The organism is Nocardiopsis ganjiahuensis DSM 45031, assembly GCF_000341085.1.
Classification (GTDB): Bacteria; Actinomycetota; Actinomycetes; order Streptosporangiales; family Streptosporangiaceae; genus Nocardiopsis; species Nocardiopsis ganjiahuensis.
The window spans coordinates 56,713-114,383 of record NZ_ANBA01000030.1; the positions used below are offsets into that span (position 1 = coordinate 56,713).

The window sequence follows — 57,671 nt, forward strand, 5'->3', positions numbered from 1 at the left end:
TGGACACCGACCGGGCCGGACTGTTCACCCCCGCGGGCCGGGCACTCGGCCGGATCGGGGAGGACAGCGCCCGGGTGGCCTTCTGCCGCTCGGTCCCCGAAAGGCCCCGTGAGGGTGAGACCACCGGTAGCGACCTGCCGGTCCTGCCTTCTGCGGAGAACCCCGGGGCCTGGGTCCGGCTCACCGACGCCAACCCCGCCTTCCGGCTGCGTTACGCCCACGCCCACGCCCTGAGCAGCCTCCGCTGGGCCGCCGAGACCCCGACACCGCAGGCGGGCGGATGCCACCACCGGCACGGGGCGAAGGTGCGCGGACTCCTCTTCGACGGCCCCAGCGTCCTGGACACCGCTGCGCGCCGAGAGGAACCCCATATCCTGGTCAGATACCTGGAGGCGCTGACCAGTGCCTACGATGAGTGGCGGACGGGTTCCACCGCCGATGCCGAACCGGGCACGGGGCCGGAACCGACGCGGGCCGCCCTCGACCCGGCTCTGCCCGCGGCTGTCGCCGGTGTGCTCAACACCGGACTCTTCCTGCTCGGAGTGTCAGCGCCCACAAGGCTGTAGACATCCCGCTCCCGTGAACCCGGTGGGACCGGGCCAACCCCCGTGTTCCGATCGGCTTGGTGGACAATGAGTGCCGGGGCCGACCCCGGCGGCCTCCTCCGCAGACGAGCCGAGACCAGGCCGGCACAGCACGGCCAGAACCCGCACAGCGCAGCAAGAACCACCGAAGTCCCAGCCGAAAGACCGTCATGAGCCGCTACGCCCACCCCGCCGGATCCCGCCACGCGGAGGTCCTGCCGGAGGACAACCCGCCGCTGCCTCCCGAGGACCTCAACACGCTGAACCCGCGTGTGTGGCCCGCCACCGCGCGCCGTTCGGACGGTGAGGTCACCGTCGGCGGCGTCGGCGTGCGCGCCCTCGCCGCCGAGTACGGGACCCCGCTCTTCGTCATGGACGAGGAGGACTTCCGAGCCCGCGCCCGCGACTACTCCACCGCCTTCGCCGACGCCGACGTCTACTACGCGGGCAAGGCCCTGCTGACCAAGGCCGTCGCCCGCTGGGTGGTCGAGGAGGGGCTCAAGCTCGACGTGTGCTCCGGCGGCGAGCTGGCCGTGGCGCTGGCCGCCGAGGTCCCCACCGACCGCATCGCCATGCACGGCAACAACAAGTCGGTCTCCGAGCTGCGCCGCGCCGTCGAGGTCGGGGTCGGCCGGATCATCCTGGACTCCCTCGACGAGATCGACCGCCTGGAGTCGGTGGCCGCCGAGTCCGGTGCGCGCCCCAAGGTGCTCATCCGGGTCACCACCGGCGTGGAGGCGCACACCCACGAGTTCGTCGCCACCGCGCACGACGACCAGAAGTTCGGCTTCGCGATGAGCACCGGCTCCGCGGCCGAGGCGGTTCGCCGAGTCCTCGCCGCCGACCACCTGGAACTGGTCGGACTGCACTCGCACATCGGCTCGCAGATCTTCGACACCTCGGGCTTCGAGGTCGCCGCCCGCCGCGTCACCCGGTTCCTCACCCAGATCCACGAGGAACTCGACGTCACCCTCGCCGAACTCGACCTCGGCGGCGGACTGGGCATCGCCTACACCGCGGGTGACGACCCGCTGGACCCCAAGACCATCGCCGCCAGCCTCACCGCCATCGTGCGCCGCGAGTGCACCGAGGCCGGGCTGCCCATGCCGCGCATCGCGGTCGAACCGGGCCGCGCCGTGGCGGGCCCGGCCGGGATCACCGTCTACGAGGTCGGTACCGTCAAGGACGTCGAGGGCATCCGCACCTACGTCAGCGTCGACGGCGGCATGAGCGACAACATCCGTACCGCCCTGTACGGCTCCGAGTACACCAGCCAGCTGGTCTCCCGTGAGAGCGATGCCGAGCCGATGCTCTCCCGCCTGGTCGGCAAGCACTGCGAGAGCGGTGACATCATCGTGCACGACCTCTACCTGCCCGCCGATCTGCGGCCGGGCGACCTGGTGGCGGTCGCCGCCACGGGTGCCTACTGCTACTCCATGGCGAGCAACTACAACCACCTGCCCCGCCCCGCCATGGTGGCGGTCCGGGACGCGAACGCACGCGTGATCGTGCGCAGGGAGAACGAGGAGGACCTCCTCCGCCTCGACGTAGGCTGAACCGTCCGTTCCGCGGGCGCCGTCCCGGCGCCCGCCGGGGCCGGACACGAGAGAAGTGGGAGTCACGCCCAAATGGCGATGAAGGTGGCGCTGCTCGGATGCGGCGTTGTGGGTTCGGAAGTCGTCCGCCTGGTCAACGAGCAGTCCGAGGAACTGGCCGCGCGGATCGGCACGCCGATCGAGATCGGTGGGATCGCGGTCCGCCGGCTGGACCGCGACCGCGGCGTCGACCCGGCGCTGCTGACCACCGACGCCACGGCGCTGGTCACCCGCCCGGACATCGACATCGTGGTGGAGGTCATCGGCGGGATCGAACCGGCCCGTTCGCTGATGCTCGCCGCGATCAAGACGGGCAAGTCGGTGGTCACGGCCAACAAGGCCCTGCTCGCCGAGGACGGACAGACACTCCAGGCCGCGGCGCGCGACGCCGGGGTCGACCTCTACTACGAGGCGTCCGTGGCGGGCGCGATCCCGCTGCTGCGCCCGCTGCGCGACTCCCTGGCCGGTGACAAGGTCAACCGGGTCCTCGGCATCGTCAACGGCACCACGAACTACGTGCTGGACCGCATGGACTCCCTGGGCGCCGGGTTCACCGAATCCCTGGAGGAGGCCCAGTCTCTCGGGTACGCCGAGGCCGACCCGACCGCCGACGTCGAGGGCTTCGACGCCGCCGCGAAGGCCGCGATCCTGGCCAGGCTGGCCTTCCACACCCAGCGGGTCACCGCGGCCGACGTCCACCGGGAGGGCATCACGGGGGTGTCGGCCGCCGACATCGCCAGCGCCCGGGCGATGGGCTGCGTCGTCAAACTCCTGGCGATCTGCCAGCGCTCGCAGGACGGGCAGTCGGTGGGCGTCCGCGTCCACCCGGTGATGCTGCCGGTCGAGCACCCGCTGGCCGGCGTCAAGGAGGCCTACAACGCGGTGTTCGTCGAGGCCGAGTCCGCCGGACGCCTCATGTTCTACGGTGCCGGGGCGGGGGGTACGCCCACCGCCAGCGCCGTCCTGGGCGACATGGTGGCGGTGGCCCGCAACCGCCTGGCCGACACCTCGGTGGGGGAGGGCGCCCACGACACCGGACTGCCGGTGCACGACATGGGCCAGACCATTACCAGCTACCACGTGGCGCTGGACGTGGCCGACCGCCCGGGTGTGCTCTCCAAGGTCGCCGAGATCTTCGCCGACCACGGGGTGTCCATCAAGAACGTGCGCCAGGAGGGGACCGGGGACGACGCCACGCTCGTGCTGGTCAGCCACCCCGCCCCCGACGCCGCACTCCGCAGCACCGTCGAGCGGCTCAGTGTGCACCCGATGGTCCGCGAGGTCGCCAGCGTCATGCGTGTGGAGACCTTCCAGGACTAGGGAGTGTTCCCCGGCCGTCGAACTCCCCGGCCGCGCAGGTCCGGGGGCCGTGTCCGCACGGTCCCCGGGCCGACCGGCCACCCCTGAAATGTCCACATCGTGAGAAAGTCATGCCCGGGATGCAAGACGACTCGGGCGGCGTCATAGACTCGTAGCTGGTGGGGACGGATCGCCTCCGCGACGCCCCGCCCGCATCTCCGCGCGCGCCGAGTCCGGCCGCGCGTCAAGCGAAACCGCATCCACCCGAAAGGGACACCGTCGTGAGCATGGCACGGGCGTGGCGAGGCATCGTCGAGGAGTACCGCGACCGCCTTCCCGTCAACGAGAACACCCCCGTCGTCACCCTCCAGGAGGGCGGCACACCCCTGCTGCCTGCCACGCGCGTATCCGAGCTCACGGGATGCGAGGTCTTCCTCAAGGTCGAGGGCCTCAACCCCACCGGTTCGTTCAAGGACCGCGGCATGACCATGGCCATCAGCAAGGCGGCCGAGGACGGCGCCAAGGCGGTCATCTGCGCCTCCACCGGCAACACCAGCGCCAGCGCCGCCGCCTACGCCATCCGCGCGGGCATGACCTGCGCGGTGCTGGTGCCTCAGGGCAAGATCGCCATGGGCAAGCTCGCCCAGGCGCTCGTGCACGGCGCCCGGCTGCTCCAGGTCGACGGCAACTTCGACGACTGCCTGGAACTGGCCCGCAAGCTCAGCGTCGACTACCCGGTCGCCCTGGTGAACTCGGTCAACCCCTACCGCCTCCAGGGGCAGAAGACCGCGGCCTTCGAGATCGTGGACGCCCTCGGCGATGCCCCGGACATCCACTGCATCCCGGTCGGCAACGCCGGCAACATCACCGCCTACTGGATGGGCTACACCGAGTACGCCAAGGACGGGATCTCCACCAGGGCCCCGCGCATGCTCGGCTTCCAGGCCAGCGGTTCGGCGCCCATCGTCGACGGCGCCCCGGTCACCAGCCCGAGCACCATCGCCACCGCGATCCGCATCGGCAACCCGGCCTCCTGGAAGCTCGCGGAGCAGGCCCGTGACGAGTCCGGCGGCCTCATCGACAAGGTCACCGACCGCCAGATCATGGCCGCCTACAAGCTCCTCGCGGCCGAGGAGGGCGTGTTCGTCGAACTCGCCTCCGCCGCGAGCGTGGCCGGACTCCTCCAGGCCGCGGAGGCCGGGCAGGTTCCCAAGGGCAGCCGGATCGTGTGCACCGTGACCGGAAACGGCCTCAAGGACCCCGACTGGGCGCTGGCCGGAGCCTCCTCCGCCACCACCGTGCCCGTCGACGCCCAGGCCGCCGCCAAGGCCCTCGATCTCGTCTGATCTGGGCCTCCGCTTCGCTTCGGCCCACCCGTCGCCCGCCACCGCCCTCAACGGACGGCCTGGCGGCCGACGGTTCCTTCTCTGTTCGGGCGCCAAAAGCAAGGGCAGGAACCTTCGGTGCTTACAGTGTGATGGCTCGCCCGCCCGTCGCCCGCCACCGCCCTCAACGGGCGGCCTGGCGGCCGACGGTACTTTCCGGGCAATCCCACTTCCAGCACCTCCCCGGGTTTCCTGCAACACCACCTGCCGGCGCCCGAACGGCAACCCCCCGTGGCTGATGCTTCAAGAACCATTGGGAGAGTCGTGTGACCTCACCACGTCCCGACCGGGTGTCCGTCCGGGCCCCGGCGACCAGCGCCAACCTCGGGCCGGGCTTCGACGCCCTCGGGTTGGCCGTCCAGCTGTACAACGAGTTCGACGTCGCGCGCCGCGCCGACGACGAACTCCGCATCCGGGTCGAGGGGGAGGGGTCGGGCGAGGTGCCGCTCGACCGGCGCCACCTCGTCGTCCGCGCCATGCGGGAGGCCTTCGACCGGGTCGGTGAGAAGCTTCCGGGCCTGGACCTGCACTGCGTGAACCGCATCCCGCACGCCCGTGGCCTCGGCTCGTCCTCGTCGGCGATCGTCGGCGGGGTCGCGGCCGCCGCCGCGCTGCTGGGCCGCACAGGGCCCGCAGGCGGCCCGGACCGGGACTGGATCTACCAGATCGCCGCGGACATCGAGGGCCACCCGGACAACGTGGCCCCGTGCGTCTACGGCGGGTACACCGTCGCCTACCGCGACGGCGGCTCCTGGGGCGCCGCCCGGCTCACCCCGGACGAGCGGATCCTGCCCGTCCTGTGCGTGCCGGCTTGGAAACTCTCCACCGAACGCGCTCGGGGACTCCTCCCCGAGACCGTCTCCCACGCCGACGCGGCCTTCAACGCGGGCCGCGCCGCGCTGATGACGGCGGCCGTTTGTGGCCAGCCCGGATCCCTGTACGCGGCCACCGAGGATCGGCTACACGAGGCCTACCGGGCTCCGGCCATGCCGCGTACCCTGGACCTCATCGGTGACCTGCGCGAACACGGGAAACTTCCGGCTGTCGTCTCCGGTGCGGGGCCCACGGTGCTCGTGCTGTGCTCCGTCTCCGAGGGGGCGGCGCGGGAGGATTCGCCGGAAATCGTGCGCCAGGTTGATTCGATTCGTCGGAGGGCGGGTAATGATTGGGACATACGCCCCCTGCACATCGAGCCGGCGGGGGTGCGGACCCCATCTCCCCATCCGTAGCATCTGTGTCGAGGAATAGCCGTGGCCTCTGGTGATGTTAGGCTTGGTGAAGCACCAGATGCCCCGTTGCGGGGCGTGTGCTCATCCGCCACAACGGCTTCCGCGTCCCATACTCCGACGGTCCGATCTCTCGACCTGTCGGAAGCGGTGGCCCACGTGTCGAGTCAGCGGTATCCCCGCGACTGTGCCCACGTCTTCAAAGTCCGCTCCTCCTCCTTGGATGAGCGTGTCATCACGGTTGACGGGCATCACCTCCGAGCCATCCGCCCCGACGTCTGGCTGTACCCAGAGCCCGCCGCGATTGGGTAGGGGACCGTTTTCGCCGGTTTCCGACATCCACGTGGGGCACGCCCTACCCGGCCCCTGCCGGTTCGCACCACCGGGCCGGCCGATCAAGCAAACCGCTGACGGCCGAAGCCCGCTCCTTGGGAAGGACCCTTAGTGAGCGACACCACCGAACTCCGAACGGACGCGGCGGTCGACAGCAAGAAGAGCGCCGACGCCTCCTCGGAGGCCGGCGAAGCCGCGACCGCCACACGGTCCCGCGCGGCATCGCGCGGTACCGGGCTCGCCGCCCAGAAGCTCCCCGAGCTCCAGAAGCTCGCGTCGAGCATGGGCATCACCGGCACGGGGCGCATGCGCAAGAGCGATGTGATCGCTGCGATCGAGGCCAAGTCGGGCGGCCCTGTCGGCGGCCCGGCGAAGGCCAAATCATCAAAGAAAGCCGAGACCGCGCCCAAGGCCGGTAAGGTCGAGGCAACTGACGGCCCGGCCGAAGACCAGTCTCCCGCCAAGTCGGGCACGGACGAGGCCCCGCGCAAGAGCGCGGATGAGCGGTCGTCGGACCAGGCCGTGACCGAGACCCAGGGTGGGAAGGCCGACAAGCCCTCCCGCAACCGCCGCTCGTCCCGCAGGCGCGGCGACGAGTCCGGTGACCAGCCCCGCTCGGTGGACGGCGCCGACTCCTCAACCTCCGCGAGCAGCGTGACCAAGACATCCAGCACCCCCCAGAAGAACGGCCCCGACTCCGAGGACCGTGACACCAGGTCCGGGCAGGGTCGCGAGCGCCAGCGCAACCGTCGCAACCGCAACCGCGGCGGTGACGACCAGAACACGAACAACAACTCCGATCGTCAGCAGGACCGCCAACAGGACCGCCAGCAGGACCGCCAGCAGGGCGGCGGCGGCGGTGGCGGCGGCCAGAACCAGGGCCGCGGCAACAGCGGGAACAACCGCAACGACAACGACGACGACGACTTCGGCGGCGGCCGCCGCCGCGGACGCCGTCGGGACCGTCGGGACCGCCGAGGCGGTCGTAGCCAGGGCCAGGAGCCGGAGCCGGTCATCAGCGAGGACGACGTCCTGCTGCCGGTCGCGGGCATCCTGGACATCCTGGACAACTACGCCTTCGTCCGCACCACCGGCTACCTGCCCGGGCAGAGCGACGTCTACGTCTCCCTGGCCCAGGTGCGCAAGCACGGTCTGCGCAAGGGCGACCACATCATCGGTGCGGTCCGCCAGCCCAAGGACGGCGAGCGGCGCGAGAAGTTCAACGCCCTGGTGCGCCTGGACTCGGTCAACGGCATGTCGCCGGACCAGGCCCGTGGCCGCCAGGAGTTCTCCAAGCTCGTTCCGCTCTACCCCCAGGAGCGCCTGCGCCTGGAGACCGAGCCGAACATCCTCACCACGCGCATCATCGACCTCGTCGCGCCCATCGGCAAGGGCCAGCGCGGTCTGATCGTCTCGCCGCCCAAGGCCGGTAAGACGATGGTGATGCAGTCGATCGCCAACGCGATCACCGAGAACAACCCCGAGTGCTACCTGATGGTGATCCTGGTCGACGAGCGACCGGAAGAAGTCACCGACATGCAGCGCACGGTCAAGGGCGAGGTCATCCACTCGACCTTCGACCGCCCGGCCGAGGACCACACGGTCGTCGCGGACCTGGCGATCGAGCGCGCCAAGCGGCTCGTGGAGATGGGCATGGACGTGGTCGTCCTGCTCGACTCCATCACCCGTCTGGGTCGTGCGTACAACCTCGCCGCCCCCGCCAGCGGACGCATCATGTCCGGTGGTGTGGACTCCACCGCCCTCTACCCGCCGAAGCGCTTCTTCGGTGCGGCCCGCAACATCGAGGGCGGCGGCTCGCTGACCATCCTGGCCACCGCACTGGTCGAGACCGGTTCGCGCGCCGACGAGGTGATCTTCGAGGAGTTCAAGGGCACCGGCAACATGGAGCTCAAGCTCAACCGGTCCCTGGCGGACAAGCGGATCTTCCCGGCCGTTGACGTGGACGCCTCCAGCACGCGTAAGGAGGAGATCCTGATGTCGCCCGAGGAGCTGGGCGTCGTCTGGAAGCTCCGCCGGGTGCTGCACGCGCTCGACACGCAGCAGGCCATCGAGCTGCTCCTGGACAAGATGAAGGAGTCCAAGAGCAACGCGGAGTTCCTGATGCAGATCCAGAAGACCACGGTGGGCCCCGAGCGGTGAACCAGGCTTCGTGAGGCCCCCTCCCCGCTCGGGGAGGGGGCCTTTCCGCGTCTTCGGGAGCTCTTTCCGGCCTGGTTCCCGCTATGTGGAACCGCATGGTCACCGGTGTGTCTCGGATCACACTAGGGGGATGGTGGGAGAGCTCCCACCTGCGTAGGGTCGCGCCAGCCAGAGTGCACACCCCCTACCAGGGAGCCGCCTGGATGGACAACCTCGCCCTGCTCAGCCTTCTCGCGCTCGTCCCGATCCTGCTGGTCGGAGTCCTGCTCGTCGGATTCCGGCTCCCGGCCATGTACGCGATGCCCGCCGGATACGTCGTCGTGGTCGGTATCGCCGTCGTCTTCTGGCAGACCGACTGGATGGCCGTCGCGGCCTCCACCCTCCAAGGCCTGGTCCTCGCCGCCGGCCTGCTCTACATCATCTTCGGGGCGCTGCTCCTGCTCTCGACCCTCACCAAGAGCGGCGCCATCGCCACCATCCGCCGAACCTTCACCGACATCACCCCCGACCGACGGGTCCAGGCGATCATCATCGGCTGGCTGTTCGGCAGCTTCATCGAGGGCGCCTCCGGGTTCGGCACCCCCGCCGCCGTGGTCGCGCCCCTCCTGCTGGCCCTGGGCTTCCCCGCCATGGCCGCCGTCATGGTCGGCCTGGTCATCCAGAGCACCCCCGTCAGCTTCGGCGCGGTCGGCACCCCGATCCTCGTCGGCGTCTCCGGCGGCCTGGAGGGCTCGCCCGCCGTCGCCGAGCGGATCACCGTCCTCGGCGTCACCATGCCCGAGTACATCAGCGGCATCGGCTTCCAGACCGTGCTGCTGCACGCCACAGCCGGGACCCTGATCCCCCTCTTCATCTGCTGCATGCTGTGCGGCTTCTACGGCGAGAACCGCCGCTTCTCCGACGGCCTCGGCGTCTGGAAGTTCGCACTGTTCAGCGCCTTCGCCATGACCGTCCCCTCGGTCCTGTACAACTTCTTCCTCGGCGTCGAGTTCACCAGCCTCCTCGGCGGTCTCACCGGGCTCGTCATCGTCGTCCTCGCCGCCCGCAAGGGCTTCCTCATGCCCGAGCGGGCCTGGGACTTCCCGCCCCGTGAGGACTGGCTCGCCCGCTGGACGGGCAGGATCCAGCCCGGTGAGGGAGACGTCCTGGCCGCGGACGGCCGTCAGATGGGTCTGCTCCGCGCCTGGGCCCCCTACCTGCTGGTGGCCGGGGTGCTGGTCGCGACACGCGTCATCGACCCCGTCAAGGAGTGGCTGACCGGGATCAGCGTGGGCTCCTCCGACATCCTGGGCACCGGGATCGCCCAGGTCGTCGAACCCCTCTACTCACCCGGGGCGACCTTCGTCCTGGTCTGCCTCATCACCTACGGGCTGCACCGCATGAAGGGGCGCGAGATCCTCGCCTCCTGGAAGATGGCCGGCTCCCAACTGGCGGGAGCCGCGGTCGCCCTGCTCTTCGCCGTGCCCCTGGTCCGGGTCTTCATCAACACCGGGTCCGACTTCGGGGACACGGCGATGGCGAGCATGCCCCTCACCCTGGCCACCGGTGCCGCCGAACTGGGCGGTGCCGCCTGGCCGCTCTACGCCCCCTGGATCGGTGCCCTCGGCGCCTTCGTCGCGGGCTCCAACACCGTCTCCAACCTGATGTTCTCCCTCTTCCAGTTCTCCACCGCCGAGCAGATCGGGGTCGTCCCGGAGACCGTGGTGGCCACCCAGGCCGTCGGCGGGGCCGCGGGCAACATGATCACGGTGCACAACATCGTCGCCGCCTCCGCGGTGGTCGGCCTGGTGGGACGCGAGGGCGACCTGATCCGCCAGACGATCTTCCCGCTGACCTACTACCTGCTCCTCGCGGGTTCGGTGAGCTACGTCCTCATCTACGGGTTCGGTCCCAACGCCGGAACGGTGATGCTCGCCCTGGTCCTCGCGGCACTGGTCGGGGTGGTCCTGCTCCTGCGCCGGGTGGACTCCGGGAAGCCGCTTCCGCGCCACCTCAGGACCCCGGACGGGGGTGAGCGGGAATAGGTACTGGTCCCGGCATGGTTGTGGGTCTGGCAAACTGGTATCAGGGAACGGCCGTCCTCCCGGCAGGGAGAGCACGCCGCCCTCTTACCTGGATCGCCGCGGCACCGGTTCGCGCATGGTCACACACCGCCCCACCCCCGACGGTGGTGCGGTCGTCATGCGTCCGGCGGTCGCGCCCTGAGAAGGAGACACACATGCAGGCCGACATTCACCCCACGTACGTCCCGACCGAGGTGACCTGCACCTGCGGGGCCCAGTTCGTGACCCGCAGCACGAACCCCGAGGGCAAGGTGCGCGCCGACGTGTGCTCCGAGTGCCACCCGTTCTACACCGGCAAGCAGAAGATCCTCGACACCGGTGGCCGGGTCGCCCGCTTCGAGAAGCGCTTCGGCAAGCGCAAGTAGCGCTGCCCTCCGCCCGGCGGCGCCGCCCCTCCTCGCGGAGGCGGGCGGCGCCGTCGGGCCAGGCAGCCTCTCAGACGGGCCATGCTCGCTGTGAGAGGGGCGACGGACAGGGCAAGCGAGAAGACGGGAACGTGGGAAAGTGAAGCTGGACGACCTTCTTGGGGAGTACTACGAGCTGGAACAGCAGCTCGCCGACCCCGAGGTGCACGCCAACCAGGCGAAGGCGCGCACGCTGGGCAAGCGCTACTCACAGCTCACCCCGATCATCGAGGCCTACCGTCAGCTCAAGGAGGTCGAGAACGACATCGACGCCGCCCGTGAGCTGGCCGCCGAGGACTCCTCCTTCGCGGAGGAGGCCGACCGTCTGACGGAGGAGGCCGAGCGGCTCACCGAGCGCCTGCGCGTCCTCCTCGTCCCGCGCGACCCCGCCGACGACAAGAACCTCATCATGGAGGTCAAGGCCGGCGAGGGCGGCGAGGAGTCCGCCCTGTTCGCGGGCGACCTGGTCCGCATGTACCTGCGCTACGCCGAGCGCCAGGGGTGGAAGACCGAGGTCATCGACGCCACCCACTCCGACCTGGGCGGGTACAAGGACATCACGATCGCCTTCAAGAACCGGGGCAACCCCGAACCGGGCGCCGGCGTGTGGCCCAAGCTCAAGTTCGAGGGCGGTGTCCACCGGGTCCAGCGCGTCCCGGTCACCGAGTCCCAGGGGCGCATCCACACCTCCGCGGCCGGGGTCCTCGTGGTCCCCGAGGCGGAGGAGGTCGAGATCGTCATCAACGCCAACGACCTGCGCATCGACGTCTACCGCTCCTCCGGGCCCGGCGGGCAGAGCGTCAACACCACCGACTCCGCGGTCCGCATCACCCACCTGCCGACCGGCATCGTCGCCTCCTGCCAGAACGAGAAGAGCCAGCTCCAGAACAAGGAGCAGGCCATGCGCATCCTGCGCGCCCGCATCTACGCCGAGGCCCAGGCCAGCGCGGACGCCGAGGCCTCCGCCGAGCGCAAGAGCCAGGTCCGCACCGTGGACCGCTCCGAGCGCGTGCGCACCTACAATTTCCCGGAGAACCGCATCTCCGACCACCGGGTCGGCTACAAGGCCTACAACCTCGACCAGGTCCTCGACGGGGAACTGGACGGGGTCGTCAAGGCCCTGGTGGACGCGGACACCAAGGAGAGGCTCGAAGCCGCCCAATCATGAACTTCCTGCTCGACGAGGTCGCCCGCGCCGCACTGAGGCTCGCGGAGGCGGGTGTGGCCTCACCCCGTACGGACGCCGAGGAACTCGCGGCGTTCGTGCACGGTGTCCGTCGAGGGGAACTCCACACCGTGGCGGACGCCGACTTCGACGCGCGTTACTGGGAGTGTGTCTCCCGACGTGAGGCGCGCGAGCCCCTCCAGCACATCACCGGTCGCGCCTACTTCCGTTACCTGGAGCTCCAGGTCGGCCCGGGGGTCTTCGTCCCCAGGCCGGAGACCGAGATCATGGTCGACTGGGCGATCGAGACCCTGCGCTCCATGGACGTGGCCGACCCGCTCGTCGTGGACCTGGGCGCCGGATCCGGCGCCATCGCGATCTCCATCGCCCAGGAGGTGCCCCGCTCCCGGGTGCACACCGTGGAGATCGACCCCGAGGCCCTGAAGTGGGCCCGCCGGAACATCGACGCCAGCGGGCACGCCGACCGCGTCACCGCCCACGAGGGCGACATGCGCACCGCACTGCCCGAACTCAACGGCCGCGTCGACCTGCTCATCAGCAATCCCCCCTACGTGCCCACCGACGAGGCCGGCGTGATCCCGCCCGAGGTGCGCGACTACGACCCCGCCCCCGCCCTGTGGTCGGGTGCGGACGGTCTGGACATGATCCGTGAGCTGGAGGCCGTCGGCCGCAGGCTGCTGCGTCCCGGCGGCGCCATGGCCGTCGAGCACCACGACGGCCAGGGCATCGACATCCCCTGGCTGTTTCCCGAGGACAAGGGCTGGCGCGACGTCCTCAACCGCAAGGACATGGCCCGGCGCGACCGCTTCGTGGTCATGCGCAGGGCCGACGGCGACGGTTAGCCCCGTGCGCCCTTCCTCACCCCCCATCCCCACCGCCCGACCGACGGCTCCGTTCGGTCGACCCGTTCGAGATTGAGGTGAACGCAGGTGAGCCGCATCTACGACTGCGCGGACGAGACCGCCCGCAAGGACGGCATCGCTGACGCCGCGTCCGCGGTACGCCGAGGCGACCTTGTGGTGCTGCCGACGGACACCGTGTACGGCATCGGCACCGACGCCTTCAGCCCGAAGGCCGTGGCCAACCTCCTGGAGACCAAGGGGCGCGGCCGGGACATGCCGCCGCCGGTGCTGGTGGGTTCCATGCGCGCCGCGACCGCCCTCATCGAGGACCTGGGTAACCACGGCCGCGACCTCATGGAGGAGTTCTGGCCCGGCCCGCTCACCCTGGTGTGCACCGCCACCCCCAGCCTGTCCTGGGACCTGGGTGACACCAAGGGCACCGTGGCCGTGCGGATGCCGATGGACCCGGTGGCCCTGGAGCTCCTCAAGGAGACCGGGCCCATGGCGGTGAGCAGCGCCAACAAGTCGGGTCAGCCCGCCGCGACCAGCGCGGGGGAGGCGCTCGAACAGCTCGGTGACGAGGACGTCGCGGTCTACCTCGACGGCGGGGAGACCGACAGCCCGGTGGCCTCCACCATCGTCGACCTCACCTACGCGGTCCCGCGGGTGCTGCGCTCCGGCGCGATCTCCATCGAGCAGCTGCGCGCGGTCTGCGGCACCGTGATCGGTGAGCTGCGCAAGGGCCGTACCAAGCCGAAGAAGGCCGAGGGGGAGGACGCCGAGCAGACGGCCGGGGCCGAGGAGCCCGCGTCCGAGGGATCCGGCTCCGGGGCGTCCGCGTCCGCGGAGTCCGCTTCGGAGAAGCCTGCCGACAAGCCCGTGCCCGAGGCACCCGAGTCGGACACACCCGCGTCCGAGGACACCGAACGCTCCGAGAGCTAGAGGGGTCAGGCCGTGCGGGAGTACGCGCTCACCTTCGTCATCGCAGCCGCGGTGACCTACCTGCTGGTGCCACTGGTGCGCCGACTGGCCATCGCCTTCGGCGCGGCACCTCCGGTGCGCGACCGCGACGTGCACACCGAACCCATCCCCAGGCTGGGCGGGTTGGCCATCTACGGCGGGTTCGCGGCGGCGCTGCTGATCTCCGCGCAGCTGCCGCACCTGCAGAACGTGTTCGTCGCCAAGACCTGGATCGGCCTGCTGTTGGCGGGCGGCCTCATCACGGTCATCGGTGTCATCGACGACCGGTGGGGCATGGACGCCCTGAGCAAGCTGGCCGGCCAGGTCGCCGCGGCGGGCATCCTCGTCTCGCAGGGCGTCCAGCTGCTGTGGCTGCCGCTTCCCGGCACCCAGCTCTCGCTGGGCCCGTGGCTCGGCGCGATGGTCTCGATCCTGCTCATCGTGGTGACCATCAACGCGGTCAACTTCGCGGACGGCCTGGACGGACTGGCCGCGGGGATCGTCGGCATCTCGTCCCTGGCGTTCTTCGCGTACTACTACGTGGTCGCTGTCGAGCAGGGTTTCGTCCGCCAGTCCTACCCCGCGATGATCGCCATCATCCTGGCCGGCACCTGCGTGGGCTTCCTCTTCCACAACTTCCACCCGGCCCGGGTGTTCATGGGCGACACGGGCTCCATGCTGCTCGGGCTGCTGCTGACCTCCATCACCATCACGGTGACCGGACAGTTCGACGCCAACACCGCCCGGGAGGAGTTCAACTCCTCCGGCCTGGTGGTCTTCCTGCCGGTCGCGCTGCCCCTGCTGGTGATCGCGCTGCCCCTGGCCGACCTGGTCCTGGCGGTCCTGCGCCGGACCCTGTCCGGGCGGTCCCCATTCGCCCCGGACCGCGGCCACCTCCACCACCGGCTCCTCGACATGGGGCACACGCACACCCGTGCGGTGCTGCTGATGTACCTGTGGGCGGGGATCGTCGCCTTCGCCGCGGTGTCGCTGTCCATCTTCGACTCCGCGTTCATCGTGCTGACGGTCACGGTGCTGGTGGCTACCTGTGCGGTCGGTCTCATCGCGCTTCCGCGGCTGCGCCGCCGCGGGCTGCTGCCGTGGGGGCGGGAGAAGAAGTCCCCGGCGAAGTCAGATCACCATCAGCCATCCGATGGATAAATGCGCGGTCACGTTCGGGACGGAGGTCCCGACGGGGACACCGGATGTGCGCTGGTGTGAAGGTCGCGGCAAGTGTGGTCAAGGTGACACAAGGTCCGAAGTGGCCGCAGAGCGGGCCTTTCGCGAGGCGTTAAGGGTGCGTTAAGGAACCCCGGGATTTGGCACCAAAATCCTTGTGATAGCTTTCACGAGCAGGTAACCACTGAACCCCACGGAGCTTCGTCATGCAGGAACACGACGCCCGGATTCTCCGCGGCGCCGCGCTTCCGAGCGCCGCGTGCGGGGTCCTGGCCATCGCGGTCTCGACCTTTTTCGCCGGCACTGCCGGAGCTCTGAGTTCGGCCCTCGCGGTCGCGATCGTCCTCGCCTGCTTCGGTCTGGGGCAGTGGGCGGTCATCATGGTGACCCGCCGCAACAAGGACCTGTTCCTCGCCGCGAACGTGCTCGGCTTCGCCGTCAAGATGGCGCTGCTGGGCGTTCTCCTGGTGACCCTCGGAAACAGTCCGCTCATGGCAGACCTGAGCCGCAACGCCTTCGTCTACAGCGCGTTGGCCGTCGTTCTGGTGTGGCTCGGCGGACAGACCCTGGCCACCTCCAAGGCGAAGATCCTGAGCGTGGACCCCGACGAGAGTCCGGGGAACACGTGATGGGGTGCCCCGCCGCGGTCCGTCGGAACGGGCGTAATAACCTGTTCCAGGGCGGGCGGGCAGCCACGTTCCAGCCAAGCCCCACATGCTATATTCCGGAGCGAGATGAGCAGCGAGCCAGCCAAGAAGAAGGACTCCAGCGCGCCCCCGGCGCCACGGGAGGCCGACGGCTGGGCGCTCTTCTCCACTCTGCTTTCGGGTGTGCTCCTGTGGAGCGCGGTCGGCTGGGGCGCGGACAAGCTCCTGGGTTTCCAGGCACTCTTCCTGCCCATCGGGGCCGTTCTCGGCATGGCTGGCGCGATCTATCTGATCGTCGTCAAGACACGCCACATCTGAGCGCTCCGCAGTCCCGCGTCGCCCGCAAGCGCGACGACGCTAGCAGTTACAACCATCAACGAGGCTTTCTTGCGTCACGACGAAAGGATTCGCCGTGAGTGCTGACGTGCGCATTCTCGCGGCCGAACCGGGTTGCCACCTCTTCGGCGACAACGGTTGCGGGTTCGAGGCTCCCACCATCGGGATGTTCTTCCCGGAGCCGTGGTTCGCCAACATTCCTCTCAGCGCGGGCATCGACCTGTACCTGGTGCTGTTGGTCGTCGCGGTCGGTGCATCCCTGCTTCTGTGGTCGTGGTTCAGCAAGAAGCTGAGCCTCGTCCCCGGCCGCAGGCAGAGCGTCGCGGAGATGCTCATCCTGTTCATTCGGGACAACATCACCCGGCCGACCATGGGTGCCAAGGGCGACAGCTTCATCCCCTTCATGACCGGCATCTTCACGCTCATCCTGGCCATGAACTTCACCGGGTTGATCCCGGGCATGCTGCCGGTCAACAGCAACCTCGCCTTCACGGTGATGTTCGCGCTGACCATCTACGTGATGACGATCATCATCGGTATGAGGAACCAGGGCGGCTGGGGTTACTTCAAGAACCAGCTGTTCCCGGCCGGGATGCCCAAGGTCTTCTACATCATCATCACCCCGATCGAGCTTCTCTCGGTCTTCCTCATCCGCCCGGTGACGCACGCCCTGCGTCTGTTCGCGACCATGTTCGCGGGCAGCCTGCTGCTGGCCGTGTTCGCCTACGGCGGCTGGTACATGCTGAACCTGACGGCGGAGCCGATGCTCGCCGCGGTCTCCGTGGTCTTCTCCGGTGCCGCGCTGCTCGGCTACATCACGTTCTTCGTCTTCGAGATCCTGATCATGGTGATCCAGGCCTTCGTCTTCACACTCCTGGCGAGCCTGTACCTCAGCCAGTCGCTCGAAGCGGCTCACTAAGACCCCCTCCGCGTTCCCCCCGACCCCATGGTTGGACCAGGGGCGAGGAGTGCTTCACACCCGTCCACACCGGCGAACTGACCAACTGCTTACCGCAACGCCGGACGTCGAGTAAAGGGAAACACAATGGACATCGCTGCGATCACCGGCAACATCAACACCATCGGTTACGGCATCAGCGTCATCGGCGCCGGTATTGGTGTGGGTATCGTCTTCGGTCTCGGTATGCAGGCCATCGCCCGTCAGCCCGAGGCCCGCGGCCCGCTGCAGACCAACATCTACCTCGGTATGGCCATGGTCGAGGCCCTCGCCATCCTGGGCTTCGTTCTCGCCTTCGCGGCTCCCACCGCCTAGTCGGAATTGCCAACCGTTTCCTGATGGCAACTGACGCGAAGGAGGGCTGACCATGTTGATTGAGTTGGCAGCCGAATACAACATTCTGCGGATCGACTGGGTGAAGTTCACCTTCGGTGCGATCGCTCTGGCCGTGGTCTACTTCTTTGTGGTCCGCAAGGCGGTCCCCAAGGTGATGAAGGTCCTCGACGAGCGTCACGACGCCATCGAGGGCGGCATCGAGCGGGCCAAGCGTGCCGAGGCCGAGGCCGAGGAGATCCGCCAGCAGTACCGCGAGAAGCTCGAAGAGTCGCACCGCGAGTACGCCCAGGAGCTCGAGAAGGCCAAGGAGCAGCGCGCGGCGATCATCGCCGAGGCTCGCGAGGAGGCCCAGACCGAGGCGACCCGGATCATCGAGGCTGCCAAGGCGCAGATCGAGGCCGACCGCCAGCAGGCCGTCGTCCAGCTGCGCGCCGAGATCGGCTCCCTGTCCACCGAGCTCGCGAGCCGCATCGTCGGCGAGACGCTCAGTGACAGCGCCGCTCAGAATCGCGTGGTGGACCGGTTCCTGGAGGAACTGGAGCAGGACGAGAGCGCGAAGCAAGCCGAGGTGCGCTGATGCGTGGTATCAGCCGTAGCTCCCTGGCTGAGGCGACCCGACGCCTGGACGAGAACGTCCTGGCGTCGGCGGACGCCTCCCAGCACGCGGTCTCCCTCGGCGGCGAGCTCTTCGAGGTCGTCGCCCTGCTCGGCAACGAGCACTCGCTGCGTCGCTGGCTCGCGGACCAGGCCAACCCGGCCGAGCGGAAGACCGGTCTGATCGGTCAGATCCTCGAGGGCAAGGTGTCGCCGTCCACGGTCATCGTGGTCAACGACGTCGTGTCCCAGCCGTGGGCCGGCCCCCGCGACATGGTGGACGCTCTGGAGCGCCTCGCGGTCTACGCGACCGTGGCCTCCGTCGAGGGCACCCGCCTGGACGAGCTCGAGGACGAACTGTTCCGCTTCGAGCGGATCGTCATCGCGCAGCAGGACCTGCGGGCGGCGCTCACCCGTGACGGTGTGGCCGTCTCGCACCTGCACTCCCTGGTCGAGAACCTGCTTTCGGGCAAGGTGAGCTCCGCGACGCTGGCCCTGATCAGCGAAGCGGTCACCCGCCCCCGGGGACGTACCCTGGAGCAGGCACTCGAGAACTTCGGGCAGCTGGTCGCCGAGCGCGCCCAGCGCTACGTCGCAGTGGTGCGCAGCGCGGTTCCGCTGAGTGAGGCGCACCAGCAGCGTCTGCAGGCGCTCCTCCAGCGCAAGTACGGCCGTGAGATCCACCTGAACACCGAGGTCGTCCCCGAAATCGTGGGTGGACTCTCCATCCAGGTGGGCGACGAGGTCATCGACGGCACCATCGCCGGGCGCATCGCTGAGGTCCAGCGCCGTCTGGCTAGCTGACACACGCGAAAAAACGCAAGGCAAGCACGCACGGCGCCGGCCCGGCGCCATTTGAGAGCAAGGACAACGTAGAGATGGCGGAGCTGACGATCCGGCCGGATGAGATCCGGGACGCGCTACAGCGCTTCGTCCAGTCGTACGAGCCTGACGCCACCCGCGCGGAAGAGGTCGGAACCGTCACCTACTCCGGTGACGGCATCGCCCGCGTCGGTGGCCTTCCCTCGGCGATGGCGAACGAGCTGCTGGAGTTCGAGGACGGCACACTGGGCATGGCCCAGAACCTTGAGATCGGCGAGATCGGTGTCGTGGTGCTGGGTGACTTCACCGGTATCGAGGAGGGGCAGAAGGTGCGTCGCACCGGCAAGCTCCTCTCCGTTCCGGTGGGCGACAACTTCCTCGGCCGTGTGGTGGACCCCCTGGGTAACCCCATCGACGGCAAGGGCGAGATCGAGACGACTGAGAGCCGCGAGCTCGAGCTCCAGGCCGCGACCGTGATGGAGCGCCAGCCGGTCGGCGAGCCGCTCCAGACCGGTATCAAGTCGATCGACACCATGACCCCGGTCGGCCGCGGCCAGCGCCAGCTGGTCATCGGTGACCGGCAGACCGGTAAGACCGCGATCGGTATCGACGCGATCATCAACCAGAAGGCGAACTGGGAGACCGGCGACCCCACGAAGCAGGTGCGCTGCATCTACGTCGCGGTCGGTCAGAAGGGCTCGACCATCGCCAGCGTGCGAGGCGCCCTCGAAGAGGCCGGCGCGATGGAGTACACCACCATCGTCGCCTCCCCGGCGTCCGACCCGGCCGGCTTCAAGTACCTCTCCCCGTACACCGGTTCGGCCCTGGGCCAGCACTGGATGTACCAGGGCAAGCACGTCCTCATCGTCTTCGACGACCTGACCAAGCAGGCCGAGGCCTACCGCGCGGTCTCCCTCCTGCTGCGCCGCCCGCCGGGGCGTGAGGCCTACCCGGGTGACGTCTTCTACCTCCACTCCCGTCTCCTGGAGCGCTGCGCGAAGCTCTCCGACGAGCTGGGCGCCGGTTCGATGACGGCCCTGCCGATCATCGAGACCAAGGCGGGCGACGTCTCGGCGTACATCCCCACCAACGTCATCTCGATCACCGACGGTCAGGTCTTCCTGAACTCGGACCTGTTCAACCAGGGCCAGCGTCCGGCGATCGACGTCGGTGTCTCCGTCTCCCGAGTCGGTGGCGCCGCCCAGACCAAGGCCACCAAGAAGGTCTCCGGCACGCTGCGTCTGGGCCTGGCCCAGTACCGCGAGCTCGAGGCGTTCTCCGCCTTCGGTTCGGACCTGGACGCCGTCTCCAAGCAGCAGCTCGCGCGTGGTGCCCGGATGATGGAGCTCCTCAAGCAGGGCCAGTACTCGCCCTTCTCCATGGAGAAGACCGTCGTCTCGATCTGGATGGGTAACACCGGCCTGATCGACGAGGTCCCGGTCGAGGACGTACGCCGCTTCGAGGACGACTTCCTGTCCTTCCTGGACCGCGAGCACAAGGCCGTCCTCGACACCATCCGGGACACCGGCAAGTTCGAGGACGACAGCCAGAAGACGCTCCAGGCCGCCATCGAGAAGTTCAAGCAGAGCTTCCAGACCTCCGCCGGTACCCTCCTGGGCACCGAGGCCGAGGCCGAGGCTCTCGCTGAGGAGAAGGTCGGCCAGGAGACCATCAAGGTCGCCAAGGGCGGGAAGTAACCCATGGGTGCACAGCTTCGCGTCTATCGCCGGAGGATCCGCGCGACGAAGGCGACGGCGAAGATCACCCGTGCGATGGAGCTCATCGCCGCAACGCGCATCACCAAGGCGCAGCGCGCGGCCGAGGCTGCCGGTCCCTACGCACGGGAGATCACGCGGGCGGTGTCGGCTCTGGCCAGCCGGGTGACCGATCACCCGCTGCTGACCGAGGCCGAGAACCCCACCCGCGCGGCCGTCCTGGTCATCACCAGTGACAAGGGTCTGGCCGGCGCCTTCTCGACCAATGTCATCAAGGAGGCCGAGGCCCTCACCCAGCTCCTCAAGGAGCAGGGCAAGGAGGTCCTCACCTACATGGTGGGCCGCAAGGGTGCCACGTTCTACAGGTTCCGCGACCGCGAGGTCGAGGAATCGTGGGAGGGCTTCACCGAGCGTCCGACCTACGCGCACGCCCAGGAGATCGGCTCCGCTCTGATGGAGAGGTTCTCCCTGGACACCGCTGAGGGTGGTGTCGACGAGATCCACGTGGTCTCCACGGAGTTCGTGTCGATGCTGACCCAGCGGGCCGGGGCGGTCCGCGCTCTTCCGCTGGAGGTGGAAGAGGTGGAGGCCGAGGAGCTCGAGGAGAGCCACGGCGGCCAGGCGCTGCCGCTCTACGAGTTCGAGCCCTCCGCGGAGGACGTTCTCGACCAGCTGCTCCCGCAGTACGTGGTCAACCGGATCTACGCCTCCCTCCTCGAGTCCGCCGCCTCCCAGCAGGCGTCCCGTCGCGCGGCCATGAAGGCCGCGACCGACAACGCGGAAGAACTCGTCAAGAACCTGACCAGCCTGGCCAACCAGGCACGTCAGGCCGAGATCACCAATGAGATCAGTGAGATTGTCGGCGGTGCCGATGCACTCTCTGGGTCCAGCGCGGGAAGTGAGTAACAGAAGTGACTGCGACAGTTGAAGGTTCGGCCGGCGCTGGCACCGCCACCGGCCGCATCGCCCGGGTCACCGGCCCGGTCGTCGACGTGGAGTTCCCCGTCGGTTCCCTGCCCGGCATCTACAACGCCCTGCACACCGATGTGAGCATCGGCGGCAAGGAGAAGGTCGTCACCCTGGAGGTCGCCCAGCACCTGGGTGACAACCTGGTGCGCGCCATCTCCCTCGCCCCGCAGGACGGCATGGTCCGCGGCGCCGAGGTGCGCGACACCGGTGCGCCCATCAGCGTGCCCGTCGGCGACATCGTCAAGGGCCACGTGTTCAACACCCTGGGCGAGTCCATGGACGTGCCCACGGCCGAGCTCGGCGTGACCGAGCGCTGGCCGATCCACCGCAAGGCGCCCGCCTTCGACCAGCTCGAGTCCAAGACCGAGATGATGGTCACGGGCATCAAGGTGATCGACCTCCTCACCCCGTACGTGCGCGGTGGGAAGATCGGCCTCTTCGGCGGCGCTGGTGTGGGCAAGACGGTGCTCATCCAGGAGATGATCACCCGTATCGCCCGTAACTTCGGTGGTGTGTCCGTGTTCGCCGGTGTCGGTGAGCGCACCCGTGAGGGTACGGACCTCTTCCTGGAGATGGACGAGATGGGCGTCCTCCAGGACACCGCGCTCGTCTTCGGCCAGATGGACGAGCCCCCGGGCACCCGTCTGCGCGTGGCGCTGTCCGCTCTGACGATGGCGGAGTACTTCCGCGACGTCCAGGGTCAGGACGTGCTGCTCTTCATCGACAACATCTTCCGTTTCACCCAGGCCGGTATGGAGGTCTCCACGCTGCTGGGCCGTATGCCCTCGGCCGTGGGTTACCAGCCCAACCTGGCTGACGAGATGGGTCAGCTGCAGGAGCGGATCACCTCGACGCGTGGTCACTCGATCACCTCGATGCAGGCGATCTACGTCCCCGCGGACGACTACACCGACCCCGCTCCGGCGACCACCTTCGCCCACCTGGACGCGACGACCGAGCTCTCCCGCCCGATCTCGCAGAAGGGCATCTACCCGGCGGTCGACCCGCTGGCCTCCAGCTCCCGCATCCTCGACCCGCAGTACGTGGGCGAGGAGCACTACCAGGTGGCCCAGCGCGTCAAGGAGATCCTGCAGCGCAACAACGACCTGCAGGACCAGATCGCCATTCTGGGTATGGACGAGCTGTCCGAAGAGGACAAGATCATCGTCAACCGGGCTCGTCGCCTGGAGCGTTTCCTCTCCCAGAACATGTTCGTGGCGGAGAAGTTCACCGGTACGCCGGGCGTGTTCGTTCCCCTCGAGGAGACCATCGCCTCCTTCAAGGGTCTGTGTGACGGCGAGTACGACCACCTTCCCGAGCAGGCTTTCCTCGACGTCGGCAACATCGACATGGTCGTCGAGAAGGCCAAGCAGCTTCAGGAAGGCTAGTACTGCACGTCCCCCCGCCCGAGGCGGGGGTGACGGGCGGGGCTAGTTCTTGGGCGGGGTCGAGTATCGGTTCGTACTCGACCCCGCCGAACCCACCCGCTAGCCGAGGAGTTTGTGGCAGTGTCGAAGAAGCTTTTCGTCGAGATCGTCTCTCCGGACCGTGAGGTTTGGGCGGGCGAGGGCGACATGGTCATCGCGAAGACCGTCGAGGGCGAGATCGGCGTTCAGCCCGGGCACGTCCCGGTGCTGTCGCTTCTGGCCGAGGACGCGGTCGTTCGCGTTCTGGGCGCGCGTGAGACCGGAGAGATCCGGGCAGCCGCCCACGGCGGGTTCATCTCGGTTTCGGGTGAGGGTCGGATCTCCATCCTCGCCGAGACCGCGGAGCTCGCCGAGGACATCGATGTGGACCGTGCGCGCCAGGCGCTGAAGGGCGCGAGCGAGTCGGGCGACAGCCTGGCCGGTGCTCGTGCGCGCAGCCGCCTGCGTGCTGTGGGCGAGGAAGTCGCCTAGCGAAGCCGGGAGGCAACGAGTCGTGGGTGTGGAACCGCTTCAGGGAACGCCGTGGTTGGAGTCCTTGTGGTGGGTTTTCCTCGCCCTGCTCGTTGCCGCCGCGCTGGTGCTGGCCACCGGCGTCATGCGACGGTACGTACTGCTGCGCAGCGGTGGTGCCATCGAGTGTTACCTGCGTGCGTGCGGGGTGAAGGGACGTCGGGGCTCCTGGCGGATCGGCTTCGGCCGATACGGCTCGGAGAACCTCGGATGGTTCCCGATCCTCTCACTCAGACCGCGGCCGACAGCCAGGCTGTCGCGCCGCGGTCTTGTCGTTGTGGGGCGTCGCGCCCCCGGCGCCGACGACACACAGCTGCCCGCCGACGTCACGGTCCTGGAGATCGGTTGGATCGCCGCGGACGGCGCCGACCCCGAGGAGGCGGCCTACGAGGTCGCCATGGGCGAGAGCGCGCTCACCGGGTTCCTGTCCTGGATCGAGTCGATGCCGCCGGGAACCCACTGGCAGGCCTGACTCTCCGGGGACCCGCCCTCGCGGGAGGTTCACAGGGGCGGTGACAGTGTGTTTGCATGGGCGCATGAGTACCATCGTGGCTTTTTCCGTGTCCCCGCTCGACAACGGCGACTCCGTGGCTCCCGCAGTGGCCCGTGCCGTCAAGGTCGTCCGAGAGAGCGGTCTGCCGAACGAGACCTCCGCCATGTTCACCAGTATCGAGGGTGAGTGGGACGAGGTGATGGCTGTCGTCAAGCGCGCGGTCGAGGCCGCGGGCGAGGGCTCCTCCCGGGTCAGCCTGACCCTGAAGGCCGACATCCGTGACGGTGTCACCGACGGCCTGCGTACCAAGGTGGAGGCCGTCGAGCGCGAACTCGACGACCTCGGGTAGTTCTTCGACGAAAGGGCGGTACCCGGGCCCGGGTACCGCCCTTCTTCGGGTCAGCCCACCGCGGGCGCGGCGGCCCGGGCGGCGAAGTACTCCTTCGCGGACCTGTTGTAGAGCAGAGCCACCACGGTGAAGGCGAAGGCCGCCGAGACGATCCCTCCGAGGCTGTAGGCGGGGGTGATCAGCAGCGCCAGGATGACGACTCCGGCGACGGCGTTGACACCGAGCGAGGCGGTCCGCGCCCGGGGGGCGCCCTTGCCGACCATCACCGCGAGCACCACGGCGGCGACACCGTACACCAGGGCGAAGCCCGCCCCCAGGTAGGCGGCCCAGACCTGCCCGCCGAGCTCCTCCATCTGCTGGACCTGGTCGGCCGGGAGCATGTCGTTCAGGGCTCCGGAGTCGATGGTCGCCGCCCCGATGAGGCCGAAGATCCCGTAGATGATCTGGTAGGCGGCGATCAGGATCAGCAGTACCAGAACGGCGACCACACTGCCGGGCCTGGCTGGGGTGTTCATGTGGCTTCTTCCTCTCCGGGTAGGGGGAACGGCTCACCCGAAGCCCTAGCCGTTCTCCCGCCGCTCACACGCCTTGTGCGGAAGAAGTTCCGTTCTCGCACGTCCGTGGGCGTGCTCCCGCTGCCCCCGATACGGGGTTCGGGGCCCGCAGAGCGCCCTACCGCTCTCCGCCGGGCTTCCACAGGACCTCGTCGCCGTCCTCGGCGACGTACCGGCCGAGGATGAACAGCAGGTCCGAGAGACGGTTCAGGTACTGGGCGGTGAGCGGGTTGACGCTGTCGCCGTGCTCCTCGATCGCGGCCCAGACGGACCGCTCGGCGCGGCGGACCACGATGCGGGCGGTGTGCACCAGGGCGACGGTGGGGGAGCCGCCGGGCAGGATGAAGCTGCGCAGGGTCGGCAGGTCCGCGTTGTAGGTGTCGCAGGCCTCCTCCAGCCGGGTGACGTACTCCGGCAGGACGCGCAGCGGCGGGAACTCGGGGTCGGGCACGATGGGTGTGGACAGGTCCGCGCCCAGGTCGAAGAGTTCGTTCTGGACGCGCCGCAGCAGGACGCGTACGTCCTCGGGGAGGTCACCCAGGGCCAGCGCGGTGCCGATGGCGGCGTTGGCCTCCTCCGTGTCCGCGTAGCCGACGAGGCGGGTGTCGTTCTTGGAGGTCCTGCTCATGTCGCCGAGTGCCGTCGTCCCGGCGTCACCGGTGCGCGTGTAGATCTTCGACAGCACGACCGGCTTGTCCGTGTCCCTTTTGGTCATGGGATCACCCTAGGGCCAGCCCTTGTCCCGGTAGCTCCGGAGGGCCTCCGAACACGGGGGAATCACGGAGGATAACTGTTCAGTATCAGGGGGTGAAGGTGACCTGGCTCACTGATACCTTGAGATACAAGGGAGCTACACACAGTAGTTTCCGACGGTGTTCACGCATGGGTACCCGAGTGGAACTGAGGGGGACTGCTCGGGAGGCCGCGCGAGGGGGAGACACCGTGAGGGGCGGGAGGCGTGGAACCGGGGGGTTCACGCCGCCCGCCCCTTCTGCTGCACTGGTCTCCGAGGACTCGGACCACCGGTGCGTCAGAGCCTAGCGGAGCCAGGCCTCGCCCTTGCGGGGCAGGTCCACGTCGACGGCGGACATGCTCAGCACACCGTTGACCGGCAGGGTGCTCTCGGCGAAGAACTCCACGCCGTGCGCGCCCGCGGCCGACAACTCGGCGACCGAGTCCCAGTTGATGTTCTCCAGGGTGTCCTCGGGCGTGTGGTAGTACGGGTCGAACATCTCGCCCGCGGTACCGCCGTACCACTCGACCTGCTCCTCGGACTTGGTGCCGTCGGCACCGCTGAACAGGCCGCCGGAGGCCACGCCGGCCTGCATGAAGGCGAGGTAGTCGCTGCGGCCGCTGAGCACACCGGGTTCGCTGACCTGGCCCCGGCCCTCGAAGTAGTCCTCGAAGACCTTGGCGATGGCACCGGAGCCGGAGGGGGCGCCGCCGGATTCCGGCAGCTCCATCCGGCCGTCGAGCACGAAGCGGCCGTAGTTGTGCGAGCCGATCATGTCGAAGTTGAGGTAGAGCGCGATGTCGTCGAGCTCCTCCTCGGTCAGTCCGGCGACGTACTCGTTGGAGCCGACCAGCCCGGACTCCTCGGTGCCCCAGAAGGCGAAGCGGACCTGGTTGTTCGGGTCCTCCTGCTGGGCCAGCTGGATGGCGGTCTCCAGCAGGAAGGCCGATCCGCTGCCGTTGTCGTTGATGCCCGGACCGTCTTCGACGCTGTCCAGGTGGCCGCCCACGACCACCACGTTGTCGTCACGGCCGCCGGAGGTCTCGGCGAGGATGCTGTAGGAGCTCTCCTGGCTGACCTCGGAGTCGACCTCGATCTTGAGGCGCAGGTGGCGCGTGAGAGAGACCAGCTCCTCGCCGAGTACGCCGGAGACACCGATCGCGGGGATGTCGGACTCGGTCTCGACGGTGCCGAGGAAGACCTCGTCCTCGTTGTTGTAGACCAGGGCGGCCGAGGCCCCGGCGTCGGCGGCGTTCTGTACCTTCTGCCCGAACGCGCAGGCGCCGCGTTTGATCAGGGCGATGTTCCCCTCGGGGAAGTCCGCGAACTGCTCGGCGGTGCAGCCGCTGTCCGCGGCGCCGGTGTCGACCGCGGTCACCTTGTTGCCGCGGACGCTGCCCGGACCGGAGTAGGACATGGTCTCGAAGTGTTCCCCGGGCTCGTAGTCGATCTTCTCCGGGGTGGTCTGGGACAGGACGGGGGGCGTGTTCTCACGCCAGGCCTCGTAGTCGTACTCGTGGCGGTAGGGCTCGTACCCGGCCCGTTCGAGCTGGTCCTCGATGTACAGCGCGGCCACGTCGTATCCGGCGGTGCCGCTGGCGCGGTTGCCCCCGTTGTACTCGGCGATGGTGTTGAGGTTGACCAGGTGCGCCTCGATGGCCTCGGCGGTCACCAGGTCGGGAAGCGCGATCTCATCGGCGTGGGCCGGTGAGCCCGCCAGGGTGCCGGCGGTCATCAACAGAGCTGCGAGTCCGGCGGTGACGGCGGTGGGCCGTCTGCGGGAGGGGGAGGCACCCGCTCTGTGGAGCGGGTTCCCAGGGTTGCTCGGATGCACGGTCTTCCTCCGGTTCACGGGGGTCCATCGCTCCATGGTGTTGGGGGATGGACACCTGGGGTGGGCGAGGTACCGGAGAAGCCTCGCAGGAGGCCGGTGCGGCGGCAAGAGATGGCACGGGACATTGCCACAATCAGCCACAGACCTTACGCGAAGGTGCGCGCTGTGGTTGGATGGTCGGCTCGAGGAGTCCGAATCGTCTCGCCGTGCGGGTTCTCGAGGCGGGGAGGCAGAGGGGCCGTCGGGGACGGCCCGTCAGCCCTCGTCGTCCTCCTGGTACTTGCGTGGTTTGTACTCGACCCCGACCCCGCCCATCACCGCGATACCGCGGACGTGCACGATCGGGGCGTCCGGTTCCACCACGCTGGGGGTGTTCCCGTCGATGCCGAAACCCCCCATGATCGGCAGTCCGTGCACCCGCACCTGGATGTCGTCGGGCACGGTGATCCCGATGCCGCCCATGGTCGTGCAGATCCAGATGGTGGTCTCGCGCTGGGTGAACCGGGCCTCGCGCAGGTCGAGATCGATGCCGCCCATCACCGCGGCCGCGACGAACACGGGCGGGACCACCCAGCTCCCGGAGCGGTCCGCGCCGCCCATGAGGGCCAGGGCCGCGCGGCTGGTCGGGGGCTGGTCGACGATCCGGCCGGCTCCGTACACCGGGCGGGGCGAGCGGAAGTCGGAGGGCGCCCGTGCGGGAACGGCGCCGCCACCCGGAGCGATCCCGTCGCCGGGCAGGTCCTCGGTGAGGGGGACCAGCTCGCCGACGGTCTTGGCGCGGTACACCGCGTCCAGGCGGTCGCTGTGCTCGTCGGGATCCAGGCGGCCCTCGGCAAGGGCCTCGCGGAGCAGGTGCGCGACGGCGTCACGGTCGGCGTCCGAGGCGCGCATCCGACCGTTTCCGTCATCGTGGGGGGTGACTTGGCTCATCTGGTCCACCATATGCCGATTCTCCACCGCACGGCAGGCCCCGGCATCCGGGAAAAGCCCTGAGGCGCCCCCTACTTTCTCCCTACTGTTCGGGCAGCAGCCCTCGGCGCAGCGCCTGGGACACCGCGGCGGTCCGGTCGCCGACCCCCAGCTTCTCGTAGACCCGCATCAGGTGGGTCTTCACCGTGGTGGGGCTGATGTGCAGGGCCCGGCCGATCGCGGCGTTGGTGCGCCCCTCCGAGGCCAGCCGCAGCACCTCCACCTCCCGCGGGGAGAGCGCGGGCCCTGCCGGTTCGGTGCGCTGGCGGACCCCGGTGAGCAGCTTGCCCGCCAGACGGCCGCTGAGCACCGTCTCGCCCCGGGCCGCCGACCGGACGGCGTCGGCCAGCTCCGCGCGCGGGGTGTCCTTGAGCAGGTAGCCGGTGGCGCCCGCCTCGACCGCGCGCAGGATGTCGGTGTCGGTGTCGTAGGTGGTCAGCACCAGGACGTGCACGCCCGGGTGCTCGGCACGGATCCGGGCGGTGGCCTCGGCCCCGTCGCCGCCGGGCATGCGCAGGTCCATCAGGACCACGTCGGGGGAGAGCTCGGCGACCCGGGCCACGGCCTCGGGACCCGAACCGGCGTCACCGACCACGTCGAGGTCGGCCTCGGCGCTGAGCATGCCGCGAATGCCTTCGCGGACCACGGGGTGGTCGTCCACCAGCAGGACACGGATCATGGTGCGGGTCTTCTCCTCGGGGCGGATCACTCGTCCGCGTCCTCGTGGTCGTCGTGGGGGATGGTCAGCCGCACGGTGGTGCCGCCGCCGGGCGTGCTCTCCAGGTCCAGGACCCCGCCGACCGCCTCGGCGCGGTGGCGCATGTTGGCCAGGCCGTTGCCGTCGGAGGGCCTGGCGGTGTCGAAACCCCGGCCGTCGTCGGCCACGGTCAGGGCGACACCGACGTCGGTGTAGGCCAGGGTGACGCGCGTGTGCCCGGCGTCGGCGTGCTTGCGGACGTTGGCCAGGGCCTCCTGGGCGGTGCGCAGCAGGCACACCCGCAGGTCGTTGGGGAGTTCCTCGGGGGAGCCGGTGACGTGCGCGGCCACCTCGATGCCCAGCTCCCGACCGAGGCGCTCGCTGATCCGGGTGAGCGCCCCGTCCAGGTCGTCCCCCTGCAGCGGCACCGCCTGCCGGGCGGCGACCATCGCCCGCGCCTCGGCCAGGTTCTCCGCGGCGGTCTCCCGCATCAGGGCCAGGTGGCGGCGGGCGGTGGCGGGGTCGGTGTCCAGCTCCGACTCCACCGCCTGGGTCAGGGTGATGATGCTGGTGAACCCCTGGGCGAGGGTGTCGTGCATCTCGCGGGCCAGACGTTCGCGCTCGGCCATCGCCCCGGCCTGTTCCGAGAGGAGGGCGGCCTCCTCCTGGCTGCGGCGCAGCCGCTCGATCAGGGAGTAGCGCTCCCAGCTCTGTTCCACGATCCGTTCGAACCAGGTGCCGAACCAGAGCGCGTACCCCAGGAGCAGGCCGTTGATCAGGAAGGTCAGTCCGACCCCCGACCACTCCTCCAGGCCGAACAGCCCTCTCAACAGCGAGGGGAAGAGCAGGAGCACCCCCATGAGGGGGACCGCGAACAGGCTCCCCACCGTCATGAAACACAGCGGGGCCACGCCGATGACCATCCAGGTCAGGGCAGGGTTGAGGATGACAGCGGGCAGCGTGAGCACGAGGACGAGACCGGACACGCCGAAGCGGCCGAGCCAGGCGGGGGGCGATCCGTCGTCCCTGGCGTAGGGGCGGAGCAGGCCGAAGTGGAGCGCGACGACCGACGACACGAGCGCCGCGGTCAGCCACCGCCACTCCGCGGGCCCGGTCAGCAGGGCCAGCACGACGACTCCGACCATGACGGCGGTGAAGTACACGTCCCACCAGATGCCCAGGTCGAAGGCGTGCCGTTCGGTGTCCTCCGGGCACTCCTCGGAATCCTCGCGGTCGGTGGCGGGCTCCGGGCCCGTCCCCGGACCCGGAGCCCCGTTCGTCGTCATGCTCATCCGTCCTTGCGGGTCTTCCAGCGGAACGTCAGCAGGGTCAGGACCAAGCCCACCACACACCAGGTGCCGAGGGCGAGGGCGACCAGGTGCAGATCCCAGGCGCCGGAGGGTTCGAGCTGCGCCATCTCCTCGGGGAAGAACCCGGCGCGCATGCCCTGGGCCATCCACAGCAGCGGGAACAGCCCGGCCGCGTTCAGTACCCAGTCCGGCAGGGCCACGGTGGGGACGAAGATCCCCGAGATGAACTGGAGGACGAGGAAGGGGAAGGTGACCACGGCCGACGCGGCAGCGGCGGTGCGGGCCAGCGAACTGATCGCGATGCCGAGCAGGGAGCAGGCGACGGTACCGAGCACGAACACCCACGCGACGGTGGCCCAGGCCGTCACACCGGTGGGCAGGGCCGCGTCGAAGAAGAGGCGGGCCACTCCGAGCAGGAGCACCACCTGTCCCAGGGCGAGGAACAGCACCAGGATCGTCTTGCCGATGAAGTACGAGCTCGGCGCCATCGGGGTGCCCCGCAGGCGCCGGAGCCCGCCGTACTCGCGTTCGGCGGCGATCGCGACGCCCAGGGTCTGGAAGCTCACCGACATCAGCCCCATGGCCATCAGGCCGGGCAGGAAGTAGTCGACGGCCGACATCTCCATGTCGAACATGCCGCCCATGACCGTCGCGAAGAGCACCAGGATGACCGCGGGCAGCATGAAGGTGAACAGGACCCCCTCCCACTCGCGGCTGAAGGTGCGGATCTCGACCCAGCCCCGGGACAGGCCCACCCGGAGCGCCCCCGGCGGGCGGCCGCGGGAGGCGTCGGTCCCGGTCCGGACGGCGCCGGACCGGGCGCCGGGACCGGCGTCCTTCGGGGAGGCGGTCTTCTGTGTCGTGGAAGGGGTGCTCATGCCGCGGCCTCCTGTGCTCCGCCGTCGCCGACCTCGGCGGTCCGGTCGGAATCGTTGATCATCCCGAGGTAGATCTCCTCGAGGGTGGGGCGGTGCACGCTCAGCTCGGGGATCTCCCCGACGAAGCGGCCGGTCAGTTCGGCGACCACCCGGGTGGGTTCGGCCGTCCGGACCTCGCGCCGCCGGCCGTCCTCCAGCCAGCCGACCGTCGCCTCGGCCGAGGCGCGTCCGTCGAGCGCGGCGGGGGTGTCGACCGCCCGGATCCGGCCGCGCGCGATCACACACACCCGGTCGGCCAGTTCCTCGGCCTCCTCCAGGTAGTGGGTGGTGAGCACGATCGTGGTGCCGCCGTCGGCCAGGTCCCGGATGAGGCCCCAGAACTCGCGCCGGGCCCTGGGGTCGAAACCGGTGGTGGGTTCGTCGAGGAAGAGGAGTTCGGGCTGTCCGACGATGCCCAGGGCCACGTCCAGCCGGCGCCGCTGCCCGCCGGAGAGCGACTCGGCCAGCTCCTTGGCCTTGGCGGTGAGCCCGACCCGTTCGATGACCTCGTCGGGGTCATGGGAGAGCGGGTAGTAGCCCGCGAAGTGCCGGACGACGTCACGCACCGGCATCTTGGGGACCATGGTCTCCTTCTGCCAGACGACGCCGACACGCGAGCGCCAGGCGCGTCCGGCCCTGCCGGGGTCCTCGCCCAGGACCCGGGCGGTACCGCCGTCACGGTGGCGGAAGCCCTCCAGGATCTCGACGGCGGTGCTCTTCCCGGCGCCGTTGGGGCCGAGGAAGGAGAAGATCTCACCCCGCTCGATACTCAAGTCGATCCCGGCGACGGCCTCGACGTCGCCGTACTTCTTCCTGAGGTCGCTGACCTCGATCACGGATTCGCTCATGACCCGAGCCTCCCGCGGGGATCGGGCCGGGGGTATCCGCCACGAAGGCCGACCCGTGTCCTCCACTCGGAGGACACGGGTTCGGGGTCGGTGACGGGCTGCTCCAGGGGTGAGGGGCGCGGAGCAGGGAGAAGCCCTAGAAGAGGCGCAGGGTGTCGGGCTCGATGCCGCGCAGTTCGTCGTAGTCGAGGACGACGCAGGTGATGCCGCGGTCCTCGGCGAGCACCTTCGCCTGGGGCTTGATCTCCTGGGCCGCGAACACGCCGGTCACCGGGGCCAGGGAGGGGTCCCGGTTGAGGAGTTCGAGGTACCGGGTGAGCTGCTCGACGCCGTCGATGTCCCCGCGGCGCTTGAGCTCCACCGCGACGGTGTTGCTCCGGCCGTCGCGGCACAGGATGTCCACGGGACCGATGGCGGTGGGGTACTCACGGCGGATGAGCGTGTAGCCCTCACCGAGCGTGGTGATGTGCTCGGCGAGCAGTTCCTGGAGGTGGGCTTCGACGCCGTCCTTCTGGAGGCCGGGGTCCTTGCCGAGCTCGTGGGAGGAGTCGTGGAGGATCTCCTCCATGGTCAGCACGAGCTTCTCACCGGACTTGCTGTGCGTGACCGTCCACACGTCGGGACCGTCCTCGACGGTCTCCTCGCGCAGTTTGCACGGCGGGTTCATCCAGTTCAGCGGTTTGAACGCCCGGTCGTCGGCGTGGATGGACACGCTCCCGTCGGCCTTGATCAGGATCAGGCGGGGAGCCATGGGCAGGTGGGCGGTGAGCCGGCCGGCATAGTCGACACTGCACCGCGCGATGACGAGACGCACGGGAGGTCACGTTACCGCCTCCGCCGTGCCCGCGAGGCCGCTTCGGCGGCGAACCCGGGCGGGGGCGGGGTGGGAGGGCGCGGGGTGTTCTCCCTAGGCTGTCGGGATGCTCGTGCGAAACCGTTGGATGATCCTGTCGGTCAGCATGGTCGCGCAGGTGGCCAGTGTCTCGGCGATGTTCGGGGTACCGGTCGTGCTGCCGCAGCTGCGCGAGGCCTTCGGGGTCACCACGGCGCAGGCGGGGATGCTCGCCGGGCTGCCCTCGTTCGGGTTGTTGCTGACGCTCCTGCTGTGGGGCGTGGTGATCGACCGGGTGGGGGAGCGGTCGACGATGGCGCTGAGCCTGCTCCTCACCGCGGGCGCGCTCGGGCTGCTCTGGGCCGTCTCGGAGCTGTGGAGCGCGGCGGCGGTCCTGCTGCTGATGGGGGCGGTCGGAGGGCCGGTGAACGCGGCCAGCGGGCGACTGGTCCTGACCTGGTTCGCGCAGGGGGAACGCGGGCTGGCCATGGGCATCCGCCAGTCCGCGCTGCCGCTGGGCGTGGGTGTCGCCGCCCTGGTGCTGCCCCGGGCGGCCGACGCGTGGGGGTTCGTCGCGGCGATGACGCTCCCGGCCGGGCTGGCACTGGTCGCGGTGCCGCTCGTGCTGGCCATGGCCACCGTCCCGCCCGCGGCGGCCGCTCCCGACCCCGGGGAGGAGCCCGGCGCGGTCGGCGAACCGGGCACCGGGAGCCCCGAACCGGCCGCGAGCGCCCCGGAGACCGTCCCGCAGGAGTCCCCCTACCGCCGCTGGGCCATCTGGCGGGTGCACGGGGTGAGCATGCTCCTCGGGGTCCCCCAGGTCACCCTGATGGTCTACGCGGTCATCTACCTGGTCCAGGAACAGGGGTGGAGCGCGCCCGCCGCAGGCGCGGTGGTCGCGGCGGCGCAGATCCCCGGGGCGGCGGGGCGGCTGCTGCTCGGCGCCTGGTCGGACCGGACCGGGAACCGCATGGGGCCGGTCCGTTGGCTGGCCGCGGCCTCCGGGGTCTGCCTGGTCATGCTCACCCTGCTGCCGAACGCCTGGGGGTGGACGGCGGTCCCGCTGGTCCTGGTCTGCCTGGTTCTGACGATGTGGCACAACGGGCTGACCTTCCTCTCGGTGGCGGAGATCGCGGGAACGGCGTGGGCGGGACGGGCCCTGGCGGTGCAGAACTGGCTCCAGGCGATCAGCACCACGGTCACCCCCGTGCTGATGGCGGCCGTGATCACGCTCGCGGGACTGCCCGCCGTGTTCGCGGTGGGCGCGGTGTTCTCGGTACTGGCCGTCGCCGTGGTGCCGGTCCGCCCGGGTTTGGGCCCCACGCCCACTACTGGCTAGTAGTAAAGATCTGGTCCCGGTGCGCGAGCCAGACGCGAGAGGCGTCTAAGGTGGGGCCCATGGTGCAGGAATTTGACAAGGTCGGCGTCGTAGGACTGGGCACGATGGGTGCGGGCATCGCTGAGGTGTTCGCCCGGGCCGGGTTCAACGTCGTCGGGGTCGAGATCGACCAGGCCGCCCTCGACCGCGGCCGTGGTCACGTGGACAAGTCCCTCTCGCGTGCGGTCAGCAAGGGCAAACTCACCGAGGAGGAGCGTTCGGGAATCGACGCCCGCCTCACGTTCAGCACGTCCCGGGAGGATCTCGCGGACGCGGACTTCGTCGTCGAGGCCGTCCCTGAGCGCATGGACATCAAGCGCGACGTGTTCGGTGACCTCGACCGGATCTGCGCGCCCGGCACGATCCTGGCGACCAACACCTCCTCGCTGTCGGTCACCGAGATCGCCGCGCTGACCGACCGGCCCGAGAAGGTCGTCGGTCTGCACTTCTTCAACCCGGCCCCGGTCATGAAACTGGCCGAGGTCATCACGACCGTCGCCACCAGCGCCGAGACCGTCGACATCGTCACCGAGGTCGCCAAGCGCATCGGCAAGACCCCGATCACCGTCGGCGACCGCGGCGGCTTCGTCGCCAACGCCCTGCTGGTGCCCTACATCAACGACGCGGTCCGCCTCTACGAGCGGGGGATCGCCACCCGCGAGGAGATCGACGAGTCGGTCAAGAAGGCCGCCGGCCTTCCCATGGGCCCGCTCACCCTCGCCGACCTCGTCGGCCTGGACGTGTGCCTGGCCGTCATGGACGTCCTCTGGGCCGAGTTCCACGACCCGCGCTACTCCGCGTCCCCGCTGCTGCGCCGCATGGTCGCCGCGGGCCGTCTCGGCCGCAAGACCGGCCAGGGCTTCTACGGGGGCAAGGACGAGGCCCCCGAGCCGCGGCGGACCGGCCGCTTCGCCGAGATGGTGCGCGAGGAGGAGACCCTCGACCTGGGCGAGATGCTCGTCGCGCCGCAGATCGACGACGCCATGCGCATGATCGGCGACGGCTACGCCTCCGCGCGGGACGTCGACACCGCCATGCGGTTCGGCTGCGGCTACCCGAAGGGCCCGACCGAGCTCCTGGAGGAGCGCGGTGCGGAGTCCGTCATCACCACCCTGGTGGCGATGTCGGAGTACAGCCTCACCACCATCGCGGTGCCCGCCCCGCTGCTCATGGACCTGCTGCCCGACGCCGACGAGGGCGCCTCGCACGGCGGCGGCTGCGCCTGCCACGGCTGACCGCTGCCTGCTCCGGGCCTCCGCTTCGACACGCCCGTCGCCCGCCACCACCCTCGACGGACGCGTCGGCGGAGTTCTCGCTCCGTTGTTCCCCGTCGGCGGCTTGACCCGTCCCGCAGCACCCTGGCGGAGCCCGAACCATTCGGTCGTGGCCGCCGTGACACCTTCGAGGTGTGACGGCGGCCACTGTCTGTTTTCTCCTACCCTTGAAGGGTGAGCCCGCGCCGTAACAGCCCCCGCCGCAAAGCGGCCCGGGGCAACAACGCCCCTGGTGGTCCCCCGGACGAAGACGCCCTCATGCTGCGTATCACCGGAGGGCAGCGCAGAGAGACGGGGTCGGACGGAGAGTGGGTGACGCGCCGGATCAGCGGCGCGGCCGCGACCAAGGTCTACCGGTGCCCGGGCTGTGCCCAGGAGATCCCCACCGGCATGCCCCACGTCGTCGCCTGGCGCCCCTACGGCGACGGCGGCGACCGGCGGCACTGGCACTCCTCCTGCTGGGACCGGCGCTCCCACCGCTCTCCCAGGGCCCCCAGATACTGACCCGGACCAGACAAGAGGAGCCATGGAGATCCGAGCCACCACGGTGCTGCCCGCCGTACGTCGCCCTGTCACCCTGCACACCGCCGACGGCCTGGAGCTGATCGGTGAACTCGCCCTCCCGGAGGGCCGCAGGCCCGCCGCGACGATCATCTGCCTGCACCCGCTGCCCACCGCCGAGGGCATGATGGACAGCCACGTCATGCGCAAGGCGTCCTTCCGGCTCCCCGCGCTGGCCGACATCGCCGTGCTGCGCTTCAACACGCGCGGTACCAGCTCCCGCCACGGCACCAGCCAGGGCGAGTTCGGCGAGGGGGAGACCGAGCGGCACGACGTGATGGCCGCCATCGAGTTCACCGAGTTCGAGGACCTCCCCGAACCCTGGCTGCTGGGCTGGTCCTTCGGCACCGAGCTCGCCCTCAAGTGGGGCTGTGACCCGCAGGTCAAGGGCGCGCTCCTGCTGTCCCCGCCGCTGCACCGCGCCGACGAGGCGGACATGAAGGTGTGGGCGGACTCGGGCAAGCCGGTCGTGGCGCTGGTCCCCGAGCACGACGACTACCTCCGGCCCGACGAGGCCCGCGAACGCTTCGCGCCGCTCACCCAGGCCGAGATCATCGGCGTCGACGGGGCCAAGCACCTGTGGGTCGGCGAACCCTACGTGCGCCGCGTCCTCGACGAGGTCGTCAAGCGGGTCAACCCCGAGGCCCATCCGCTGCCCACCGAGTGGGACGGGCCCTGGGAGAAGGACACCCCTTAGCGGTCCACTTCGCCCCCGACCGCGATGATCTCGCCACCAGAGACGAGGCCGGCGCCGAAACCGCCTCCGGCGGCAAGATCATCAGGGAAGCGGGATGACGAAGGGCCCGGCGCCGAGGACTCACATCCCCGGGGCCGGGCCCTTCGCCGTGTCAGTACGACTCAGCCGTCTTCAGCGGCGGCCGGTCGTTACTCCTGCCACCAGTCCTCGTCGTCGGAGCCCTTGCCGGAGTGGGCCGGCTGCTTGGGCTCCTCCGCCGCGGGAGCGGCCGGGGCGGCCTCCTGCTGGATCGCGGCGGGAGCGGGGGCGGCGGGAGCCGCCGGGGCGGCCGGAGCGCCGCCGCCACCGAGCAGCTGGCGCAGCTGCTGGAGGTGCGACTGGATGCTGTCCCGCTGGCGGTTGAGCTCGTCGACCTCCTTCTTGGCGGCGGTCATGACCCGGTTGGCCTCGGACTTGGCGTCGCTGAGCTGGTGCTCGGCCTTGGACTTGGCCTCGGCCTCGATCTGCCCGGCGTTCTTCTTGGCGTTGCTGACCAGCTGCTTGGCGTGGTTCTCGGCGTCGCGGCGGGTCTGCTCGGCCTGCTGGCTGGCGTTGGTGGCGCGCTGCTCGGCGCTGGCGGCGCGCTCCTCGGCCTCGTTGACCATCTTCTGCGTGGCGGCCTGGGCGGCGGCCAGACGCTCGGCGTCCTGACGCTCGGCCTCGGCACGGCGGTCGGCCAGCTGGAGCTCGAACTGGTCCTCGGTCTCGGTGCGGCGCGCCTCGGACTCGGCGTAGGCCCGCTCGGCGTTCTTGCGGAGCTCCTCGGCCTGGCTCTTGGCCGCCTGGATGGTCTCGTCGCGCTCACGCTTGGCGGCGGCGCGGGCCTGGGCGCACTCACGCTCGGTGGTGGTGCGCAGCTTCGCGATCTCACCCTCGAAGGTGGCGCGCTTCTCGGCGATCTCGTGGTCGACGGCCGAGCGCTTCTTCTGCACCTCGCGCTCGGTGGTGGAGGCCAGCTCGTCGGCCTCGCGGCGGGCGGTGGTGCTGATCTCCTCGGCCTCGGACTCGGCGGCCTGGCGCAGCTCGTCGGCCTCGCGCTGGGCCAGCGTCCGGACCTCGGTGGCCTCCGATTCCGCGGCGGCGCGCATCTCGGCGGCCTCGATCTGGGCGGTCGAGCGGATGTCGTTGGCGTCGATCTGGGCGCTCTGCACCAGCTCGTTGGCCTGCTCCTCGGCGAGGCGCAGGAGCTCTTCGATACGCGAGCCCAGGCCGGAGTAGGAGGGGCGCTCGCGCTCCTGGAGCTGGCGGTTCTTGGCGGCCAGTTCCGACTTGGCCTTTTCGAGCTGCTTGCTCGACTGCTTGACCTCGTTGCGCAGGCCGTCCAGGTAGTCCTGCACCTGGGTGCGGTCAAAGCCACGCAGCACCACGTCGAACTCGGGCGGAGTGTTGTCTTCGTCGAAGATGTTGTTGAGCTGGGTGTCAATGTTGTTTGACGACATGTGGCGGAATCCTGAACGGGTGCGAGACGGCTACTTGCAAACTGCCGGGGAGGGCAGGAGGGCGGCTGCTGTGCCCCCGGTGGACGGTTGTTGCCCGGGTGCGCGAACGAGGTGCGGGCGGACCGGTGCGACGGGTTCTCGAACGGCCCCGACCGCCTCCGACGGTCGTCCCGGTGCGGTGGACGCGGCGGATACGGCCGACCCGGCTCACTTACCGGACCGCAAGACATGGACCAACGCCGGAAGAAAAGTACATCCGGCAGCTAGCCGACTTTATCAAGCGCGGAACCCCTGGGAAGGGGGTTTCGTGTAACTTCCGGCGGGGTCTATGGTCAGCCGCCCCGCAGGAACTCAAGCTGTGATGTGTCCGGAACGTCCCCGTGACGTGATCCGGGCGAATCGCGCCCTCAGGGTGTGCTGATCTGCGGCTGGTGGTTGCTTTGTACCAACTCGGTGAGGACCCCGCCACAGTCCTTCGGGTGCAGGAAGACGATCTGCGAACCCGCGGTCCCGGTCCGGGGTTCGGCGTCCAGCACCCGCACCCCGCGTCCGCCGATCCCGGCCGCGCTCGCGGCCACGTCCCCGGTGCCGAAGGCGATGTGGTGCACGCCCTCCCCGTTGCGGGCCAGGAACTTCGCGACGGGTGAGTCCTCCCGGGTCGGCTCCAGCAGTTGCAGACAGGTGGCGCCGCCATCGTCCGTGCCGTTGATCCGGAGCATCGCCTCACGGACGCCCTGCTCCTCGTTGACCTCCTCGTGCTCGACCTCGAAGCCGTACGTCGTCCGGTAGAACTCGATGGACGCGTCGAGGTCGCGGCAGGCGATCCCCACGTGGTCCAACCGGGTCAGGCCGGAGAACGGGCCGGTGGGGCTGGGTGCGTCACTCACTGGGCGAACCTCCCGAACTTCAGTGTGATGTGTGTGGGTATCGTTGCAGACCAGGTGCGTCACCCATCACTTGGAGGCCAGTTAAGATGTCCGGTTCCGTCATCGTCGGTGGGGCACGGACCCCCACCGGCCGACTCCTCGGCTCCCTCGCCGGGTTCTCCGCCGCAGACCTGGGCGGCTTCGCGATCAAGGCCGCGCTGGAGCGCGCCGGGATCAGCGGCGACCAGGTCGGATATGTGGTCATGGGACAGGTGCTGCAGGCCGGCGCCGGACAGATCCCCTCCCGCCAGGCCGCGGTCAAGGCGGGCATCCCCATGGATGTCCCGTCCGTGACCATCAACAAGGTCTGCCTGTCGGGCCTGGACGCCATCGCCCTGGCCGACCAGCTCATCCGCGCGGGTGAGTTCGACATCGTGGTCGCGGGCGGCATGGAGTCCATGACCAACGCCCCGCACCTGCTGCCCAAGTCCCGCAAGGGCTACAAGTACGGCTCCATCGAGGTCCTGGACGCCACGGCGCACGACGGCCTCACCGACGCCTTCGAGGGCGACTCGATGGGCGCCTCCACCGAGCGCCACAACAGCAAGCTCGGCATCGGGCGCCCCGAACAGGACGCCTTCGCCGCACGCTCCCACCAGCGCGCCGCCGCCGCGGCCGCCGAGGGGCGCTTCGACGAGGAGATCGTCCCGGTCGAGATCCCGCAGCGCAAGGGCGACCCGGTGGTCTTCTCCGCGGACGAGGGCGTCCGCCCCGACACCACCGCCGAGAGCCTGGGCAGGCTGCGCCCGGCCTTCGACCGCGAGGGCACCATCACCGCCGGCTCCTCCTCGCAGATCTCCGACGGCGCCGCCGCGGTGGTCGTGATGAGCCGCGCCAAGGCCGAGGAGCTCGGCGCTCCGGTCCTCGCCGAGATCGGCGCGCACGGGAACGTCGCGGGCCCGGACAACTCGCTGCACTCCCAGCCCTCCAACGCGATCAAGCACGCGCTGGCCAAGGCGGGCAAGTCGGTCGAGGACCTGGACCTCGTCGAGATCAACGAGGCCTTCGCCGCGGTCGGCCTCCAGTCCATCCAGGACCTCGGGGTCTCCGACGACATCGTCAACGTCAACGGCGGCGCCATCGCGATCGGCCACCCCATCGGCGCCTCCGGCGCGCGCATCGCCCTGCACCTGGTCCACGAGCTGCGCCGCCGCGGCGGCGGGCTCGGCGCGGCAGCCCTGTGCGGTGGCGGCGGCCAGGGCGACGCCCTGCTGTTCACCGTTCCCGCCGAGTAGGACGGTAAGGACACCACCCCCGGTCCGTGCGCGGGCCGGGCCGAGGTGAGAACGTACTGGGCGGGGGCCACAAGCTCCCGCCCTTTCTCTCTGCTCGTCAAAGTCGAGGAGTCGCATGAACGCCCCCCAGCTGGTCGAACGGGTTCGCGGGGGTGACCGCCGGGCGCTGGCCCGGGCGATCACCCTGGTCGAGAACGGTGCCGCCGAACTGCGCGAGATCATGGCGGGGCTGGCGCCCCACACCGGCCGGGCCCGCGTGGTCGGGTTCACCGGTTCTCCCGGGGTCGGCAAGTCCACCACCACGAACGCGGTGGTGCGCGCGGTGCGCTCCCGGGGCCTGTCGGTCGCGGTCCTGGCGGTGGACCCCTCGTCGCCCTTCACCGGCGGCGCCCTGCTCGGCGACCGGGTGCGGATGCAGGAGCACGCCACCGACCCGGGCGTGTACATCAGGTCCATGGCCAACCGCGGGCACCTGGGCGGTCTGTCGTGGGCGACCCCGCACGCGCTGCGGGTGCTGGACGCGGCCGGGTTCGACGTGATCCTCGTGGAGACCGTCGGCGTGGGCCAGGCCGAGGTGGAGATCGCCGGTCAGGCGGACACCACCGTCGTGCTGTGCGCGCCCGGGATGGGCGACTCGGTGCAGGCGGCCAAGGCCGGGGTGCTGGAGGTCGCCGACGTGTTCGCGGTGAACAAGGCCGACCGTGACGGCGCCAAGGTGACCCTGCGCGAGCTGCGCCAGATGGTCGCGATGAAGGACCGCACCGACGAGGAGTGGAAGCCGCCGATCGTCATGACGGTCGCCGCCGAGGACGAGGGCGTCGGCGAACTCTGGGGCCGGATCGAGGAGCACTTCGCCCACCTGGAGAAGTCCGGTGAGCTCGCCTCGCGGCGCCGCGAACGCGCCCGTGACGAGGTGCAGGCGATCGTGCTGGACCTGCTGCGCGCCCGGATGGGCGGCGTGGGTGCGGGCAGCGGCCTGGAGGGGCTGGCCCGCGAGGTCGCGGCCGGGGAACGCGACCCCTACGCCGCCGCCGACCTCCTGCTCAAGGAACTGGGCACCGAACCGGACGCCTAGGCACGTCCTGGGGTCCCTGCTCCGAGACACGAAGCGGCCGGGGCGGACCGTCGCACGTCGGTCCGCCCCGGCCCCGGCGGCGGTGCTCCCCGGATCAGAGCACCGACACCGCGGTCCCCGATTCCGGCCGAGGCCGGAGACGGGGGTCTGTGGGTCCTATCTTCCGAGCGCCGCGTCGATGGCCGCCATCAGGCTGCCGTCGGCGTCGTCGCCGTCGATGGACCAGATCATCACGCCGCCGAGGCCGTTCTCCGTCACCCAGTCGGTCTTCTGGGTCATGGCGGTCTCGTCGTCGAAGGTCCAGAAGGTCTCGCCGTCGTAGAGCCAGGCCGTCCCGAGGTCGTCGTCGCGGTAGAGGTCGAATCCGCTCCGCTCCTTCAGGATCCGGTACTCCTCGGTCCCGTCGGCGTAGGTGCCGGGGGCCGGGCCCGCGGCGGGCTGGAAGAGCCCGTCGCCCTCCGGTCCGGCTTCCACGCCGGTCCAGCCCTGGCTGTAGAAGGGCACGCCCAGAACGATCTTCTCGGGGTCGACGCCGCGGTCGAGGTAGGCCTGCACGGTGGTCCGGGTGGAGATCACGTCGCCCGGATCGCGCGGGTCCGGCGCCAGGTTGGAATGGTGGTTGGTGACCGCCTCCCAGGTGCCGTGGTAGTCGTAGCCCTGGACGGTGACGAAGTCGAGGTCGGGCATGATCTCGTCCAGCTCGTAGCCGGTGTCGATCCGCCAGGGGCCGGCGGGCATGAACGAGCTGAGCTCGAAGTGGCGGCCGGTCTCGTCACCGAGCTCGTCGAGCTGGTCGCGGAACTCCTGGACCAGGGCGGTGAAGTTCTCCCGGTCCTCGGGGCGGACGACGTTGTGCGGGTTGCCGTCGGAGGCGGGCCACTCCCAGTCGAGGTCGATGCCGTCGAAGACGCCGTAGCCGACGCCCTCGCCGCCCGCGCCGCCGATGACCGGCAGGTTCCCCTTCAGGTACAGGTCGATGCAGGAGCTCACCATGCGCTCGCGGGACTCGGGGGTGAGCGCGGCGTCGGAGAAGTACCGCGACCAGTTCCAGCCGCCCAGCGAGACGCTGACGGCCAGGTTCGGGTACCGCTCCTTCAGCTTGCGCAACTGGTTGAAGTTGCCGCGCAGGGGCTGCTGGGGTCCGTCGGCGGCGCCGTCGACGCTCTCCGCAGCGGGGACGACCCGGCCGTAGTCGGCCTGCGCGTCGCCCTGCTCGGGCTCGTCGGTCATGAAGCACTCGCCGTCGGCGCCGACGTTGCCGAACGCGTAGTTGATGTGCGTGAGCTTCTCGGCACTGCCGGACTCGATGAGGTCGCGGACCTGGTAGTCGCGCTCCTCGACGCCCCACTGGGTGAAGTACGCGACGCTGAGGTCACCGTGCTGGGGGCCCTCGTCGGGTTCACCGGAGCAGGGGGAGCCGTTGACGGTGCAATCGACCAGGTGGCTGTTGCCGCCGGTGTGGACTCCGTTGAACCCGAACTCGTAGGTGCCGCCGGCGGGGACCACGGCGCCCCAGTGGGGCGGGGTCACGGTGTAGCCGTCCGCGGCGGAGCCCGCGAGGGTGGCGTTCCACAGCTGGTGGACGCTGCTGCCCTCGGGGAGGTCGAACTCCAGGGTCCAGTCGGTCAGGTCCGCCCCGGTGGGGTTGTGGACGGTGATCTCGCCGGAGTAGCCGGTGTTCCAGCGGGCCGACTCGACGTAGGTGACCCTGAGGTCGGAGGCGTCGGCCTCCTCTGCGGCCACCGGTGGCACGAACAGTGCCATCGGTGCCACCACTACGGCGGCGGCCATCACCGCGAGGCGGTTTCTGAGTCGTCGTGAGCTCACGTCGCGAGTCTCCTGGGGGGACGGAGTCAGGGGCCGTGGGGGCTTCGTGCTGCCCTGACGTGGGGGGATTAATTTTTAGGAAACTTAACTAATAATTACGGGTGACGTCAACGCCTGCCGTGAAATTTCTGCGGCCCCTCGGCGGATTTCCGGGCCGCGCCCGGTCCTTCCAGCGGATCTGCCGAGTTGACGGGCCGGACCGGTGAGGGGCGACGGGAACTGTCCCCTTGTGGCCACACGGAGGTCTTGACGAGTTGCGGTCCGCAAGAGTAAGGGGTCCCGGCCGTACAGGCCGGGACCCCTGTTTCTCCTGTGGTTGCCGGCGAGCGAGGGGAAGGGCTAGCCGCCGAGGGCGGTGTCCACGGCGGTCATCAGACTGCCGTTCGCGTCGTCGCCGTCGATGGACCAGATCATGACCCCGCCGAGGCCGGCGTCCACCGCCCAGCCGGTCTTCTGGGCCAGGGCGATCTCGTCGTCGTAGGTCCAGAACGTGGTGCCGTCGTACAGCCACGCCGTCCCGGAGGCGTCGTCGCGGTGCAGCTCGAAACCGGGCAGGTCCTTGACGACCTTCCAGTCCTCGATGCCCGCCTCGTAGCTACCGGGAGCGGGGCCGGTGGCGTTCTGGAAGAGGCCGTCGCCGTCGGGACCGGCGGGCACCCCGGTCCAGCCGCGGCTGTAGAAGGGCAGTCCGAGCACCATGTCGGCCGGGTCGACGCCGCGGTCCAGGTAGGCCTGCACGGTGGTCTCGGTGGAGAAGACGTCGGGCCCCGGGTCCTGGGGGTGCTCCACCAGGTTGGACTGGTGGTTGGTGGTGTCCTCCCAGGCGCCGTGGTAGTCGTAGCCCTGGACGGTGACGAAGTCGAAGTTGGGCATGAGCCGGTCCATCTCGAAGCCCAGCTCGATCTTCTCCGGGTCGGCGGGCAGGAACGCGGTCAGTTCGAACTCGCGCCCGGTGTCGGTCTCCAGGGCGTCGAGCTGGTCGCGGAACTCCTGGACCAGGGCGGTGAAGTTCTCCTTGTCCTCGGGACGGACCGTGTTGTGCTCGTGCCCCTCGGAGCCGGGCCACTCCCAGTCGAGGTCGATGCCGTCGAAGACGCCGTTGGCCGAGCCGGGGCCGCCCGCGCCGTCGAAGGCCGGCAGGTTCCCCTTCAGGTACAGGTCGATGCAGGAGGAGACCACGCGCTCGCGGGACTCGGGAGTGAGCGCGGCGTCGGAGAAGTGCTCGGACCAGGTCCAGCCGCCGAGCGAGATGTTGACCTTCAGGTCCGGGTGCTGCTCCTTGAGCTTGCGCAGCTGGTTGAAGTTGCCGCGCAGGTCCTGGGACCAGGTGTCCCCGACCCCGTCCACGCTCTGGTCGGCGCTGAAGGAGCGGCCGTAGTCGGCCCAGGCGTCGCCCTGGCCCAGCTGGTTGGCCATGAAGCACTCACCGCCGGCGTTGACGTTGCCGAAGGCGTAGTTGACGTGGGTGAGCTTCTCGGCGGTGCCGGAGGTCTCCATGTCGTTCACGAGGTAGCCGCGGTCGTAGATGCCCCACTGGGTGAAGTAGGCGACGCGCCGGTCCCCGGGCGGGTCGGTGGGTCCGCCGTCGTCCTTCTCCGTGGTCGCGGTGACCGCTTCGCTCTCCGGGCCGCGGTTGTTGGAGGTGTCGTAGGCGCGGACGGTGAAGGTGTACCCGGTCTCGGGGACCAGGCCGCTCACGGTGGCGTCCAGGGTGTCGGCGCCGACCGCGCGGACCACCTCACCGGCGGAGAGGACCTCGTACCCGGCCACGGCGACGTTGTCCTCGGCGGCCTCCCAGGACAGCGACACCGTGTTCGCGGTGACGCCGGTGACGGCTGGTCCGCCGGGGGCGGTGGGCGCTTCCTCGTCCTTCTCGCCGGGCTCGCCCGAGCAGGGGTTTCCGTTGACGAGGCAGTTCTCCGGGGCGGTGTCGCCGCCGGAGTGGGTCCCGTTCCAACCGACGGTGTAGCTGCCGCCGGCGGGCACCGGGGCTCCCCACGAGGGGGCGGTGACGGTGTGCGTGCCGCCGGACTCGGAGTGCCGGGCGTTCCACAGACTGGTGATGGCGCTGCCCTGGGGGAGGGTGAACTCGACGGTCCAGTCGGTGAGCGCGGTGCCGGCGGCGTTGTCGATGGTGAGCTGGCCGCCGTAGCCGCTCTCCCAGCGGCTGGTCTCCACGTAGGTGACGGTGACGTCGGAGGCCTCGGCGGAGGCGGTGGCGGGGGTCAGGGCGAGGGGGACGGCGATCATCACGGCGAACAGCGCCGCGAGCCGGGTTCGAAGGCGTGGGGTTCTCACGTTGCGAGGTCTCCTGGTGCGTGAACGGCAGTGGGGGAGTGGTGCCGACCGTCGGCGCGAGGGCGTCGGACGGAGGGGGTCGATTGCACAGGAACGTGGGCGCGGGTGGGGGTGGAGAACGGGCTCGGCGGTCATTACGGAGCATCTCGGTACCTCTGACGTGCGGTATTAAATTATTAGGAAAGTTAACTAATAGTTTCTGGGCTCGTCAATGAGTTCTTCGTGGCTTTTTTCACGTGCGGTTCCCCCGGGGCCCGTGTGGGGCGTGCGGCCAGCGGCGTTTCCGAGGTGGCGGTGCGGACCAGTGCCTTTCGGCCGGGGCTGGCCCCTTGTGGCCACCGGAACCTCCTTGACGGAGGCGGGCCGGTGTGATCCGTGCCGGAAGCCCCGTTCGGCGCCGGTGGAACACGGCCTAGAGTGACGGCGTGGGAAACCCTTTGAACCTTCCGTTCGACCCGATCGAGCGCGCTCACGACAACTGGAGTCAGAGATGGGGTGCCTCGCCCGCCATGGCGGCGGTCACCTCCGTCATGCGCGCGCAGCAGATCCTCATCGGCGAGCTGGACGGCGCCCTCAAGCCGTTCGGTCTGACCTTCGCCCGTTACGAAGCGCTGGTCCTGCTCACCTTCAGCTCCTCCGGCTCGCTGCCGCTGGGCAAGATCGGCGAGCGCCTGATGGTGCACCCCACCAGCGTCACCAACACCATCGACCGGCTGGAGGGGCAGGGGCTGGTGCTCCGCCTCCCCAACCCGAGCGACGGCCGCGGTGTGCTGGCGGAGATCACCGAAGCCGGGCGCGAGGTCACCGAGGAGGCCACCCAGGCGCTCCTGGGCATGGACTTCGGCCTCGGGTGCTACTCCGACGAAGAGCTCTGGCGCATGCACGAGATGTTCACCCGGCTCAGGGTGGATTTCGGCGACTTCCCCGCCCCTGTCGCCGGAGCGGCCGAACAGCGCTGACCGGCCCCGTTCCGGGGGCATGGACGCCATGGGCGCCCCGCCTGTACATCATTAGTTGGACGTCCTACTATCTTGGTATGGCGAACACCACAGGAGACCTCACCAACGGCGGCGGGGCCCACGAGATCGAGGCCGGACGCGACCGCTGGCAGCGCCGCTACGACTCGGCCCGCAAGCGCGACGCCGACTTCACCTCGCTGTCCGGGCGCCCCCTCGAACCCGCCTACGGACCCCGCCCCGGCGCCGAGGTACCCGGCTTCGAGCGGATCGGCTGGCCCGGCGAGTACCCCTACACCCGCGGCCTCTACCCCACCGGGTACCGGGGCCGGGCCTGGACCATCCGCCAGTTCGCCGGCTTCGGCAACGCCAGGCAGACCAACGAGCGCTACAAGATGATCCTCGCCCAGGGCGGCGGCGGACTCTCGGTGGCCTTCGACATGCCCACCCTCATGGGCCACGACTCCGACTCGGCGCACGCCCTGGGCGAGGTCGGCCACTGCGGAGTCGCCATCGACTCGGTCGCCGACATGGACCTGCTCTTCGACGGCATCCCGCTCGGCGAGACCACCACGTCCATGACCATCAGCGGACCGGCCATCCCGGCCTTCTGCATGTACCTGGTCGCCGCCGAACGCCAGGGCGTCGACATCGGCGGCCTCAACGGCACGCTCCAGACCGACATCTTCAAGGAGTACATCGCCCAGAAGGAGTGGCTGTACCCGCCGGAGCCCCACCTGCGCCTCATCGGCGACCTGATGGAGTACTGCGCCGAGCACATCCCCGCCTTCAAACCGCTCTCCGTCTCCGGGTACCACATCCGGGAGGCCGGGGCCACGGCCGCGCAGGAGCTGGCGTACACCCTGGCCGACGGGTTCGGCTACGTGGAGCTCGGCCTCTCCCGGGGCCTGGACATCGACCGCTTCGCCCCGGGGCTGTCCTTCTTCTTCGACGCCCATATCGACTTCTTCGAGGAGATCGCCAAGTTCCGCGCCGCCCGCCGCATCTGGGCCCGCTGGATCCGCGACACCTACGGGGCGAAGACCGAGAAGGCCCAGTGGCTGCGGTTCCACACCCAGACCGCAGGGGTCTCCCTCACCGCCCAGCAGCCCTACAACAACGTGGTGCGCACCGCCGTCGAGGCGCTCTCCGCGGTGCTCGGCGGCACCAACTCGCTGCACACCAACGCCCTCGACGAGACCCTGGCCCTGCCCACCGAGCAGTCCGCCGAGATCGCCCTGCGCACCCAGCAGGTCCTCATGGAGGAGACCGGGGTCGTCAACGTCGCCGACCCGCTCGGCGGATCCTGGTACGTGGAGGCCCTCACCGACGAGATCGAGGCCGAGGCCGAGCGGATCTTCGAGCACATCCTCCGGATGGGCGGCGGAGAGGACGCCGAGCACGCCATCGGCCCGATGACCTCCGGCATCCTCGCCGGGATCGAGAACGGCTACTTCAGCTCCGAGATCGCCGAATCCGCCTTCCAGTACCAGCAGGCCCTGGAGAAGGGCGACAAGCGCATCGTCGGGGTCAACTGCCACACCGGAACCGTCTCCGGCGAGCTGGACATCCTCAAGATCAGCCACGAGGTCGAGCACGAGCAGAAGCGCGTCCTCGCGGAGCGGCGCTCCGCGCGCGACAAGGACAGCGTCGACCGCGCGCTGGCCCGCCTGCTGGAGGGCGTCCGCGCCGACGACGGCAACCTGATCCCGCTCATCATGGACGCCGCCCGGGCCGAGGCCACCCTCGGCGAGATCTGCGCCACGATGGGCGAGGAGTTCGGTACCTACACGGAGGACCCGCGTTTCTAGCCTTGCGCCTCCGCTTCGCTTCGGCGCGTGTTCGGGCGCCCAGAAAGCCAGGGATCGGTGTTCAAGAGACACAGAATCCTCGTCCACGCCCGCCCGTCGCCCGCCACCACCCTCAACGGACGCCTGCGGCGCAGTCCTGACTCTGGCTCGTTCCTCGCCAGCGGCTCGACTCGTTTTGCAGCACCCTGGCGGCGCCCTCACGGAAACTCCCTGGGGTGGGGGTTCGCTGAAGGCTTCCCGGGGCGGTCTCCGCGCCGCTCCGGGATACGGCAGGATAGGGATCATGCAGCCTTCGGACTTTTCACCGAACAGTGCGGTTGACCTCGGGGCGCGCAAGGCGGCCTTGGAACGTGAGGCCAAGCAGCGTGCCGAGGAGTCGGCCGGTCGAACCAACCCCTACTCCGTCAACGCCGACGAGTCCAACTTCCAGCAGGTGCTGGAGCGGTCGATGGCCGCTCCGGTCGTGCTGGCGGTGCTGGCGAGCTGGTCCGAGCAGTCCAAGCAGGTCGAGGCGGTTCTCGACAAGCTCTCCAAGGGCTCCGGCGGAAACTGGCTCCTGGCCAAGGTGGACAGCGACGCCAGCCCCCAGCTGGTGCAGGCGCTCCGTGTCTCCGGGACCCCCACGATCATCATCGCGGTCCAGGGCCAGGTCATGCCCCTGATGCAGGGACCGGCCACCGAGGAGCAGCTGCGTGAGGGCCTGACCCAGGTCTTCGCCGCCCTCTCCCAGCAGGGCATGCTGCCCCCCGGGCACCCCGGCACGGTGGACGGCGACCCGTCCGCGATGCCGGAGGAGGACCTGGCCGGCGAGCCCGAGTCCGAGGAGGACCCGGTCACCGCGGAGGCGCAGGCCGCTCTGGAACGCGGTGACTTCGAGGCCGCCGCGGCGGTGTTCGAGAAGGCCCTGGGGGCCGACCCGAAGAACCCCGACCTCAAGGCCAAGCTCGCCCAGATCCGGCTGATCGGCCGCCTGCAGGACGTGGACGGCCCCGCCGTGCGCCAGGCCGCTGCCGACAACCCGGCCGACGTGGACGCGCAGATCACCGTCGCCGACATCGACATGTACGGCGGCAAGTTCGAGGACGCCTTCGACCGGTTGATCCAGACGGTCAGGCAGACCGCCGACGAGGACCGCGACCGGGTGCGTGAGCACCTGCTGGCCCTCTTCGACCTGCTGCCCGCGGGCGACCCCCGGGTGGGCGCGGCCCGCCGCAAGCTCACCTCGGCGCTGTTCTGACCCCCGTCCCCGGGGCGGTCGTCACCGGTCGCCCCGGGGGATGTTCTCTGGCGAGATGTCACCACGAGTGGCAAAACGTCACGTATTTACCGATTTGAAGATCGTGGGATAGCCACACCGACTTCGGGTAGAAGTTTCGCAACAGCGGTCCACCGGCCCGCGTGGCGAACCCGGCAGGTGTTCCATGGCGACGAACGACGCTCCCCTCGCGCACGGCGCTGACCCCGTGGTCACGATCTCGGCGACCTTCGGTGCCGGAGGCAGTGTGGTCGGCCCCGCCGTCGCCGCACGGCTCAACGTGCCCTTCCTCAACCGCGCGGTGCCCAGCGCGGTGGCCGCCGAGATCGGCTGCTCCCTCGACGAGGCGCTCCAGCGCGACGACCGCGCCCTCGGCGGACTCGAACGGCTGCTCTCCAGCGCCGCCCGTCTGCCCACCGTCACGCTCGGCAGCGTGGACACCGCCTTCATCGGCACCACGAACGACGAGGGTCGGCTCCTCTACGACCACGAGTTCGTCGAGCAGACCGAACGCGTCATCCGCGACGTCGCCCGGGGCGGCGGCGTGATCCTGGGCCGGGCCGCCGCGGTGGTCCTGGCCGACCACCCGGGCGCGCTCCACGTCCGCCTCGACGGGGACCGGGAGGCGCGCCTGAACAGGGCGCGCCGGCTGTGGGACGCGGGGGACCGCGAGGAGTGCGGCGGCCACGGCTGGGGCCCCACCCGGCCCACACCCCGGCTGCTGGACGACAACGACCGGGCCCGGGCCGCCTACGTGCGCCGCTTCTACCGCGTCGACCCGGCCGATCCGGTCCACTACCACCTGGTGGTGAACTCCACCGTGCTCTCCACCGACGCCTGCGCCGACGTGGTGGTGCGCGCCGCGGCCGACCGCGCTCAGGGGCCAGGGGGCGCTTAGACCCCTGTCGGACGCCCCGACTTAACGAGAACTTATGCGATTTTTTCCGAAGGCGTTAATTGTCACCTTGTGCTGACGTCACCCACTTGACTCGGGTAAGGTGAGGCGACTCGGTTGTGGGCTCTCAAGTGCCGCCCCGCCCACAGGCCGAGGCCCGTGCCGGACACCCGATGACAGGGTGTTCCATCGCGGGACGCGCAACCGTCACGGACCCGGGTCCGATCGGCGCGCAGGCGCCGACGAGGCTCCACCGGACCGGGCCACGGAGTGCAGGCCGTTCCCCGATCCCCCGGTGGAGGAGTCCCGACGTCGGTCCGTACGTCCACGGGAGGGGCCGCCGGTGCGCCCCGCGGACGCATGACATCAGCAAAAGCCAAGGAGCAATACGTGGCCACCCTTCCCAGCGTTTCGTACTCCATCACCGTCCGACTCGAACTGGACGCCGGAGGCAGCGCTGTCGGCAGCCTCACCAACGCGGTGGAGCAGGTCGGCGGCATGATCACCGCCCTGGACGTGGCGGCCGCTGGGCACGAGCGCATCCGCATCGACGTCACCTGCGCCGCCCGCGACACCGAGCACGCCCAGGCCATCGTCGACGCCCTCGGCGCGGTCGAGGGGGTCGTGGTCCACAAGGTCAGCGACCGCACCTTCCTCATGCACCTCGGCGGCAAGATCGAGATGAAGTCGAAGGTGCCGCTGCGCAACCGCGACGAGCTCTCGATGGCCTACACCCCCGGTGTGGCCCGCGTCTCCCAGGCCATCGCCGCCAACAAGGACGACGCCCGCCGCCTGACCATCAAGCGCAACAGCGTCGCCGTGGTCACCGACGGATCGGCCGTGCTCGGCCTGGGCAACATCGGCCCCGAGGCCGCCATGCCCGTCATGGAGGGCAAGGCGGCCCTGTTCAAACGCTTCGCCGACATCGACGCGTGGCCCATCGCCCTGGACACCCAGGACGTCGACGAGATCGTCCGCACCGTCCAGCTGCTGGCCCCGGGCTTCGGCGGCATCAACCTGGAGGACATCTCCGCTCCGCGCTGCTTCGAGGTCGAGGCCCGCCTGCGCGAGCTGCTGGACATCCCCGTCTTCCACGACGACCAGCACGGCACCGCCATCGTCGTGCTCGCCGCGCTCCGCAACGCCCTGCGCGTGGTGAACAAGAAGCTCTCCGAGGTCCGCATCGCCATGTCCGGCGCGGGCGCGGCCGGTACCGCCATCCTCAAGCTGCTCATGCACGCCGGTGCGCGCGACGTCATCGTCAGCGACGTCCGGGGCGCCGTCCACGCGGGCCGCGAGGACCTGGACAGCAACCTGCGCTGGATCGCGGAGAACACCAACCCCGAGGGCTACAGCGGCGACCTCAAGGGTTCCGTGGCCGGTGCCGACGTCTTCATCGGCGTCTCCGCCCCGAACCTGCTCAGCGGTGAGGACATCGCCGAGATGAACGAGGACTCGATCATCTTCGCGCTGGCCAACCCCGACCCCGAGGTCGACCCCGAGGTCGCGCACCTGCACGCGGGCGTGGTCGCCACCGGTCGCAGCGACTACCCGAACCAGATCAACAACGTCCTGGTCTTCCCCGGCTTCTTCCGCGGTCTGCTGGACGCCCAGAGCCACCACGTCACCTCCGACATGATGGTGGCGGCCGCCGAGGCCCTCGCCGACGTGGTCAGCGAGGACGAGCTGGGCCCGAACTACATCGTCCCGAGCGTCTTCCACTCGGACCTGTCGAACCACGTGGCCACCGCGGTGCGCGAGGTGGCGCAGCGCAACCAGGCGGAGTAGGGCCGGGGCAGCGGTTCGGGAGAGCTTCCCGGCGAGGGGCGACCAACGGACGGGATTTCCGGGTAAAGGTGGACCATGGACCAGTCGACTCTGACCGGGCGCCTGCTGGTGGCCGCCCCCCTTCTCCAGGAGGACTCCTTCCGCCGTTCGGTGGTGTTCGTCGTGGACGACGCCGACGACGGCACCCTCGGAGTGATCCTCAACCGTCCGCTCGAGCTGCCGGTGGACGAGGTGGTGACCGACTGGGGCGCCTACGCGAGCGCCCCCGCGGTGATGTTCTCGGGCGGGCCGGTCGGCACCGACTCCGGGATCGCCCTCGGGGCCGCGCCTCCGGACGAGGCGCCACCCGGCTGGGCCCCGCTCGAGGGGGGTGTTCCGGGGCCGGAGCTGTCCGGTGTCGGGATGGTGGACCTGGACGCTCCCACGGAGGTCCTGGGCGCCTCCCTGAGCGCCCTGCGCGTGTTCGCGGGGTACGCCGGGTGGAGCGCGGGGCAGCTGACGGGGGAGATCGAGGACGGCGCCTGGTACGTGGTCGACGCCCTCGCCGACGACCTCTTCGGAGGCGCTCCCGAATCCCTCTGGTCCCGGGTGCTGCGCCGTCAGGGGGGTGAGATGGCCCTGCTGTCGACCTATCCTGACGATCCCAGCATGAACTGACCCCCAGACGTGAACTGGGCGGTACCGCACCCGGTGGGGCGGGCCGCGACACCCTATACCGTGGTACACGGACGTTGAAAGGTGTGAGGACGATGTCGATGGATGTCCTGAACAAGGTTCTTCCGGACAGCGAGACCAGGCCGGACATCTCGCACGACGACGGTGACCGCGAGCGGTTCGCCCACTACGTGCAGAAGGACAAGATCACCCAGAGCGCGGTGACCGGCGACCCGGTGATCGCGCTGTGCGGCAAGGTCTGGGTGCCCAACCGCGACCCGAAGAAGTTCCCCGTGTGCCCGGACTGCAAGAGGGCGTACGAGGAGATGATGAAGTAGGCGACCCCCCGGTCGTGCGCGAAAGGCCTTGACCCACCCCTTCCGGGTGAGCCGAGGCCTTCGTCGTGTCCCGGGCCGGGCCGCCGGTGCGCTCCCGCTCCGGCCGCGACGGACTTTCGGGACCACGAACTCGTGCTCTCCGTCGCGCGTACGCTGGCGTCCCACGGTGGGGCGGTTATCGTGGTCCTGCACGATTTGGGGCTTGCGGCCGCGTACGCCCATCGTGTGGCGGTACTCTCCGGAGGGCAGGTCGCCGCGCAGGGAACCCCCGCAGACGTGTTCAGCTCGTCGCTCCTCAGCGCTGTGTACCAACACGAGGTCGAAGTTCTGCCGCATCCGTGTACGGGGGCCCGCTCGTCATCCCCCTCCGGTCACCCGGGTGCACACGAAAGCGTCCACAGGAGTAGGTCGTATTGGTGTCCACAACTGAACGGCAGTTCCACGATGAGTCCCACCCCTCGGACGAGGAGCGGGAGCGGCCCTCACGGGGCCGAAGGCGGCGTGCCCGCAAACCCAGGGCCACCCCGGGCGACGTCGTCCGCGGGTTCGTCCGGTTCTTCGGCGAGATCCTGCTGACCGCGGGTCTGCTGATGCTCTTCTACGCCGCCTACGAGGTGTACGGCTCCCAGTGGGAGACCGACCGGGAGCAGCAGGGCCTGGCCGACGGCCTGGACGAGGCATGGGCCGCCGTCGACGAACGGGGCCCGGACTCCGAACCCCTTCCGGGCAGCGCCGACAGCCGCCTGTACATCCCGGACCTCGACCTGGACTGGGTGGTGGTCAACGGCACCACGCCGGAGGACATCCAGTACAGCCCCGGCCGCTACACCCAGTACGACAGCGCCCCCGGTGAACTGGGCAACTACGGGATCGCGGCGCATCGCACCCCCGGCCTCTTCTGGGACCTGGACCTGCTCGACGAGGGCGACGTCATGGTGCTGGAGGACGGCGAGAACTTCTACACCTACGAGGTCTTCCGCGAGGAGACAGTCCTGCCCGAGGACTTCTGGGTGGTCTCCCCCGACCCCTTCGAGGAGGCCTCGGAGGAGGAGCCCGGACGGGCCCTGATCACCCTCACCACGTGTGCCCCCAAGCTCAACAACACGCACCGGCTCATCGTGTGGGCGGAACTGACCGAGACCACACCCAAGTCCGAGGGCATGCCCGACAGCATCGCCCACATGGCACCGGACGCCTAGGAGAGGGGACGCACGAATGTACGGTCTGATCTGGCGCATCCTGCCCGGTCCCTGGGCCTCCAAGTTCATCATGGCGGTGGGCCTGCTGGCCGGCGGTGCCGCACTGCTGTGGTTCTTCGCCTTCCCGGCGCTCTCCCCGCACATGCCGTTCAACGACGGTGCGGTGGACACGACGGGTATCGGTACCGAGGGGCCCGAGGGGGAGGCCGACCCCGATGCCGGTGGGGTCGAGGCGGTCCCCGAGGACGGAGAGGGTGCCGGGGTGGAAGCGGTACCTGAGGAAAGCGACGGAGCCTAGGGAACCTCGGGGAAAGACGTTTTCGAGACGGTTTTCGAGCGACGACGCGGCGCGGTGCGGTGAGCACCGTGCCGCGCCGTCGTGCGGCGGCGCTTGAGGCGGCGCGCGGGTGGGCCGTTGTGCGCGGCACCACTGCCGGGGCTCCCGGTTCGGTCCCCGGCGGCCGCTAACCTCAAGCAGTGAGCAACGGGGGACGGAACGAATGACGGTGACGCAGACCACACCCGAGGATCGCCTGAGCGGCCTTCGGGCCTGGCAGCGCGAGGCCTTCGAGGAGTACTTCCGCAGGCAGCCACGCGACTTCCTCGCGGTGGCCACGCCCGGCGCGGGCAAGACCACCTTCGCGCTCACCCTGGCGAGCGAGCTCCTCCAGCGGCACGCGGTGCGCGCCATCACCATCGTCTGCCCCACCGAGCACCTCAAGAAGCAGTGGGCCGAGGCGGCGGCCCGGTTCGGCATCGCCATCGACCCCGACTTCAAGAACGGGCAGGGCGCGCTCGGCCGCCAGTACGTCGGCGTGGCCGTCACCTACGCGCAGATCGCCGCGCACCCGATGCTGCACCGCAACCGCACCGAGGCGCGCAAGACCCTGGTCGTCTTCGACGAGGTCCACCACGCGGGCGACGCCCTGTCCTGGGGTGACGCGGTCCGGGAGGCCTTCGACCCGGCCACGCGCCGGCTGTCCCTGACCGGCACCCCGTTCCGCTCCGACATCAACCCCATCCCGTTCGTGGACTACGTGCAGGACCAGGCCGGGGTGCGCCGCTGCTCGTGGGACTACAGCTACGGGTACGCGCCCGCACTGGAGGACGGGGTGGTGCGCCCGGTCATCTTCATGGCCTACTCCGGCGAGATGCGCTGGCGGACCCGGGCGGGCGACGAGCTCGCCGCCAGGCTCGGCGAACCCCTCACCCAGGACGCGCTGTCCCAGGCCTGGCGCGCCGCGCTGGACCCCAAGGGCGACTGGATCAAGAAGGTCCTGCACGCGGCCGACCGCCGTCTGACCGAGGTGCGCAAGACCCACCCGGACGCGGGCGGCCTGGTCATCGCCAGCGACCACGAGAACGCCCGGGCCTACTCGCGGATCCTGCGCCAGATCACCGGCAAGGGCGCCACCGTGGTGCTCTCCGACGACCCGACCGCCTCCAAGAAGATCACCCGGTTCGCCAACGGTGACGACCGCTGGATGGTCGCGGTCCGGATGGTCTCCGAGGGCGTGGACGTGCCCCGCCTGATGGTGGGCGTGTACGCGACCTCCACCAGTACGGCGCTGTTCTTCGCACAGGCCATCGGCCGTTTCGTGCGTGTGCGCCAGCGCGGTGAGGTGGCCTCGGTGTTCCTGCCGTCGGTGCCGACCCTGCTGGAGTACGCGGGGGAGATGGAGCGCGAGCGCGACCACGTCCTCGACAAGCAGCCCTCGGACGACGAGTACCCGGAGGAGGACCTCCTCAAGGAGGCCAACAAGAAGAAGGACTCCCCCGACGCGGGGGAGGAGCTCCCCTTCGAGACCATGGAGTCCGCCGCGGAGTTCGACCGCGCGCTCTACGACGGCCTCGAGTACGGCGGGGGCGGCGCGCCCGGTTCCAGTGAGGAGGAGGACTTCCTCGGCCTCCCCGGACTGCTCGACCCGGACCAGGTCTCCCAGCTGCTGCGCAAGCGCAAGGCCGACCTCCAGGCCAGCCGGCTCAAGGCCAAGGGCAGGGCCGAGCCGGAGGAGGAGGCAGGGCCCACCCACGAGGTCCTCGCCGAACTGCGCAAGGAGCTCAGCAACCTGGTCGGTGCCTGGCACCACCGCACGGGCAAACCGCACGGGGTGATCCACAACGAGCTGCGCCGCGCCTGCGGAGGGCCGCCGGTCGCGCAGGCCAGTCCACCGCAGATCCGGGAGCGCATCGCCAAACTCCGTGCCTGGGCCGTGGGTCAGAAGTAGGGCGAAAGCAGTCATCTTCCGGTCGAACAGGGCAAATACTTCGCAAGGCCACGCAAGGCTGCCCATCGTTGGGCAATCGTACAACTACAGTCCGTGAGGTGATTGGACGAAGCCCGCGCGGCGGCTCAGCCGCGACCTGGTCCGGCCTGGCCGTGTGCGCACTCGCACTGACCGGTCTGGTGGCGAACGCGCTGCCAGTTCCCACCGACCCCGGACCCGTGCGGGCCGGGGCGGCGGCCGAGCCGGACCCGTACTGCTCACCGGGTTCCGACGCCGCGGACACCGCGGCCCGGGCGGCGCACACCCGGGTGGCCGACCCGGGCGCGGACGCCGCCGAGGGGGTGGAGGTCACCCCGGAGCAGGCGGCCGAGTACGAGGACCAGCTGCGCGAGGCGCTGGTCCCCCTGCGCGGCCACGAACTCGCCCCGCCCTACACGGTTCCGGTGGTCGTCCACGTGATCTCCGCCGAGGACGGCCGCGGTGACGTGAGCGACCGGCGGATCCAGGAGCAGGTCGACGTCCTCGACCAGGCCTACCGGGGGGAATACGCACTCGGTTCCGAGGGCACGGACACAGGCTTCCGCTTCGAGCTGGCCGACGTCACCCGCAACGCCGACGACGCCTGGTTCCGCGACTTCAACCGGTACCGCGACACCATCCGGTCCCGCCTGCGCCAGGGCGGTCCCGAGACCCTGAACATCTACACCACCGAACTCGAGTCCGGCCTGCTCG

Annotated in this window: 54 protein-coding genes (2 of these 54 only partly in view); 41 read left to right on the forward strand and 13 right to left on the reverse strand. The window is 69.8% G+C overall.

Annotation, left to right across the window (positions count from 1 at the left end; translation table 11 throughout):
* From D458_RS0130495 to D458_RS0130610, 24 genes are all read left to right on the forward strand, one after another.
* On the forward strand, positions 1-566 hold the 3' portion of the coding sequence (locus tag D458_RS0130495; RefSeq protein ID WP_017590511.1) for a DALR anticodon-binding domain-containing protein. It extends 553 nt beyond the left edge of the window; 566 of the gene's 1,119 nt are visible here — the last part of the coding sequence; its start codon lies beyond the left edge, outside the window; the stop codon is at positions 564-566.
* A 188-nt stretch (positions 567-754) separates the two neighbouring features.
* Entirely contained in the window at positions 755-2,140 is a 1,386-nt protein-coding gene (lysA, locus tag D458_RS0130500) for a diaminopimelate decarboxylase (RefSeq protein ID WP_017590512.1), read from the forward strand.
* 72 nt (positions 2,141-2,212) lie between these two features.
* Positions 2,213-3,499, forward strand: a complete 1,287-nt coding sequence (locus tag D458_RS0130505) for a homoserine dehydrogenase (RefSeq protein ID WP_017590513.1) — start codon at positions 2,213-2,215, stop codon at positions 3,497-3,499.
* Between the two features lie 266 nt (positions 3,500-3,765).
* Complete coding sequence (gene thrC / locus D458_RS0130510; RefSeq protein WP_193374675.1) at positions 3,766-4,824, forward strand: threonine synthase; 1,059 nt, start codon at positions 3,766-3,768, stop codon at positions 4,822-4,824.
* Positions 4,825-5,153: 329 nt separating this feature from the next.
* Positions 5,154-6,092, forward strand: a complete 939-nt coding sequence (gene thrB / locus D458_RS0130515) for a homoserine kinase (protein ID WP_017590515.1) — start codon at positions 5,154-5,156, stop codon at positions 6,090-6,092.
* 441 nt (positions 6,093-6,533) lie between these two features.
* Positions 6,534-8,582: a transcription termination factor Rho gene (gene rho / locus D458_RS0130520; RefSeq protein ID WP_017590516.1), complete on the forward strand. Its 2,049-nt coding sequence runs from the start codon at positions 6,534-6,536 to the stop codon at positions 8,580-8,582.
* Between the two features lie 203 nt (positions 8,583-8,785).
* Positions 8,786-10,606 carry an L-lactate permease gene (locus D458_RS0130525; RefSeq protein WP_040702997.1) on the forward strand — a complete coding sequence of 607 codons (1,821 nt, stop codon included), beginning with the start codon at positions 8,786-8,788 and terminating at the stop codon, positions 10,604-10,606.
* A gap of 194 nt (positions 10,607-10,800) precedes the next feature.
* Positions 10,801-11,010: a 50S ribosomal protein L31 gene (gene rpmE, locus D458_RS0130530; protein ID WP_017590518.1), complete on the forward strand. Its 210-nt coding sequence runs from the start codon at positions 10,801-10,803 to the stop codon at positions 11,008-11,010.
* Between the two features lie 139 nt (positions 11,011-11,149).
* Positions 11,150-12,217, forward strand: coding sequence for a peptide chain release factor 1 (gene prfA, locus D458_RS0130535; RefSeq protein WP_017590519.1), 1,068 nt, complete (start codon positions 11,150-11,152; stop codon positions 12,215-12,217).
* The gene (prmC, locus tag D458_RS0130540; RefSeq protein WP_017590520.1) at positions 12,214-13,077 is read left to right on the forward strand and encodes a peptide chain release factor N(5)-glutamine methyltransferase; all 864 of its coding nucleotides are present in this window, start codon (positions 12,214-12,216) and stop codon (positions 13,075-13,077) included. The genes prfA and prmC overlap by 4 nt, the downstream gene beginning before the upstream one ends.
* Positions 13,078-13,164: 87 nt before the next feature.
* The gene (locus tag D458_RS0130545; RefSeq protein WP_017590521.1) at positions 13,165-14,019 is read left to right on the forward strand and encodes an L-threonylcarbamoyladenylate synthase; all 855 of its coding nucleotides are present in this window, start codon (positions 13,165-13,167) and stop codon (positions 14,017-14,019) included.
* A gap of 12 nt (positions 14,020-14,031) precedes the next feature.
* On the forward strand, positions 14,032-15,198 hold the full coding sequence (locus tag D458_RS0130550) for an MraY family glycosyltransferase (protein WP_017590522.1): 1,167 nt from the start codon (positions 14,032-14,034) through the stop codon (positions 15,196-15,198).
* Between the two features lie 224 nt (positions 15,199-15,422).
* Positions 15,423-15,845 carry a hypothetical protein gene (locus tag D458_RS0130555; protein ID WP_017590523.1) on the forward strand — a complete coding sequence of 141 codons (423 nt, stop codon included), beginning with the start codon at positions 15,423-15,425 and terminating at the stop codon, positions 15,843-15,845.
* Positions 15,846-15,950: 105 nt separating this feature from the next.
* The gene (locus D458_RS37205) at positions 15,951-16,181 is read left to right on the forward strand and encodes an AtpZ/AtpI family protein (protein ID WP_017590524.1); all 231 of its coding nucleotides are present in this window, start codon (positions 15,951-15,953) and stop codon (positions 16,179-16,181) included.
* 106 nt (positions 16,182-16,287) lie between these two features.
* On the forward strand, positions 16,288-17,118 hold the full coding sequence (gene atpB / locus D458_RS0130565; RefSeq protein WP_017590525.1) for a F0F1 ATP synthase subunit A: 831 nt from the start codon (positions 16,288-16,290) through the stop codon (positions 17,116-17,118).
* 126 nt (positions 17,119-17,244) lie between these two features.
* Positions 17,245-17,472 (forward strand): ATP synthase F0 subunit C, encoded by a 228-nt coding sequence (gene atpE / locus D458_RS0130570; RefSeq protein ID WP_017590526.1) that lies wholly within the window; start codon positions 17,245-17,247, stop codon positions 17,470-17,472.
* A 55-nt stretch (positions 17,473-17,527) separates the two neighbouring features.
* Positions 17,528-18,070: a F0F1 ATP synthase subunit B gene (locus D458_RS0130575; RefSeq protein ID WP_193374678.1), complete on the forward strand. Its 543-nt coding sequence runs from the start codon at positions 17,528-17,530 to the stop codon at positions 18,068-18,070.
* Complete coding sequence (locus D458_RS0130580; protein ID WP_017590528.1) at positions 18,070-18,891, forward strand: F0F1 ATP synthase subunit delta; 822 nt, start codon at positions 18,070-18,072, stop codon at positions 18,889-18,891. Before D458_RS0130575 ends, D458_RS0130580 begins: the two co-directional genes overlap by 1 nt.
* 74 nt (positions 18,892-18,965) lie before the next feature.
* Entirely contained in the window at positions 18,966-20,606 is a 1,641-nt protein-coding gene (atpA, locus tag D458_RS0130585) for a F0F1 ATP synthase subunit alpha (protein ID WP_017590529.1), read from the forward strand.
* A gap of 3 nt (positions 20,607-20,609) precedes the next feature.
* On the forward strand, positions 20,610-21,530 hold the full coding sequence (locus D458_RS0130590; RefSeq protein WP_026119843.1) for a F0F1 ATP synthase subunit gamma: 921 nt from the start codon (positions 20,610-20,612) through the stop codon (positions 21,528-21,530).
* Positions 21,531-21,535: 5 nt separating this feature from the next.
* Complete coding sequence (atpD, locus tag D458_RS0130595) at positions 21,536-22,981, forward strand: F0F1 ATP synthase subunit beta (RefSeq protein ID WP_017590531.1); 1,446 nt, start codon at positions 21,536-21,538, stop codon at positions 22,979-22,981.
* A 120-nt stretch (positions 22,982-23,101) separates the two neighbouring features.
* A complete protein-coding gene (locus D458_RS0130600) occupies positions 23,102-23,491 on the forward strand; it encodes a F0F1 ATP synthase subunit epsilon (RefSeq protein ID WP_017590532.1) in 390 nt (129 codons plus the stop codon).
* Between the two features lie 22 nt (positions 23,492-23,513).
* Positions 23,514-24,002, forward strand: a complete 489-nt coding sequence (locus D458_RS0130605) for a DUF2550 domain-containing protein (protein ID WP_017590533.1) — start codon at positions 23,514-23,516, stop codon at positions 24,000-24,002.
* Positions 24,003-24,066: 64 nt separating this feature from the next.
* The gene (locus D458_RS0130610) at positions 24,067-24,372 is read left to right on the forward strand and encodes an MTH1187 family thiamine-binding protein (RefSeq protein ID WP_051049819.1); all 306 of its coding nucleotides are present in this window, start codon (positions 24,067-24,069) and stop codon (positions 24,370-24,372) included.
* A gap of 50 nt (positions 24,373-24,422) precedes the next feature.
* Here the strand turns inward: D458_RS0130610 and D458_RS0130615 are convergent, their stop codons facing one another.
* From D458_RS0130615 to nucS, 9 genes are all read right to left on the reverse strand, one after another.
* Positions 24,423-24,887, reverse strand: coding sequence for a hypothetical protein (locus D458_RS0130615; RefSeq protein WP_017590535.1), 465 nt, complete (start codon positions 24,885-24,887; stop codon positions 24,423-24,425).
* A gap of 157 nt (positions 24,888-25,044) precedes the next feature.
* Positions 25,045-25,641, reverse strand: a complete 597-nt coding sequence (locus tag D458_RS0130620; protein ID WP_017590536.1) for a cob(I)yrinic acid a,c-diamide adenosyltransferase — start codon at positions 25,639-25,641, stop codon at positions 25,045-25,047.
* 322 nt (positions 25,642-25,963) lie between these two features.
* A complete protein-coding gene (locus D458_RS0130625; RefSeq protein WP_026119845.1) occupies positions 25,964-27,493 on the reverse strand; it encodes a M20/M25/M40 family metallo-hydrolase in 1,530 nt (509 codons plus the stop codon).
* Positions 27,494-27,748: 255 nt separating this feature from the next.
* A complete protein-coding gene (locus D458_RS0130630) occupies positions 27,749-28,435 on the reverse strand; it encodes a DUF1707 SHOCT-like domain-containing protein (RefSeq protein ID WP_017590538.1) in 687 nt (228 codons plus the stop codon).
* A gap of 70 nt (positions 28,436-28,505) precedes the next feature.
* The gene (locus D458_RS0130635; protein WP_026119846.1) at positions 28,506-29,141 is read right to left on the reverse strand and encodes a response regulator transcription factor; all 636 of its coding nucleotides are present in this window, start codon (positions 29,139-29,141) and stop codon (positions 28,506-28,508) included.
* Between the two features lie 26 nt (positions 29,142-29,167).
* Positions 29,168-30,445, reverse strand: a complete 1,278-nt coding sequence (locus tag D458_RS0130640; protein ID WP_017590540.1) for a sensor histidine kinase — start codon at positions 30,443-30,445, stop codon at positions 29,168-29,170.
* Positions 30,446-30,447: 2 nt separating this feature from the next.
* Complete coding sequence (locus D458_RS0130645) at positions 30,448-31,347, reverse strand: ABC transporter permease (protein WP_017590541.1); 900 nt, start codon at positions 31,345-31,347, stop codon at positions 30,448-30,450.
* Positions 31,344-32,234: an ABC transporter ATP-binding protein gene (locus D458_RS0130650; protein WP_017590542.1), complete on the reverse strand. Its 891-nt coding sequence runs from the start codon at positions 32,232-32,234 to the stop codon at positions 31,344-31,346. The genes D458_RS0130645 and D458_RS0130650 overlap by 4 nt, the downstream gene beginning before the upstream one ends.
* Positions 32,235-32,370: 136 nt before the next feature.
* The gene (gene nucS / locus D458_RS0130655; protein ID WP_017590543.1) at positions 32,371-33,048 is read right to left on the reverse strand and encodes an endonuclease NucS; all 678 of its coding nucleotides are present in this window, start codon (positions 33,046-33,048) and stop codon (positions 32,371-32,373) included.
* Between the two features lie 106 nt (positions 33,049-33,154).
* Between nucS and D458_RS34590 the strand changes: the two genes are divergently transcribed.
* The 4 genes from D458_RS34590 to D458_RS0130675 all read left to right on the forward strand — a co-directional run bounded on the left by D458_RS34590 (position 33,155) and on the right by D458_RS0130675 (position 36,976).
* On the forward strand, positions 33,155-34,405 hold the full coding sequence (locus D458_RS34590; protein ID WP_017590544.1) for an MFS transporter: 1,251 nt from the start codon (positions 33,155-33,157) through the stop codon (positions 34,403-34,405).
* A gap of 59 nt (positions 34,406-34,464) precedes the next feature.
* Positions 34,465-35,679, forward strand: a complete 1,215-nt coding sequence (locus D458_RS0130665) for a 3-hydroxyacyl-CoA dehydrogenase (RefSeq protein ID WP_026119848.1) — start codon at positions 34,465-34,467, stop codon at positions 35,677-35,679.
* Between the two features lie 213 nt (positions 35,680-35,892).
* Positions 35,893-36,222 (forward strand): ATP/GTP-binding protein, encoded by a 330-nt coding sequence (locus tag D458_RS0130670; RefSeq protein ID WP_193374677.1) that lies wholly within the window; start codon positions 35,893-35,895, stop codon positions 36,220-36,222.
* A gap of 22 nt (positions 36,223-36,244) precedes the next feature.
* Positions 36,245-36,976: an alpha/beta hydrolase gene (locus D458_RS0130675; RefSeq protein WP_017590547.1), complete on the forward strand. Its 732-nt coding sequence runs from the start codon at positions 36,245-36,247 to the stop codon at positions 36,974-36,976.
* Positions 36,977-37,164: 188 nt separating this feature from the next.
* On the opposite strand, the gene D458_RS0130680 is transcribed toward D458_RS0130675, so the two are convergent.
* Positions 37,165-38,454 (reverse strand): DivIVA domain-containing protein, encoded by a 1,290-nt coding sequence (locus D458_RS0130680; protein ID WP_017590548.1) that lies wholly within the window; start codon positions 38,452-38,454, stop codon positions 37,165-37,167.
* Between the two features lie 407 nt (positions 38,455-38,861).
* On the reverse strand, positions 38,862-39,341 hold the full coding sequence (gene mce, locus D458_RS0130685; RefSeq protein ID WP_017590549.1) for a methylmalonyl-CoA epimerase: 480 nt from the start codon (positions 39,339-39,341) through the stop codon (positions 38,862-38,864).
* A gap of 86 nt (positions 39,342-39,427) precedes the next feature.
* Here mce and D458_RS0130690 point away from each other — a divergent pair, with 86 nt between their 5' ends.
* Positions 39,428-40,615: an acetyl-CoA C-acetyltransferase gene (locus tag D458_RS0130690; protein WP_017590550.1), complete on the forward strand. Its 1,188-nt coding sequence runs from the start codon at positions 39,428-39,430 to the stop codon at positions 40,613-40,615.
* Positions 40,616-40,730: 115 nt separating this feature from the next.
* A complete protein-coding gene (meaB, locus tag D458_RS0130695) occupies positions 40,731-41,690 on the forward strand; it encodes a methylmalonyl Co-A mutase-associated GTPase MeaB (RefSeq protein WP_017590551.1) in 960 nt (319 codons plus the stop codon).
* Positions 41,691-41,846: 156 nt separating this feature from the next.
* Here meaB and D458_RS0130700 read toward each other — a convergent pair whose 3' ends face one another.
* Entirely contained in the window at positions 41,847-43,517 is a 1,671-nt protein-coding gene (locus D458_RS0130700; RefSeq protein ID WP_026119849.1) for a glycosyl hydrolase family 18 protein, read from the reverse strand.
* A gap of 339 nt (positions 43,518-43,856) precedes the next feature.
* The gene (locus tag D458_RS0130705) at positions 43,857-45,815 is read right to left on the reverse strand and encodes a glycoside hydrolase family 18 chitinase (RefSeq protein ID WP_017590552.1); all 1,959 of its coding nucleotides are present in this window, start codon (positions 45,813-45,815) and stop codon (positions 43,857-43,859) included.
* Positions 45,816-46,252: 437 nt separating this feature from the next.
* Here D458_RS0130705 and D458_RS0130710 point away from each other — a divergent pair, with 437 nt between their 5' ends.
* The 11 genes from D458_RS0130710 to D458_RS0130760 form a co-directional block, all read left to right on the forward strand.
* Positions 46,253-46,774, forward strand: coding sequence for a MarR family transcriptional regulator (locus D458_RS0130710; protein WP_017590553.1), 522 nt, complete (start codon positions 46,253-46,255; stop codon positions 46,772-46,774).
* Between the two features lie 77 nt (positions 46,775-46,851).
* A complete protein-coding gene (locus D458_RS0130715) occupies positions 46,852-48,582 on the forward strand; it encodes an acyl-CoA mutase large subunit family protein (protein ID WP_017590554.1) in 1,731 nt (576 codons plus the stop codon).
* Between the two features lie 283 nt (positions 48,583-48,865).
* A complete protein-coding gene (locus D458_RS0130720) occupies positions 48,866-49,819 on the forward strand; it encodes a tetratricopeptide repeat protein (RefSeq protein ID WP_026119850.1) in 954 nt (317 codons plus the stop codon).
* Between the two features lie 184 nt (positions 49,820-50,003).
* Complete coding sequence (locus D458_RS0130725; protein WP_017590556.1) at positions 50,004-50,735, forward strand: cytidylate kinase-like family protein; 732 nt, start codon at positions 50,004-50,006, stop codon at positions 50,733-50,735.
* Between the two features lie 387 nt (positions 50,736-51,122).
* Positions 51,123-52,520, forward strand: a complete 1,398-nt coding sequence (locus D458_RS0130730; protein WP_017590557.1) for an NAD-dependent malic enzyme — start codon at positions 51,123-51,125, stop codon at positions 52,518-52,520.
* Positions 52,521-52,595: 75 nt separating this feature from the next.
* Entirely contained in the window at positions 52,596-53,177 is a 582-nt protein-coding gene (locus tag D458_RS0130735; protein WP_017590558.1) for a YqgE/AlgH family protein, read from the forward strand.
* A gap of 92 nt (positions 53,178-53,269) precedes the next feature.
* The gene (locus D458_RS0130740) at positions 53,270-53,512 is read left to right on the forward strand and encodes a DUF3039 domain-containing protein (protein ID WP_017546110.1); all 243 of its coding nucleotides are present in this window, start codon (positions 53,270-53,272) and stop codon (positions 53,510-53,512) included.
* Positions 53,513-53,925: 413 nt separating this feature from the next.
* On the forward strand, positions 53,926-54,711 hold the full coding sequence (locus D458_RS0130745; RefSeq protein ID WP_017590560.1) for a class E sortase: 786 nt from the start codon (positions 53,926-53,928) through the stop codon (positions 54,709-54,711).
* Between the two features lie 16 nt (positions 54,712-54,727).
* Positions 54,728-55,009, forward strand: coding sequence for a hypothetical protein (locus D458_RS0130750; protein ID WP_017590561.1), 282 nt, complete (start codon positions 54,728-54,730; stop codon positions 55,007-55,009).
* A gap of 202 nt (positions 55,010-55,211) precedes the next feature.
* Complete coding sequence (locus D458_RS0130755; protein ID WP_017590562.1) at positions 55,212-56,939, forward strand: DEAD/DEAH box helicase; 1,728 nt, start codon at positions 55,212-55,214, stop codon at positions 56,937-56,939.
* Positions 56,940-57,037: 98 nt separating this feature from the next.
* Positions 57,038-57,671 carry the 5' portion of a zinc metalloprotease gene (locus tag D458_RS0130760; RefSeq protein WP_051049820.1) on the forward strand. The gene runs 392 nt beyond the window's last position, so the window shows 634 of its 1,026 coding nt (coding positions 1-634); the start codon lies at positions 57,038-57,040; the stop codon falls past the right edge of the window.

What these genes read in the sequence shown, in the direction of transcription:
- D458_RS0130665 (WP_026119848.1), top strand. Translation starts at nt 34,465, where the DNA reads ATGGTGCAGGAATTTGACAAGGTCGGCGTCGTAGGACTGGGCACGATG.
- D458_RS0130735 (WP_017590558.1), top strand. Translation starts at nt 52,596, where the DNA reads ATGGACCAGTCGACTCTGACCGGGCGCCTGCTGGTGGCCGCCCCCCTT.
- D458_RS0130715 (WP_017590554.1), top strand. Translation starts at nt 46,852, where the DNA reads ATGGCGAACACCACAGGAGACCTCACCAACGGCGGCGGGGCCCACGAG.
- D458_RS0130645 (WP_017590541.1), bottom strand. Translation starts at nt 31,347, where the DNA reads ATGAGCACCCCTTCCACGACACAGAAGACCGCCTCCCCGAAGGACGCC.
- D458_RS0130505 (WP_017590513.1), top strand. Translation starts at nt 2,213, where the DNA reads ATGGCGATGAAGGTGGCGCTGCTCGGATGCGGCGTTGTGGGTTCGGAA.
- atpA (WP_017590529.1), top strand. Translation starts at nt 18,966, where the DNA reads ATGGCGGAGCTGACGATCCGGCCGGATGAGATCCGGGACGCGCTACAG.
- D458_RS0130650 (WP_017590542.1), bottom strand. Translation starts at nt 32,234, where the DNA reads ATGAGCGAATCCGTGATCGAGGTCAGCGACCTCAGGAAGAAGTACGGC.
- D458_RS0130555 (WP_017590523.1), top strand. Translation starts at nt 15,423, where the DNA reads ATGCAGGAACACGACGCCCGGATTCTCCGCGGCGCCGCGCTTCCGAGC.
- D458_RS0130720 (WP_026119850.1), top strand. Translation starts at nt 48,866, where the DNA reads ATGCAGCCTTCGGACTTTTCACCGAACAGTGCGGTTGACCTCGGGGCG.
- D458_RS0130630 (WP_017590538.1), bottom strand. Translation starts at nt 28,435, where the DNA reads ATGGTGGACCAGATGAGCCAAGTCACCCCCCACGATGACGGAAACGGT.
- D458_RS0130755 (WP_017590562.1), top strand. Translation starts at nt 55,212, where the DNA reads ATGACGGTGACGCAGACCACACCCGAGGATCGCCTGAGCGGCCTTCGG.
- lysA (WP_017590512.1), top strand. Translation starts at nt 755, where the DNA reads ATGAGCCGCTACGCCCACCCCGCCGGATCCCGCCACGCGGAGGTCCTG.
- D458_RS0130750 (WP_017590561.1), top strand. Translation starts at nt 54,728, where the DNA reads ATGTACGGTCTGATCTGGCGCATCCTGCCCGGTCCCTGGGCCTCCAAG.
- D458_RS0130620 (WP_017590536.1), bottom strand. Translation starts at nt 25,641, where the DNA reads ATGACCAAAAGGGACACGGACAAGCCGGTCGTGCTGTCGAAGATCTAC.
- D458_RS0130610 (WP_051049819.1), top strand. Translation starts at nt 24,067, where the DNA reads ATGAGTACCATCGTGGCTTTTTCCGTGTCCCCGCTCGACAACGGCGAC.
- D458_RS0130590 (WP_026119843.1), top strand. Translation starts at nt 20,610, where the DNA reads ATGGGTGCACAGCTTCGCGTCTATCGCCGGAGGATCCGCGCGACGAAG.
- atpE (WP_017590526.1), top strand. Translation starts at nt 17,245, where the DNA reads ATGGACATCGCTGCGATCACCGGCAACATCAACACCATCGGTTACGGC.
- D458_RS0130635 (WP_026119846.1), bottom strand. Translation starts at nt 29,141, where the DNA reads ATGATCCGTGTCCTGCTGGTGGACGACCACCCCGTGGTCCGCGAAGGC.
- D458_RS37205 (WP_017590524.1), top strand. Translation starts at nt 15,951, where the DNA reads ATGAGCAGCGAGCCAGCCAAGAAGAAGGACTCCAGCGCGCCCCCGGCG.
- prmC (WP_017590520.1), top strand. Translation starts at nt 12,214, where the DNA reads ATGAACTTCCTGCTCGACGAGGTCGCCCGCGCCGCACTGAGGCTCGCG.
- D458_RS0130580 (WP_017590528.1), top strand. Translation starts at nt 18,070, where the DNA reads ATGCGTGGTATCAGCCGTAGCTCCCTGGCTGAGGCGACCCGACGCCTG.
- D458_RS0130680 (WP_017590548.1), bottom strand. Translation starts at nt 38,454, where the DNA reads ATGTCGTCAAACAACATTGACACCCAGCTCAACAACATCTTCGACGAA.
- D458_RS0130690 (WP_017590550.1), top strand. Translation starts at nt 39,428, where the DNA reads ATGTCCGGTTCCGTCATCGTCGGTGGGGCACGGACCCCCACCGGCCGA.
- D458_RS0130675 (WP_017590547.1), top strand. Translation starts at nt 36,245, where the DNA reads ATGGAGATCCGAGCCACCACGGTGCTGCCCGCCGTACGTCGCCCTGTC.
- D458_RS0130525 (WP_040702997.1), top strand. Translation starts at nt 8,786, where the DNA reads ATGGACAACCTCGCCCTGCTCAGCCTTCTCGCGCTCGTCCCGATCCTG.
- rpmE (WP_017590518.1), top strand. Translation starts at nt 10,801, where the DNA reads ATGCAGGCCGACATTCACCCCACGTACGTCCCGACCGAGGTGACCTGC.
- D458_RS34590 (WP_017590544.1), top strand. Translation starts at nt 33,155, where the DNA reads ATGCTCGTGCGAAACCGTTGGATGATCCTGTCGGTCAGCATGGTCGCG.
- D458_RS0130740 (WP_017546110.1), top strand. Translation starts at nt 53,270, where the DNA reads ATGTCGATGGATGTCCTGAACAAGGTTCTTCCGGACAGCGAGACCAGG.
- D458_RS0130615 (WP_017590535.1), bottom strand. Translation starts at nt 24,887, where the DNA reads ATGAACACCCCAGCCAGGCCCGGCAGTGTGGTCGCCGTTCTGGTACTG.
- thrC (WP_193374675.1), top strand. Translation starts at nt 3,766, where the DNA reads ATGGCACGGGCGTGGCGAGGCATCGTCGAGGAGTACCGCGACCGCCTT.
- meaB (WP_017590551.1), top strand. Translation starts at nt 40,731, where the DNA reads ATGAACGCCCCCCAGCTGGTCGAACGGGTTCGCGGGGGTGACCGCCGG.
- D458_RS0130725 (WP_017590556.1), top strand. Translation starts at nt 50,004, where the DNA reads ATGGCGACGAACGACGCTCCCCTCGCGCACGGCGCTGACCCCGTGGTC.
- D458_RS0130640 (WP_017590540.1), bottom strand. Translation starts at nt 30,445, where the DNA reads ATGACGACGAACGGGGCTCCGGGTCCGGGGACGGGCCCGGAGCCCGCC.